Origin of the sequence: Streptomyces sp. NPDC046866, assembly GCF_040704625.1 — a bacterium.
Classification (GTDB): domain Bacteria; phylum Actinomycetota; class Actinomycetes; order Streptomycetales; family Streptomycetaceae; genus Streptomyces.
The window spans coordinates 1-57,671 of record NZ_JBEYXN010000007.1; the positions used below are offsets into that span (position 1 = coordinate 1).

Annotated in this window: 44 protein-coding genes and 1 pseudogene (1 of these 45 running past the window's edge); 22 read left to right on the plus strand and 23 right to left on the minus strand. The window is 73.4% G+C overall.

Annotated features, from left to right (window positions below; all coding sequences use genetic code 11):
- Positions 1-360 precede the first annotated feature (360 nt).
- A complete protein-coding gene (locus AB0953_RS13005) occupies positions 361-1,926 on the plus strand; it encodes a M4 family metallopeptidase (RefSeq protein ID WP_366859508.1) in 1,566 nt (521 codons plus the stop codon).
- 176 nt (positions 1,927-2,102) lie between these two features.
- Positions 2,103-2,861 carry a hypothetical protein gene (locus AB0953_RS13010; RefSeq protein ID WP_366859509.1) on the plus strand — a complete coding sequence of 253 codons (759 nt, stop codon included), beginning with the start codon at positions 2,103-2,105 and terminating at the stop codon, positions 2,859-2,861.
- Here the strand turns inward: AB0953_RS13010 and AB0953_RS13015 are convergent.
- Together AB0953_RS13015 and AB0953_RS13020 are read right to left on the minus strand one after the other, a co-directional pair.
- Positions 2,858-4,396 (minus strand): hypothetical protein, encoded by a 1,539-nt coding sequence (locus AB0953_RS13015; protein ID WP_366859510.1) that lies wholly within the window; start codon positions 4,394-4,396, stop codon positions 2,858-2,860. The two genes, AB0953_RS13010 and AB0953_RS13015, sit on opposite strands and share 4 nt — an antisense overlap.
- A 129-nt stretch (positions 4,397-4,525) precedes the next feature.
- On the minus strand, positions 4,526-5,401 hold the full coding sequence (locus AB0953_RS13020; protein ID WP_366859511.1) for a hypothetical protein: 876 nt from the start codon (positions 5,399-5,401) through the stop codon (positions 4,526-4,528).
- A 285-nt stretch (positions 5,402-5,686) separates the two neighbouring features.
- Here AB0953_RS13020 and AB0953_RS13025 point away from each other — a divergent pair, with 285 nt between their 5' ends.
- Entirely contained in the window at positions 5,687-8,128 is a 2,442-nt protein-coding gene (locus tag AB0953_RS13025) for a serine hydrolase (protein WP_366859512.1), read from the plus strand.
- A 12-nt stretch (positions 8,129-8,140) separates the two neighbouring features.
- On the opposite strand, the gene AB0953_RS13030 is transcribed toward AB0953_RS13025, so the two are convergent.
- From AB0953_RS13030 to AB0953_RS13040, 3 genes are read right to left on the minus strand one after another with little or no spacing between them, the layout of a single operon-like run.
- Positions 8,141-9,574 (minus strand): extracellular solute-binding protein, encoded by a 1,434-nt coding sequence (locus AB0953_RS13030; protein ID WP_366859513.1) that lies wholly within the window; start codon positions 9,572-9,574, stop codon positions 8,141-8,143.
- Complete coding sequence (locus AB0953_RS13035; protein ID WP_366859514.1) at positions 9,571-12,300, minus strand: VWA domain-containing protein; 2,730 nt, start codon at positions 12,298-12,300, stop codon at positions 9,571-9,573. Before AB0953_RS13035 ends, AB0953_RS13030 begins: the two co-directional genes overlap by 4 nt.
- A 3-nt stretch (positions 12,301-12,303) precedes the next feature.
- Entirely contained in the window at positions 12,304-12,648 is a 345-nt protein-coding gene (locus AB0953_RS13040; protein WP_366859515.1) for a hypothetical protein, read from the minus strand.
- A gap of 246 nt (positions 12,649-12,894) precedes the next feature.
- Here AB0953_RS13040 and AB0953_RS13045 point away from each other — a divergent pair, with 246 nt between their 5' ends.
- From AB0953_RS13045 to AB0953_RS13055, 3 genes are all read left to right on the plus strand, one after another.
- Positions 12,895-13,932 carry a PP2C family protein-serine/threonine phosphatase gene (locus AB0953_RS13045; protein WP_366859516.1) on the plus strand — a complete coding sequence of 346 codons (1,038 nt, stop codon included), beginning with the start codon at positions 12,895-12,897 and terminating at the stop codon, positions 13,930-13,932.
- Between the two features lie 206 nt (positions 13,933-14,138).
- Positions 14,139-15,989 (plus strand): glycoside hydrolase family 15 protein, encoded by a 1,851-nt coding sequence (locus tag AB0953_RS13050; RefSeq protein ID WP_366859517.1) that lies wholly within the window; start codon positions 14,139-14,141, stop codon positions 15,987-15,989.
- 91 nt (positions 15,990-16,080) lie between these two features.
- On the plus strand, positions 16,081-17,442 hold the full coding sequence (locus AB0953_RS13055) for an MFS transporter (RefSeq protein ID WP_366859747.1): 1,362 nt from the start codon (positions 16,081-16,083) through the stop codon (positions 17,440-17,442).
- 39 nt (positions 17,443-17,481) lie between these two features.
- Here AB0953_RS13055 and AB0953_RS13060 read toward each other — a convergent pair whose 3' ends face one another.
- Positions 17,482-19,110 carry a CocE/NonD family hydrolase gene (locus tag AB0953_RS13060; RefSeq protein WP_366859748.1) on the minus strand — a complete coding sequence of 543 codons (1,629 nt, stop codon included), beginning with the start codon at positions 19,108-19,110 and terminating at the stop codon, positions 17,482-17,484.
- A 368-nt stretch (positions 19,111-19,478) separates the two neighbouring features.
- Here AB0953_RS13060 and AB0953_RS13065 point away from each other — a divergent pair, with 368 nt between their 5' ends.
- The gene (locus AB0953_RS13065; RefSeq protein WP_366859518.1) at positions 19,479-19,877 is read left to right on the plus strand and encodes a twin-arginine translocation signal domain-containing protein; all 399 of its coding nucleotides are present in this window, start codon (positions 19,479-19,481) and stop codon (positions 19,875-19,877) included.
- Positions 19,878-19,880: 3 nt separating this feature from the next.
- Here the strand turns inward: AB0953_RS13065 and AB0953_RS13070 are convergent, their stop codons facing one another.
- Positions 19,881-21,227 (minus strand): LCP family protein, encoded by a 1,347-nt coding sequence (locus AB0953_RS13070; RefSeq protein ID WP_366859519.1) that lies wholly within the window; start codon positions 21,225-21,227, stop codon positions 19,881-19,883.
- 68 nt (positions 21,228-21,295) lie between these two features.
- Positions 21,296-22,942: a N,N-dimethylformamidase beta subunit family domain-containing protein gene (locus tag AB0953_RS13075; RefSeq protein ID WP_366859520.1), complete on the minus strand. Its 1,647-nt coding sequence runs from the start codon at positions 22,940-22,942 to the stop codon at positions 21,296-21,298.
- A gap of 230 nt (positions 22,943-23,172) precedes the next feature.
- On the opposite strand from AB0953_RS13075, the gene AB0953_RS13080 reads away from it, so the two are divergent.
- On the plus strand, positions 23,173-24,627 hold the full coding sequence (locus tag AB0953_RS13080) for a M1 family metallopeptidase (protein ID WP_366859521.1): 1,455 nt from the start codon (positions 23,173-23,175) through the stop codon (positions 24,625-24,627).
- Between the two features lie 17 nt (positions 24,628-24,644).
- On the opposite strand, the gene AB0953_RS13085 is transcribed toward AB0953_RS13080, so the two are convergent.
- A complete protein-coding gene (locus AB0953_RS13085) occupies positions 24,645-25,334 on the minus strand; it encodes a peptidoglycan recognition family protein (protein ID WP_366859522.1) in 690 nt (229 codons plus the stop codon).
- A 177-nt stretch (positions 25,335-25,511) separates the two neighbouring features.
- Here AB0953_RS13085 and AB0953_RS13090 point away from each other — a divergent pair, with 177 nt between their 5' ends.
- Genes AB0953_RS13090 through AB0953_RS13115 form a run of 6 tightly spaced genes read left to right on the plus strand, consistent with a single transcriptional unit; the run spans position 25,512 to position 33,693 of the window.
- The gene (locus AB0953_RS13090; RefSeq protein WP_366859523.1) at positions 25,512-26,705 is read left to right on the plus strand and encodes a DUF1343 domain-containing protein; all 1,194 of its coding nucleotides are present in this window, start codon (positions 25,512-25,514) and stop codon (positions 26,703-26,705) included.
- A 47-nt stretch (positions 26,706-26,752) separates the two neighbouring features.
- A complete protein-coding gene (locus AB0953_RS13095; protein ID WP_366859524.1) occupies positions 26,753-27,733 on the plus strand; it encodes a GNAT family N-acetyltransferase in 981 nt (326 codons plus the stop codon).
- Entirely contained in the window at positions 27,730-29,070 is a 1,341-nt protein-coding gene (locus AB0953_RS13100) for an ABC transporter substrate-binding protein (RefSeq protein WP_366859525.1), read from the plus strand. Before AB0953_RS13095 ends, AB0953_RS13100 begins: the two co-directional genes overlap by 4 nt.
- Positions 29,064-30,026, plus strand: coding sequence for a sugar ABC transporter permease (locus tag AB0953_RS13105; RefSeq protein ID WP_366859526.1), 963 nt, complete (start codon positions 29,064-29,066; stop codon positions 30,024-30,026). Before AB0953_RS13100 ends, AB0953_RS13105 begins: the two co-directional genes overlap by 7 nt.
- Positions 30,023-30,892 carry a carbohydrate ABC transporter permease gene (locus tag AB0953_RS13110; protein ID WP_366859527.1) on the plus strand — a complete coding sequence of 290 codons (870 nt, stop codon included), beginning with the start codon at positions 30,023-30,025 and terminating at the stop codon, positions 30,890-30,892. Before AB0953_RS13105 ends, AB0953_RS13110 begins: the two co-directional genes overlap by 4 nt.
- On the plus strand, positions 30,889-33,693 hold the full coding sequence (locus AB0953_RS13115; protein WP_366859528.1) for an exo-beta-D-glucosaminidase: 2,805 nt from the start codon (positions 30,889-30,891) through the stop codon (positions 33,691-33,693). The genes AB0953_RS13110 and AB0953_RS13115 overlap by 4 nt, the downstream gene beginning before the upstream one ends.
- A gap of 4 nt (positions 33,694-33,697) precedes the next feature.
- On the opposite strand, the gene AB0953_RS13120 is transcribed toward AB0953_RS13115, so the two are convergent.
- A complete protein-coding gene (locus tag AB0953_RS13120; protein ID WP_366859529.1) occupies positions 33,698-35,275 on the minus strand; it encodes a serine/threonine protein kinase in 1,578 nt (525 codons plus the stop codon).
- Positions 35,276-35,481: 206 nt separating this feature from the next.
- Between AB0953_RS13120 and ligA the strand changes: the two genes are divergently transcribed.
- Positions 35,482-37,557, plus strand: coding sequence for an NAD-dependent DNA ligase LigA (gene ligA, locus AB0953_RS13125; protein WP_366859530.1), 2,076 nt, complete (start codon positions 35,482-35,484; stop codon positions 37,555-37,557).
- A 76-nt stretch (positions 37,558-37,633) separates the two neighbouring features.
- On the opposite strand, the gene AB0953_RS13130 is transcribed toward ligA, so the two are convergent.
- Positions 37,634-38,074: a carboxymuconolactone decarboxylase family protein gene (locus AB0953_RS13130; protein WP_366859531.1), complete on the minus strand. Its 441-nt coding sequence runs from the start codon at positions 38,072-38,074 to the stop codon at positions 37,634-37,636.
- Complete coding sequence (locus tag AB0953_RS13135; protein ID WP_366859532.1) at positions 38,071-38,736, minus strand: class II aldolase/adducin family protein; 666 nt, start codon at positions 38,734-38,736, stop codon at positions 38,071-38,073. The genes AB0953_RS13130 and AB0953_RS13135 overlap by 4 nt, the downstream gene beginning before the upstream one ends.
- 90 nt (positions 38,737-38,826) lie before the next feature.
- Between AB0953_RS13135 and AB0953_RS13140 the strand changes: the two genes are divergently transcribed.
- Positions 38,827-39,255 (plus strand): MerR family transcriptional regulator, encoded by a 429-nt coding sequence (locus AB0953_RS13140; RefSeq protein WP_366859533.1) that lies wholly within the window; start codon positions 38,827-38,829, stop codon positions 39,253-39,255.
- Between the two features lie 59 nt (positions 39,256-39,314).
- Here the strand turns inward: AB0953_RS13140 and AB0953_RS13145 are convergent, their stop codons facing one another.
- Together AB0953_RS13145 and AB0953_RS13150 are read right to left on the minus strand one after the other, a co-directional pair.
- Complete coding sequence (locus tag AB0953_RS13145; protein ID WP_366859534.1) at positions 39,315-39,884, minus strand: hypothetical protein; 570 nt, start codon at positions 39,882-39,884, stop codon at positions 39,315-39,317.
- Between the two features lie 49 nt (positions 39,885-39,933).
- A complete protein-coding gene (locus AB0953_RS13150; protein WP_366859535.1) occupies positions 39,934-41,307 on the minus strand; it encodes a S28 family serine protease in 1,374 nt (457 codons plus the stop codon).
- 183 nt (positions 41,308-41,490) lie between these two features.
- Here AB0953_RS13150 and AB0953_RS13155 point away from each other — a divergent pair, with 183 nt between their 5' ends.
- Complete coding sequence (locus tag AB0953_RS13155) at positions 41,491-42,159, plus strand: HEAT repeat domain-containing protein (RefSeq protein ID WP_366859749.1); 669 nt, start codon at positions 41,491-41,493, stop codon at positions 42,157-42,159.
- 6 nt (positions 42,160-42,165) lie between these two features.
- Positions 42,166-43,191, plus strand: a complete 1,026-nt coding sequence (locus AB0953_RS13160; RefSeq protein ID WP_366859536.1) for a HEAT repeat domain-containing protein — start codon at positions 42,166-42,168, stop codon at positions 43,189-43,191.
- A gap of 124 nt (positions 43,192-43,315) precedes the next feature.
- Here the strand turns inward: AB0953_RS13160 and AB0953_RS13165 are convergent, their stop codons facing one another.
- The 6 genes from AB0953_RS13165 to AB0953_RS13190 form a co-directional block, all read right to left on the minus strand.
- The gene (locus tag AB0953_RS13165) at positions 43,316-45,019 is read right to left on the minus strand and encodes a DUF885 domain-containing protein (RefSeq protein ID WP_366859537.1); all 1,704 of its coding nucleotides are present in this window, start codon (positions 45,017-45,019) and stop codon (positions 43,316-43,318) included.
- Between the two features lie 134 nt (positions 45,020-45,153).
- Positions 45,154-45,759 (minus strand): response regulator transcription factor, encoded by a 606-nt coding sequence (locus tag AB0953_RS13170; protein WP_366859538.1) that lies wholly within the window; start codon positions 45,757-45,759, stop codon positions 45,154-45,156.
- 360 nt (positions 45,760-46,119) lie between these two features.
- Entirely contained in the window at positions 46,120-46,626 is a 507-nt protein-coding gene (locus AB0953_RS13175) for a GNAT family N-acetyltransferase (protein ID WP_366859539.1), read from the minus strand.
- Positions 46,619-47,899 carry an MFS transporter gene (locus tag AB0953_RS13180; RefSeq protein ID WP_366859540.1) on the minus strand — a complete coding sequence of 427 codons (1,281 nt, stop codon included), beginning with the start codon at positions 47,897-47,899 and terminating at the stop codon, positions 46,619-46,621. The genes AB0953_RS13175 and AB0953_RS13180 overlap by 8 nt, the downstream gene beginning before the upstream one ends.
- A gap of 15 nt (positions 47,900-47,914) precedes the next feature.
- Complete coding sequence (locus AB0953_RS13185) at positions 47,915-50,104, minus strand: YcaO-like family protein (protein WP_366859541.1); 2,190 nt, start codon at positions 50,102-50,104, stop codon at positions 47,915-47,917.
- 355 nt (positions 50,105-50,459) lie between these two features.
- On the minus strand, positions 50,460-50,705 hold the full coding sequence (locus tag AB0953_RS13190; RefSeq protein WP_366859542.1) for a hypothetical protein: 246 nt from the start codon (positions 50,703-50,705) through the stop codon (positions 50,460-50,462).
- 493 nt (positions 50,706-51,198) lie between these two features.
- On the opposite strand from AB0953_RS13190, the pseudogene AB0953_RS13195 reads away from it, so the two are divergent.
- Positions 51,199-51,653: pseudogene (locus AB0953_RS13195) on the plus strand (alanine--tRNA ligase-related protein); the annotation flags it as partial.
- 44 nt (positions 51,654-51,697) lie between these two features.
- Here AB0953_RS13195 and AB0953_RS13200 read toward each other — a convergent pair.
- Positions 51,698-52,486 (minus strand): NAD(P)-dependent oxidoreductase, encoded by a 789-nt coding sequence (locus AB0953_RS13200; RefSeq protein ID WP_366859543.1) that lies wholly within the window; start codon positions 52,484-52,486, stop codon positions 51,698-51,700.
- Positions 52,487-52,534: 48 nt separating this feature from the next.
- On the opposite strand from AB0953_RS13200, the gene AB0953_RS13205 reads away from it, so the two are divergent.
- Together AB0953_RS13205 and AB0953_RS13210 are read left to right on the plus strand one after the other, a co-directional pair.
- A complete protein-coding gene (locus AB0953_RS13205) occupies positions 52,535-53,437 on the plus strand; it encodes a LysR family transcriptional regulator (RefSeq protein ID WP_366859544.1) in 903 nt (300 codons plus the stop codon).
- 145 nt (positions 53,438-53,582) lie between these two features.
- A complete protein-coding gene (locus AB0953_RS13210) occupies positions 53,583-54,275 on the plus strand; it encodes a DUF4232 domain-containing protein (protein WP_366859545.1) in 693 nt (230 codons plus the stop codon).
- A gap of 37 nt (positions 54,276-54,312) precedes the next feature.
- On the opposite strand, the gene AB0953_RS13215 is transcribed toward AB0953_RS13210, so the two are convergent.
- A complete protein-coding gene (locus AB0953_RS13215) occupies positions 54,313-55,050 on the minus strand; it encodes a helix-turn-helix domain-containing protein (RefSeq protein ID WP_366859546.1) in 738 nt (245 codons plus the stop codon).
- Between the two features lie 653 nt (positions 55,051-55,703).
- Positions 55,704-56,639 (minus strand): LysR family transcriptional regulator, encoded by a 936-nt coding sequence (locus AB0953_RS13220; RefSeq protein ID WP_366859547.1) that lies wholly within the window; start codon positions 56,637-56,639, stop codon positions 55,704-55,706.
- 159 nt (positions 56,640-56,798) lie between these two features.
- On the opposite strand from AB0953_RS13220, the gene AB0953_RS13225 reads away from it, so the two are divergent.
- On the plus strand, positions 56,799-57,671 hold the 5' portion of the coding sequence (locus AB0953_RS13225; RefSeq protein WP_366859548.1) for an MFS transporter. The gene runs 357 nt beyond the window's last position; 873 of the gene's 1,230 nt are visible here — the first part of the coding sequence; it begins with the start codon at positions 56,799-56,801; its stop codon lies beyond the right edge, outside the window.

Here is a 57,671-nt window from a genome sequence, read left to right on the forward strand (position 1 = left end):
ACCCTCAACCCTTACACCCCCCCCGCCCCCCGGCTCCCGCAGGACATCGCCCCCCCCGGGGATCGGGGTTCCCGGCGGCCGCCCCGGCAGTACGCCGGGCCGACCTCGCTGTGACGCGGCGCCGATGGGCGCGCGTGTTTGTCATGCACACGACATAACCGCTTCGACCCGCCCGCAGCGGCGGCGGACAACCCCCTTCCACAGCAAGCGGAATGCACCGTTTTCGTTCGTTGAGCGGACCATGTCCCCCGCTCAACGGACAACGGCAGGTCAAATCCTTGTTGCGTACCTGCCATTTCGCTCGACTTGCTGGCACGCTCTCAGCCAGTCCCCCACGGCTATCAAGGAGAGCGATCCCCCATGTCCTCATCCCCCACCCCCCGCGCGCTGCGTGCCGCTGCCATCGTCGCCTCGGCGGCCATGGTCGCCATCGCCTTCCAGAGCGGTTCCGCCAGCGCGTCGGCCGAGCGGGAGGCGGGTGCAACCGCCGTCGTGCTCTCGGACGGAGCGCGCGCCCAGGCGATCAGCGCGGCGCAGAACGCGGCGGCCGACACCGCGCGCGCCATCGGTCTGGCCGACGAGGAGCGCCTCGTCGCCCGTGACGTCATCAAGGACGCGGACGGTACGGTCCACACCCGCTACGAGCGCACCTACGCGGGTCTTCCCGTCCTCGGCGGTGATCTGATCGTGCATCAGAAGAAGGACGGCAGCCGCAAGACCACCAAGGCGGTCGAGGCCCGGATAGCCCCCGCCGGCGCCCGCTCCGCCCTGCGGGCCGCCCCCGCGGGTGCCCGCCAGGTCGTGTGGGCCGCCACCGGTCAGCCGGTCTTCGCCTACGAGGCGGTGGTCAACGGCACCCAGCCCGACGGCACCCCCAGCGAGCGGCACGTCATCACGGACGCGGCCACCGGCGCCGAGCTCTACTCGTACGAGGCCATCGACACCGGCACCGGCACCAGCGAGTACTCCGGCACCGTCACGCTCGGCACCGCCCCGAGCGGGTCGGCGTACAGCCTCACCGACACGGCGCGCGGCGGCCACAAGACCTACGACCTGAACGGCGCCACGTCCACCGCCACGGGCACCCTCTTCACCGACGCCGACGACACGTGGGGCGACGGCAGCCCGTCGAACCGTCAGACCGCAGCGGTCGACGCCCACTACGGCGCAGCGGTCACGTGGGACTTCTACAAGACCGAACTCGGCCGCAACGGCATCGCCGGGGACGGCAAGGCGGCCTACTCCCGCGTCCACTACGGCAACGCCTACGTCAACGCCTTCTGGTCCGACAGCTGCTTCTGCATGACCTACGGAGACGGCCAGAACAACCAGAAGCCGCTGACCTCGCTGGACGTCGCCGGCCACGAGATGAGCCACGGCCTGACCGCCGCCACGGCCAAGCTGAACTACAGCCGGGAGTCCGGCGGTCTCAACGAGGCCACCAGCGACATCCTCGGCACCTCGGTGGAGTTCTTCGCCAACAACGCCGCCGACCCCGGCGACTACCTGATCGGCGAGAAGATCGACATCCGCGGCAACGGCAGCCCGCTGCGCTACATGGACAAGCCGAGCAAGGACGGCGCCTCCGCCGACTACTGGTCCAAGACGGTGGGCCGGCTCGACGTCCACAACTCCTCGGGCGTCGCCAACCACTTCTTCTACCTGCTCTCCGAGGGCAGCGGGGCGAAGACGGTCAACGGGGTCTCCTACGACTCGCCCACCTACGACGGTTCGACCGTCACCGGCATCGGCCGGACCAAGGCGTACAAGATCTGGTACAAGGCGCTGTCGACCTACATGACGTCGACGACCGACTACGCCGGTGCCCGCGTGGCGACCCTGAAGGCCACGGCCGACCTGTACGGCTCGACGGGCGCCGAGTACCAGCAGGTGGCGGCCGCCTGGAAGGCCGTCAACGTCAACTGACGGCCCGAGCGGGGGGCGGCACCGCATTCCCCGCTCCCCCAGCCGTGACGGGGGACGGCCCGGCCGCCGGCCGGGCCGTCTCCCGCGGGTCCCGCAACCAGGCCCGCGTGTGCGGCGTGTGATCCGGCGAGGGCAGCTTCCCGCTGTCCTCGCCGCACTGCGCGTGGGGGGACCTGATGCAGGAACGGACCGAGACGCTGAGACGCCGGGTGGCGCGCGCGGTGTTCCGCCTCGCCATGGCTGCCCTGATCGCGCTGCTCGCCGTACGCACCTACGAGGAGACGGCCGTCGCCCTCGCGCGGGCGAACGGATCGCTGCGCACGGCTGAAGCGACCGTGACGGAGCTGACACCGCACACGCAGTCCGGGAGGAGCGGCGGAGGCCAGGACGGCGGCAGCGGAAGCCGGTTCGTCCACACCGAGTACACCGTCGGACTCCGTGTCGGTGACGGGCTGAAGACGGTGGACGGCGTACCGGGCGGGGCCGCACACGGTCTCCGCGAGGGCCAGCGGGTCGTGGCGGGCATGTGGCGGGGGCGGATCGTGGAGGTCGACGGGCGGCAGGTGTGGCCCGGTTGGGACCCCGCGTCGTGGGACCTCGCGCTGTTCGTGCTCTACCCGCTGCTCATGGGGTATCTGATCGCCCTCGCTGTGGCCGCCGCCGCACGGCTCGCCTCGGTCGGCGGCAGGGCGCGGTGGGAGCGGCAGGACCGGTCCGGGCCCTGCCTGCTCGGGTTCCTCGTCGCAGTGGCAGCCGTTCTCGTTCTCCTGGTCTGTGCGGCCTTCGGGAACGGCCCCGCGTTCTGGCCGCTCCTACCCGTCGGCGCCGGGACCGCGGCCGCACTGGCGCGGCTGTGGGTGGTGGTCCGGCAGGTCCGGTCGCGGCACCGGGCCTCGCTTGCCGGCGTCGGCCCGGACGCCCCCGAGGACGCTTAGCGGCTCTTGAGACGGCGGTTGACCTCTTCGTTGATGCGGCGGTTCAGCTCCGCCAACTGCTCGGGGCTCAGGGCGGTGAGGTCGCCGAGGTTCGGGTCGGCCGGGGGCCTGTCCTTCTGTTTCTGGTCCTCTCGGCGTTTGAGCTCCTGCTCCTCCGGCGAGCCGGGCGCCGCGTACGCGCAGCGGATCAGTGCGCCGTCGGCGGCCTTCAGGCAGGTCGCCTCGCGGCCCCCGACCTGGCCCTTGCCCTCCACCCGGTAGCGGATGTCCTGTTCGCTGCCGATCGTGGCGGTCCAGGTGCTGCCGCCGGTGGGGACCACCTCGAAGACCCTGTCGTCGTTGTAGCAGCAGACGTCCCGGTACTCGGCCTTGATCAGCGCGACGAGGGCCTGGGGCGAGGACCAGGTCGGATCGAGCCGGTGCACGGTCAGGGGCGCCAGCTGGCCGCCCTGGTGGCGCACCGGCACCGTCGACACGGCGACGACCGAGCTGGCTTCTCCTTGCGGCGTGAGGGGCGTGACGTACGCGCTGCGTCCGCTCGCGTCGCCGTAGTGCAGGGTGAACTCGGAGTCGTTCCCCTCGTTCGCGCCGTCCTCGGACGCGTCCCAGCCGCTGCGCTCGAACCACCAGTCGGCGAAGCTGCCGACGGCGGCGGTCGCCTCCCGCTGCCGGGCCGCGAGGCTCAGCGGATAGGAGGGGCCGGGGACCGAGGCCGTGTCGGTGGTGATGGTGACCTTGCCGGTCCGCCCGTCGTAGAGGGCGACTCCGGCGGGGCGTTCCGTCAGGACCAGGAGCCCGGTCTGGCGCTTGAGGGGGACGACCACGACGGGGGTGTCGCCCGAGCAGGTCACGTAGGCATCGCGGGCCTCGAAGCGGACCCAGCGTTTCCGGGAGGAGATCTTCCGGCCCAGGTTGTGGCTGAACCAGCCGCTGATGCGGGCGTCCGCCACGTCCACGTCGAACGCGCAGCGCTGCTGCGCGCGGCTGGTGCCGCCGAGCGGGACCTCCTGCACGAGGCCGACTTCGTACCCCGACAGCCAGCCGCTCCGCTCGACGAGGGTGGCGAACCTGTCCGAGTCGGGCAGGTACGTGATGTCGGAGATCTCACCCGTGACGTCGCCCAGGTGCGGGGCGGCCTGGGCCTTGCCGACGAGGTAGGGGGCGCGGGGCGCCAGCGCGGGCACGGGCTCGGTCACCACCTGCGTGTGGGCCATGTAGGCGCGGTCCTGCAGGTACGTGCCGTAGATCAGCCAGAAGACCGCGAGTCCGAGGCCGGCGATGACGCTCAGGCAGCCGAGGGCCTGCAGGACGCCGCTCGGCTCGGCGGCGGCCTCGCCGCTCCGTTTGCGAAGGAGCCACCGCCCCAGCGCCACGAGGGCGACGAACGCCGCCGCCAGCAGCGGCAGGGCCAGCCACGCGAAGAACTTCCGCAACTCCCAGACGAGGATCGTGGTGTAGTACGGGGCGTAGAGCGGCGCGCACGCCGCCAGGACCACGAAACCCGCCGTTATGCCGATGCGCAGACCCCGGCTCATCAACACTCTCCCCCCGCCGCCTGGTTGAGCTCAATTGTGTAGTGCCGGGCGGGCCGTGTCATGGCCGTGGGGAATGTGCCGCCCCGCCCTGCACGGGCGCGGGGCGGCGGGGCGGGAGCAGCCGGGGGGTCAGGGGCCGCCGGTGGCCTTGCGCAACTGGTACCGGTTTCCGGAGCCCGGGCGGCCGACGTACCGGTAGATCCGCGGCTGCCCTTCGGTGCCGCCGACTCTCCACGCCGTCCGGGAACACCCCGGTACGAGGACGCGGACCTCCTGGCTCCACACGTCCCGCCCGGGCTCGAACGACCAGGTGCCGGAGCCCGAGCACCGCCGCGAGGGGCCGCTGGGGTGGTCGTCGGGGACGTGCTCGCCCACCCCGGAGGCCGTGACCCGGCCGTCCGGGGTGAAGACCAGCGTTCCGCTGGTGTGGTCGATCCAGGTACCGGCCATGGTCGCGGGGCCGATCGCCGGCGGCTCGTAGGCGGGCAGCAGGCCGGCGGTGAGCCCGAGTGCGCCGAGGAGGCCCGTTGCGGCGACCAGCCCCGTGCCCCACAGGGCCACGTGCCGGACCGGTCGCGGGTGCCGGGAGCGGGCGACCAGGCCGCCCGCGGAGAGGGCGGCCGTCGCCACCGCCCAGAAGACCAGCACGGGACGCACCTCCACGCGGTTGTACGCCTCGAAGACCGCGATCGGCGGTGCCACCAGGACCGCCGTCACCAGCGGCACCCACCACCACGCCTCGCGCCCGCCGATCCGGCGGCCGAGCAGATCGGCCAAGGCCACCGCCGGCAGTACGAAGAGCGCGGACAACAGGAACGCGAGCACGGCGACGATCACCCCGAACGAGAGCAAACCGCCCAGCAGGGCGGCGTTGTCGGTCGGGGTGTCCGGCGGCGGCTGCGTCCGGACGTACAGGAGGACCACCACGACGGCGAGCGCGACCTCCAGGCAGCCCGTCAACGCCGAAACGAGCAGCATCCGGCCGTACGACCGCTTCTGATGCACGGCCAACCCCCCTCGTGGCACGGCGAACCGCTCGCTCCGCCCAGTCGGCGGAGTGGGCCCCATTGTGACAGCACGGCTGAACACGTTCAATAATTCTTCGCCCGCTCGGGCCGGGAGGAGTGGCGCCGGCACCCCTTTTGCGCCGTGCTGCGCGTCGAAAGGCCACGCGATCCAGCAGAGGGAACGTTTCGCGCGCTGCGCACATCTATGGGTGCGGCGGGGTTCCCCAGGGGCCTCGCCGCACCGTGTCTGGAGAGTTGTTGTGAGGGGCAAGGCGGGGCTGGGATGAAGGCGATATCGGTGGTGGCGGGCGGTTCTCCGGAGGACCCGGAGCGCGAGGGGACCACCAAGGACACGGAGGCGGACACGGACGGCGCGGACGGCGCCGACGGCGCGCCGGTCACCCGCAAGGCCGACGCACCGGGCGGTCAGCCCGAGGGCACGGAGGACGTCAAGCCCCAGCCCTCGCCCGCGGGTGCCGAGCCCGTGGACGGTGCGGACGCGCATGCCGACGCGGACGCCGACGGGGACGCGCCGGCGGACACGGAAGCCAAGGCGGATGAGGACGCTGAGGCGGAAGCGGAAGCGGAATCGGAAGCCAAGGCGGACACGAAAACAGACGCAGAAGCCAAGGCGGATGGGGTCGCGGAGGCGGACGCAGCAGCGGACGAGGCGGCCGAGGCCGAGGCGGACACGGAAGCAGACGCAGAAGCCGCGGCAGAGGGCGAGGCCGACGCGGACACGGAAGCGGACGCGGGAGCCGAAGCAGAGGCAGAGGCCGAGGCAGAGGCCGAGGAGGACGCGGAAGCCGGGGCGGGCGCCGGTGGCGAGGCCGGTGAGGGGGGCGACCACGCGGGCATCGGTGCCGGGGGCAAGGGCGATGCCCGGCCCGAGGCTTCGGCGCCGGGTGATGAGGCCGGGAGCGGGGCTGGGGGCGCCCGTGACGCCGTGGCCGACGAGGAGGACCCGGCCTCGGGCGGGCCCGCGCCCGAGGCGGATGCCGAGCCCGAGCGGGATGACGCGCCCGGTGGCGGGCCCGCGGCCGGGGAGGCGGAGTCCCCCGCCTCGGCGGCCGGCGCCGAGCGCCGGGGCGAGGACTCGCGCACCGTCACGTTGCGCGCGTCCGACCGCCCCGACCCCGCCGCCACGGACGCGGCCGGGGACGGCAGCACCGCGCGCCGCGCAGTGGCGGACGCGGAAGACCGGCCCTCGGTCCGGGCCGAGGGCGCCGACGCAGCCGACGCCGAGGCCGCCGGGACCGGGGCCGATACCCGGAGCGCCACCGACACCGACACCGACACCGCGGCCGAGGGCGGCCGCAGGGCGCCCGCCTGGGCTCGGGGCGCGGAGAGCGACTCCGAGCGGACCAGTCGGCTCGTCGCCCCGAAGCCGCTCGACGCGCCGGCACCCGCCCCCGCAACGCCCAAGGCGCCGCTGGATCTGCTGGCCGAGCTCACCAACACCCCTGCCCCGCCGGAGACGCCCCGCCGGACGGCGCTGCGGCGCGTCAAGGTGTGGACGCCGATCCTGCTGCTCCTCGCGGGGGCCTGCGCAGGCGCCCAGTTGCTGCGTCCGCTGCCCGGCCCCCGACTGGTCGCCGCGCAGACCCTGCACACGGTCGACGGGCAGTTCTCCATCCCCTGGCCCGCCCAGGGCCAGGGGGCCGTGCGCGTCCCCGGCTCCGGCGACGTCGGCACGTTCGGTGAGCAGAAGCCCGTCCCGACGGCCAGCATGGCCAAGGTGATGACGGCGTACGTGATCCTCAAGGGCCACCCGCTGCGCACCAACGAACCCGGTCCCGACATCACGGTCGACGCCAAGGCCGTGGCCGAGGGCAATGCCGAGAACGAGTCCCGGATCAAGGGGCTCACGGCCGGTGCGAAGTTCAGCCAGCAGGACATGCTCAAGATGCTGATGATCCCGTCGGGCAACAACGCCGGCAGGCTGCTGGCCCGCTGGGACACCGGCAGCGACTCCGAGGCCGCGTTCGTGGGGAAGATGAACGCCGCTGCCAGGGACCTCGGGATGAAGGACACCACGTACACGGACCCCAGCGGCCTGGACGCCGGCACGGTCAGCACCGCCACCGACCAGCTGAAGCTGGCCGAGGCGGTGATGAAGGACGAGGTCTTCCGCACGATCGTCGCCATGCCCAGCGCACCGATCAAGGGGCTGCCCCAGCCCCTCATCAACAACAACGAGCTGCTCAGCGTGCAGGGCCTCAGCGTCCGCGGCATCAAGACGGGATCCAGCACGCCGGCCGGCGGTGCGCTGCTGTGGGCGGCGTACAAGTCGGTCGGCGACGAGACGCCGCTGATCCTCGGGACGGTGATGGAGCAGCGCGTGGACGGTCCGGACCCGAACGCGACCAAGGGTCTGGCCCTGGCCCACGTGAACAGCAGGAAGATCATCGAAGCGGTGCGGACGGCCTTGGCCTCCACTCCGGTCGTCCGCAAGGGCGACACGGTCGGGCACGTGGACGACGGCCTGGGCGGCCGCACGCCGCTCGTGGCCACCAGGGACCTGACCGTGATCGGCGTTCCGGGCCAGCAGTTCAAGCTCACCCTCGCCGCCGGCACCTCGCCGCTGCCGCACGGGGCGAAGGCCGGCACGGAGGTCGCCACCCTGACGGCCGGTGAGGGCGAGGGGGCCAAGAGCGTGCCGGTGGCCGTCGGGAAGGCCTTGGCCGAGCCCTCCGTCGGCGCGCGGCTGCTCCGTCTGGGGTGAGCGGTCCGGGGGTCAGCGTCGTGGGAGGGCGCTGCGCAGCCTGGTGTCGAGGTCCTTGGCGAGCTGGGCGTCGGAGGGCGGGTCGTCGCCCTGGAGCCGGGCCAGTTCGGCGGCGAAGGTCCGGGTGAAGGCGCCGTACAGGGGGGTGCGGGGCCGCTGGACGGCGTTTTCCAGGGCGGGCAGCAGGGTCCCGCGAGCGTAGCCGGGGCGGCCGTGGGCGTCCCGCGGCATGCGGTCGGTGCGCTCGCTCGGCGGGGCCGCGGTGGCCTGGCCCGCCGGCTTCGCCGCCGTGCAGGTCAGCTTGTCGTCCTCGTACGCGGAGAACCGGGTGGCGGCGAAGCCCGCGTCGAGCAGGCAGCGTTCGCTCTCCCGGCCGGTCAGGAACTCGATGAGCTGCCGGGCTGCGGTCGTCCGCTGCGACCCCCGGGCCACCGCCAGGTTCTGGCCGCCCAGGACCGCTCTGCCGGGCAGCGGGGCCACGCCGAGCTCCTGCTCGGACAGGGACTGGTGGAGGGTGCGGTAGGCGTACGGCCAGTGGCGCAGGAAGGCGGTGCGGCCGGCCGCGAAGTCGGTGAGGGTGTCCGCCTCGTCGGAGTGGACGGCGTCGGGCAGGGTGTAGGCGGCCTGGGTGCGGCTGCGCAGCTCGTCCAGCCCGGCCTTCAGGCCGTCCACGGAACCGGCGTAGCGGCCGTCCTCGTCGGTGAGGGCGAAGTCGTCGGTGGCGGAGGCGAAGGCCTCGACGCCGTTCACGGTGAGGCCTTCGTAGGAGGCGTCGAGCTGCGCCGTCCAGCCCTTCCGGTAGGCCTCGGGCGGCCTCCTGCCGGCGCCCGCGCCGTCGAGGGCGCCGATCAGCTGCTGGACCGCGGGCCAGCGGGTGCCCTTGCGGAGGTCGGGGTCGGTGATGCCCGCGCCCTTCAGGTAGTCGCGGCGGTAGAAGAGCAGCCCGACGTCGCTGTTGAAGGGAACGGCGTACACCTTGTCCTTCCAGCGGGCGGTGGCGGCGACGGACTTGACCACGTCGGCGTCGACCAGCCCGTCGGGGAGCGGTTGGACGAGGTCCGCGGCGGCGAACTCCGGCACCCAGGTCACGTCGAGGTTGACCACGTCGTACTCGGCGCTGCCGGACTGCAGCGCGCCGAGCAGCTGGCTGCGCTGCTGGTCCGCCGAGCCGGGCAGCTCGACGAGGCGGGCGCGGTAGCCGGAGCCCTTGCGCTCCTGCTCCGCGTTCCAGGCGTCGATCAGCTGCTGGCGGATGCCTCCCTTGCCGGTCACGTCCCGGCCGCTGGCCAGCACGATCTCGCCCGGGGTGTCGGCCGCGGCAGCGGCCTGGCCGCCGGCCGGGTCGTCCCCGCCGTCGCATCCGGCGGTGGGCAGCAGGGCGAGGAGCACCAGAGCGGTGGTCGCGCCGCGCCTGAGCGGGCCGTGCCTGAGCGGGCCGTGCCTCATCCTTCGCCCCCCGTTCCGGTCCTGGCGACCTCGTCCCGCAGGCGGGCGACCAGATCGCCCTTGGTGTCCAGGCAGCGGCCGCCGCTCGCCTCCGAGACCGCCGCGTCCGGTTTGCCCTTGTCGCAGCCGCCGCTGTCCAGGGAGGCCATGACCACCGGGATCTTCTTCTGCCGTACGAGGGCGAGCAGGGTGCCCAGGCGGCCGCCCTCGGTCAGGCGGTTGTTGTCCTCGTCGTCGGTGATGTAGACGATCAGCTGCGGGTGGTGGTCGTCGGTGCCGCGCCGCGCCATGTCGTCCAGGGCTGCGACCAGTGCCTGGTACGGGTCCGCCTCCAGGTCCTTGACCTTGGCGGCGGTGTCGATCGTGCGGCGCGCCTGCTCGCGCTCGTGCGTGCCGAACGACAGCACCTCGCTGTACGCCCGGCCGCCGCCCGGCTCGGCCGCCACGCCCCAGACGCCGTACTCGTCGCGCTCGCCGAGGCCGGCGAGGGACTGCCCGATGATGCCGGGCGCACCGCCGGGCCCCTCCCACAGGGCTCCCATGGATCCGGACGAGTCCAGCAGGAAGAGCACCCGTCCGGGCCCGTTGGCCTCGCGGTAGTCCTTCAGCGCCTTGGTCATCGCCGAGGGCAGGACGGTGGCGGTGAGCGGTCCGGGGTTGTCCAGGGCGCCGAAGCCGCTGAAGGCGATGCCGGGGTCCAGGGGCCGGTGGGGGCCCGACGCGCTGCGGAAGCCGTCACTGCCGAAGACGGCGAGTCCGCCCCGGGCCGCCGCCGCGGACGCCTGGTCGCCCTTCTTCCCGCCCGCGTTCCCGCCCGCGTTCTTTCCGGCCGCCGCCTTGCCGGTCAGCCAGTCGTGGAAGCGCTCCACGGCATCGCTGCGCGCCTCCTGGTCCCGGCCCGCTCCCCGCCAGCGCACCCGTACGAACGTCGGGCTCAGACCGGGGACGTCGGCGGGGTACGCGGCCAGGCGCCGGACCCGGGTCACGCTGTCGCAGCCGGTTCCGGTGTGGAGCAGGAACTCCGGCAGCAGGGCGGCGGTCCGCCCGTCGGCGTCGCCGGCGGGCAAGGTGCACAGCAGGTCGGCACCCGTACGGGAAGGGGGTCCGCTCTGGGCGACGCTGTGTTCGGCGGCGGCCGGGTCCGGCTGTGCCGTGCCGTACAGGCCGACGGTGGCGAGCAGGCCGGCGTCGGTGTGTTCCGGGTCCGTACGCCGTATGTCGGCGCGGTACCTCAGGGCGGCGGTCAGGGCCGCGAGGCTTCCGACCCGCTCCGAGACCGCCTCGGCCGCCAGGTCCTGCGGAACAGCGAGCACGAGCGGCGAGTACGCGAAGGGCTCCGGGTCGGGCCCCAGCTCGACGTACGTCCGCTCGGTGGTGGCGGAGCGGGCCCGGTCCACGTCCGCGGACACCGCCGGGATCCACACGTCCGGCTGGGGGCCGATGTCGCGCTGCGGATTGTCGGCGTCGCCCGACGGTCGCTGCCAGGGGTCGGACTGCCGGTTGAACGCGGCGACCGCGGCGGCTGATCCGGCGCTGTAGACGGTGATGCCGCTGCGCCGGCACGCGCCGCCGTCGGTCAGGTTCTCCGGCGAGGTCAGGTACGCCTCCGCCGCCCTGCGGACGGTCGGTTCGAGGTCGGGGTCGGTGAGCAGCCGGATTTCGAGGGGCGGCCTGCACGCCGCCCCGTTCCCGCCGTCGATGACGGCGAGGGTGGCGATGACGAGGCCGGCGATCGCCACGGGCACGCCGACGACGGCCGCCATCCGCCGCCCGGTGAGACCGCCGGGGCCGCCGGGGCCTCCGAGCAGGCCGGGGCCGCCGAGGCGGCCGAGCCCGATGAGCCGGCCCAGGCGGCCGGGGCGGGGCCCGGGAAGCCGGCTCTCGTCCGGTTGCGGGCCGCCGCCCGCTGTCCCCGGGTCGCCGGAGGGGTCCGGCGCGGGCGCGTCCGGCTGACGCGGGGAGGGGGCGGCGAGCAGGACGTCGGCGCCCGGGGCCGAGCGGCTCTGCGGCTCCCACGGCTCGGGGGGCTCGCGCAGCGTCGTGTGGTGCGCGGACATGTGGGCTCCGAGCCGGTCGGCGAGCTCGCCGAAGCCGACCTCGCCGCCCTGCCCGTGCAGGCCTTCGCGCAGGAAGCGGACGAGCTGCCCGGTGAAGGGCGTGGGCGTGTCGTCGTCACCGGCGTCGATGCGGTTGTTGGCCTGCACGCTCATCAGCAGACAGGTCCGCTGCCGCTGCGCGGTGGGGAGCGCGTCCCACCCGGCCGAGGCGTTTCCCGCGTAGCAGCAGTCGAGGATGACGACCACCCGCTCCGCCCTGCTGCGGGAGAGCACGGTGAGGACGCTCTTCCAGGGCACCGCGCCGAGGAACACGGACTCGGCGCCCGGGACGATGGTCGCCCGCCGCATCAGCAGCCAGAGTTCGTCACCGGTGCTGGGCACCGCTCCGTGGCCGGAGAAGTAGAGCAGGAGCAGTCCTTCGGCCGCCTCGACCGCGGCGCCCAGCCGGCGGTCGAACTCGTCCACGGTGCGCGGACGGGCGACGACGACGTCTTCCTCGGTGAACAACCCGCCCTCGACGAGCGAGCTCTCCAGCTCCGCCAGGTTGTGCTCCACCGCCTTGAGGTCGCCCGGCACCCCGGTGGAGTGCTCCGGCTGTTTGAAGGCGTATTCGGGTACGCCGACGAGCAGCGCGCGGTTCACCTTCCCCCGGGGGTCGAAGCGCGCCACCGGCTATCTCCCGTCGCCGTCGCGCGTGACCTCGGCCTCCGGGGGCTCGCCCCGTTCCACGGAACGGCGGTTCTCCTGCCATGCGCGCACGCCGCTCTTCACCTGCTCGTACACCTCGTCGAACAGTTTCGGTGCGACTGCTCCGATCAGCACCAGCACGATCTCCAGCCCGGCGCCCATCGGGCTGCCGGGCCCGTCCGCCGTCCCGGCCCGCTCCCTGATCTCCAGGCCGCCCGCGTCCCTGAGCGCTTCGAGCTTGTGCTCCCGCTCCAGCCACGCCTTGAGCGCCCCGATGTCGCTCTCGCTCGCGCCCTGCTTCAGGCGCACGCGGACAGCGGTGCTCGCCATAGCCTCCCCCTTAGCCACAACGTCCCATGATGGCACGCGAGTTGACCACCGGGGGAGCCCTTGGCGGCGAATGTGACCGGCCGGGTGGCGCGCGGAACGATTATCGTGCGTTCGTTCGATCGGGCCGGGTCGATGGCGGCATTCAGATCCTTCAGAGCGCTATGCCCTGATTACGTGGATATTCTGTGGAGTGTGATCGAGTCTGGACGACCGCGGTTCCGTCGGCGCCCCGGCCCGGGAAGGCTCGTGCGGCTGTCGCCGGTCATCCTGACCATCGTCATCGCCAGCCTGGCGTACTCCACTCCGCCGGAAATGGCCTTCAGCCGGCTCCTGCCTGCGGCGCCGGCCCTGGCAGCCGCCATGTGGCCGGTCCTTCCCACCGTCCTGCTCGGCACGGTCTGCCTCTTCCTGATGATCGGCCTCAGCCTCGTCTTCCCGGATCTGGGAACGTGGTGGACGGCCGCCGGGATCGTCGCGGTCACCGTGGCCGCCGCGTACGGGAGCCACCTCCGGCTCCAGCGGGAGCGCACCCTCTTCCAGGTACGGCTCGTCGCCGACGCCGCGCAGCAGGTGGTGCTGAGCCCCCTGCCGCACCGCCTGGGGAACGTCGAGATCGAGTCGCTGTACCTCGCGGCCGCGGCGGAGGCCCGCATCGGCGGGGACTTCTACGAGGTGGTCGATACGCCGTACGGGGTACGGCTGCTCATCGGCGACGTGCGGGGCAAGGGCCTGCCGGCCGTCGGGGCGGCCGCGGCGATCGTCAACGCCTTCCGGGAGGCCGCCTACGGCGAGGCCGACCTGGTCGACGTCGCGCGCAGGCTGGACGCCAGCAGCAGCCGGTACAACGCCGCCTTTCCCCCCGACGGGCCGATGGAGCGCTTCGCCACCGCCCTGCTCGCGGAGATCCCCCACGACGGCAGGCGGATCGACATCCTCAACTGCGGCCACCCACCGCCGCTGCTCCTGAACCGCGGGCGACTCCACGTCCTCGAGCCCGCCACCCCCGCGCCGCTGCTCAGCCTCGCGGAGCTGATCGGCGATCACTACACCGTAGAGACCTTCCCCTTCGGCCCCGGGGACCTGCTGCTCCTCTACACCGACGGGATCGCCGAGGCCCGCGCCCGCAACGGCGAGTTCTTCCCGCTGGCGGCCTGGATGCGCCGGCAGCCCCCGACGCCGCCCCGTGAACTGCTCACGGCCCTCCACCGGGACCTGCTGCGCTACAGCAGGGGCCGCCTCGACGACGACGTCGCCGCCCTCGCCGTACGGCTGCGCGAACCCTGACCCCGCTCCACCAGGACGGAGCGGCAGGTCCCCGGCGGCCCTGCCGTGGGGCCCCTGCCGTTCCGGGATGCGGTGCCCCGGCGACCGAGGTGAACATGGAGGAGCCGCTGTTCACCCGAAGACAGCGTGCAGGGTCGAGGTGCCCGGCGACGCCCGCGCCTTCGCAGCGGTCTCGCCTTCGCAGCGGTCTCCTGGCAGGAGGGTCCATGAACGACTACCCCCTGATCGCGGATCACGGCCTGGTGGGCGACTTGCAGACGGCGGCGCTGGTCACCTCCGACGGGACGGTGGACTGGTGGTGCACGCCGCGGTTCGACTCGCCGAGCCTGTTCGCGTCGCTCCTCGACAGCGACCGGGGCGGCCGCTGCCGCCTCGCCGCCGACCCCGGCGGGCACCAGGCCACGGTGCGCCAGCTGTACCTGCCGGACACGCCGATCCTCGTCACCCGGGTGATGGCCCCGGAGGGCGTCGGCGAGGTCATCGACTTCATGGAGCCCATCTCCTCGCCCGCTCCCGCCGCCCGGCACCGGCTGGTCCGGGTCGCCCGGGTCGTCCGCGGGGCCCTGCCGTTCGAGTTGCTGTGCCGGCCGCGCTTCGACTACGGCCGGGCCCCGCACACGCTCGACCCCCTCGACGACGGCAGCTTCGTCTTCCACGGCCCCGACACCGACCTGCACGTCCAGGCGACTCCCCCGGTCGTGCTCCTTGCCGACGGCTCGGACGTCACCGCACGCTTCACGCTGCGCGCCGGCGAGAGCGCGGCGGTGGTCCTCACCAGCGAAACGGGGGAGCCGGGCGCGCGCAGCGGACTTCCGGGCGGGCTGCCGCCGACCGTCGTGGGGGTGACGGCGGCCTTCGACGCCTGCCGTGACTTCTGGCTCCACTGGCTGCGGTCCTGCCGCTACAAGGGCCGCTGGCACGAGATGGTCGTCCGCTCAGCGATCACCCTCAAACTGCTCACCTACGCCCCGACGGGTGCGCCCATCGCCGCGGCCACCATGGGCCTGCCCGAGCAGATCGGCGGCGAGCGGAACTGGGACTACCGCTACACCTGGGTGCGCGACGCCTCGCTGTCGGTTCGCGCCCTGATCGACCTGGGCTTCACCACCGAGGCGAACGCGTTCCGCCGGTGGATGCGCGAGCGGCTGGAGGCCGGCGGCACCGCCTCCGGGGAGCCGCTGCAGATCATGTACCGGGTGGACGGCGAGCCGCACCTGACCGAGGAAGTGCTCGAACACCTGGAGGGCTACCAGCGCTCCGCCCCCGTCCGGGCCGGCAACGCGGCGGCCGACCAGATCCAGCTCGACATCTACGGTGAGGCCGCGTACGCGATGGCCCAGAGCGACGACATGGGCGGCATCCGGGGGTGGCGGGTCTTCGCCGGCCTCATCGACTGGCTGTGCGACCACTGGGACCGCCCGGACGAGGGCATCTGGGAGACCCGCGGCGGCCGCCAGAACTTCACCTACAGCCGGCTGATGACGTGGGTCGCCTTCGACCGGGCGATCCGCCTGGCCACCGCCCATGCCCGGCCCAGCGACCTCCCCCGGTGGCTCGAGGCCCGCGACGCCGTCTTCCGGCAGATCACCGAGCGCGGCTGGAGCGAGGAGCGCGGCGCCTTCGTCCAGCACTACGACACCGACGTCCTCGACGCCTCACTGCTGCTGATGCCCCGCGTCGGGTTCCTGTCCCCCACCGACCCGGACTGGCTCAGCACCCTGGACGCCATGACCGGCGAGCTCGTCAGCGACAGCCTGGTCTACCGCTACGACCCGGCGGCCTCGCCCGACGGACTGCGCGGCTCCGAGGGCACCTTCAGCCTGTGCAGCTTCCTGTACGTGGAGGCCCTCGCCCGCTCCGGCCGCGTGCACCAGGCGCGCTACGCGTTCGACAAGATGCTCACCTACGCCAACCACGTCGGCCTGTTCGCCGAGGAGATCGGCCCGTCCGGGGAGCAGCTCGGCAATTTTCCGCAGGCCTTCACCCATCTCGCGCTCGTCGCCGCGGCCCTCGCACTCGACGAGGAACTGGACCGCGCCGAGCGTTCGGGTGCCTGATCCGCCGCCCGGGAAGGGAGACCCTCCGGTGACCGAAGACCCCGCCGTCAACCGACCCCCCGGACCCGCCCGGTCGAAGGCCGGCTCGCGCATGCTGGCACCGCTCGCGCTGGCGCAGTTCATCTGCAGCTTCGCCGGGTCGAACATGAACGTGATGATCAACGACATCAGTCGGGACCTGGACACCACCGTGCAGGGGGTGCAGGTCGCCATCACCGTGTTCCTGCTGGTCATGGCCGCCCTCATGATCCCCGGAGGCAAGGCGACGGACCGGTTCGGCCGCAAGCGCTGCTTCCTCACGGGCCTGGCCGTCTACGGCCTCGGCGCGCTCCTCAGCGCCGCCGCGCCCGGCCTGGGCGTGTTGATCCTCGGCAACTCCATCCTCGAGGGCGTCGGAACGGCCCTGCTCATCCCGCCGGTCTACATCCTCACCACGCTGCTGTTCACCGACCTGACCTCGCGGGCGCGCGCGTTCGGCGTCATCATGGCCGCCGGCGGCGTGGGAGCGGCCGCGGGCCCGCTGATCGGCGGGCTGATCACCTCCGCGATCAGCTGGCGCGCCGCATTCGTCTTCCAGGCCCTGGTGATCGCGCTGATCATCGCTCTGAGCCGGTCGATCACCGATCCCCTGCCGCCCGAGCCGGACCGGCACTTCGACGTCGGCGGCGCCGTCCTGTCCGCCGGCGGACTCGTCCTGATCGTCATGGGCATCCTGGCCGCCGACAACAACCCGTGGCTCATGCTCGGCCTGCTCGCCGCCGGCTTCCTCGTCCTGGCCTGGTTCGTGTACTGGATCCGCCGGGAGGAACGGGCCGGAACGGAACCGCTGCTGTCCACCGGCCTCTTCCGCAACCGCACCTCGAACCTCGGCCTCGTCACCCAGAACGCGCAGTGGCTGCTGCTCATGGGCACGTCGTTCACCGTCGCCACCTACCTGCAGGTCGTACGCGGCTACGACGCCATCGAGACGGGCGTGATCTTCACCGCGGCCACCTTCGGGCTGCTCGTGTCCTCCCTCGCCGCAGAACGCCTCGCCGAACGCCTCCCCCAGCGCACCCTGATCATCGCGGGGTTCGCCCTGGCCGTCGTCGGCGTCGGCGCCCTGATCAGCCTGGTCGCCGGCTCCCCGAGCCCCTGGGCGTTCGCTCCCGGCCTGCTGCTGATCGGCCTGGGCCTGGGCGTGATGCTGACGCCGTCCGTGAACGTGGTCCAGTCCGCCTTTCCCGAGGACCAGCAGGGAGAGATCTCCGGCCTGTCCCGCAGCGTCTCCAACCTCGGTTCCTCCTTCGGCACGGCCATCGCCGGCACCATCCTCGTCGCGAACCTCACCCGGCACGCCTACGCCGCCGCCATGGCCGTCCTCGCCCTCACCGCCCTCATCGGCCTGGCCACCGCCACGCGACTGCCCCGTACCACCCCGCCCGCGCACGCCCCGCCGCCACGGCAGACGTGACGGCCGCTGCGCCGGCGGGGCGGGGCGGCCGGTCGGCCGTCAGCCGGTTCCCGCAGAGCCGGAATCCGAGCCCGGCGCGGGCGTCGGGAGCAGGAGCGCGGAGTCCGCGTGGAGCGTGATGCGGACCGGCACGTGGTCCGTGGCGTCCACCGGGGACTCCCCGGTGCCGGGGTTGCGGGCGTAGCGAGGGTGGGCCCCTCCGCTGATCTGCCAGCGGATGCGGTGGCCGGCGGCGAAACGGTGGGCGGTCGAGCTCATCGGCACGGTGATCCGCGACGGCTCCTGCCTGTCGGTCCGAAGGCTCCCCAGCCCGTCGCAGATGTTGACGGAACGGCCCTGGGGGTCCACGTCGCACAGGCGGGTGAAGACGTCGGCGTGACCGGTGTCCGTGGAGATGCTCAGCCGCGCGGAAACCGGGCCCAGGACGTCCAGGGGCTCGGCCAGCGGCGGGCCGGTGAACGTCAGGACGTCGTCGCGTGCCTCCAAGGTGCTGTTGTCGCGCGGGCCGGCGGTGCGGGAGAGCAGCGGACCGCCGAGGGAGGGGGTGGGGTCGGCCGGGTCGTAGCGGAAGGCGGTCAGCGGTGCGGAGCCCGTGGGGGCCTGCCGGATGAGGTGTCCGCCGGGGGCGGGGTGCCAGGCGGTGGCGGCCGCGGCCGGCGGCCAGTCGGGAAGGTCCCGCCAGGCGCCTTCGCCGCCGATGTGCACGCGGACCCTCGTGGGCCGCCGGTCGCCGGGGTCGGCGTACAGGTGGGCGCGCAGCCAGGCGAGGCTTTCGGCGAACACCTCGGGCCAGCCCTGCTGGAGGGCGGAGGTGTGGGTCCAGGGGCCGACGAGCAGGGCGGTGTCGCATCCGGCCCGGCGCAGCCGGTCGTACTGCTCGAAGGTCTGGTCGGCCAGCACGTCGTGCCATCCGGTGATCAGGGCCGTGGGGACCGCGAGCCGGTCCGCCGACTCGGCCGTCGACGCACCGCGCCAGTGCGGATCATCGGCGTCCGGGTGGGCCAACACCTCGTCCAGCCAGGGAACTTCGCATCCCAGGGCGGATGCGTACGCCCCGCGCAGCGGCCGGGCGGTGGTCACCTCGCGAAGGCGGCGCTGCAGGCGCAGCGTCGCCCTGAGGAAGGGCGCCATGCCCTGGTGCTGGTACGTCATGCCTGCGCCGACGGCGAGGGCGTTCTCCAGGTGCAGGGCGCCGTTCGCGTGGAAGAGGGCGTGGGGGTCGTGCAGCCCCACTTGCACCACCATGGCCTTGAGTTCGGGCGGCGGGTCCAGGGCGAGGGCCCACTGCACGTATCCCAGGTAGCTGGGACCCACGGTGCCCAGTGTCCCGTTGAACCAGGGCTGCGTGCGCAGCCAGGCCACCGCGGCCCGGCCGTCGGCCGCCTCGTTGCGCCACAGGTGGAAGGCGCCGCCCGAGCCGCCTGTGCCTCGGCAGCTCTGCAGGACCACGTGGAAGCCCTGCTCGGCGAAGAGCAGGCCGTACATGGCGGACCAGGGCAGGCCCCGGCCGTAGGGCGAGCGCACCAGGAGGGTCGGGAAATCCCCCTCCGCGCGCGGGAAGTAGTGGTCGGTGATCAACGGGCTTCCGTCGGCGGCCGGTACCTCCAGCCCCGGCTCCCAACCGGCCTCGTGCCGTCGGGGCGGCAGGCGGCGCCAGGTCGCCCTCATCATCCGCGAGGACAGCGCGGGCTTCCGGGCAGGTGGGACCCAGGCCGATCCGGCGGTGGTTTCGGCGCGGGCCGCGCCCCGGTCCCCGGCGTCGGCACCGGCATAGGGCATGCGTGATGACATCGTTCCCCCTTCATCAATTACGTACACTGTACGTTATTGCTGGCGCGGCTCACCTCCTGCCGGTAGGCGAGCGGGACCGAGGGGGGCGAGCGGGCCGTCACTGGGGCGGTTGAAACCGCCGGCCGCCGCGGGTGTGCAGGAAGAAACCGCCCGATCCCCCGAGGGGCCGCTACGTTGGCCCGGCCGTCGCAGCGGTTCGCCGGCTCGCGACACCCCCATCCCCACCACGACCACGGAGGCACACCATGTCCGGGATATCGCGGCGCTCACTGCTCGGGTACTCGGGAACGGCAGCGGCAGGGGCGGCCCTGGCTTCCGGCGGGCCCGCCCTGGCGGCACAGGCGCCGGCCGGGGAGTCCGGCAAGGCCGGCACGACCCCGGCCACCGCGGCGCAGGGGACCCAGGCCGCACCCGCGTTTCCCCGCGGAACGCAGTTCAAGGGCACCGGGGTCGTCGCCGGAGTCGGCGGTGAACTGGTAATCACCTTCAGCGTCTCCGTCATGGACGCCCCGGCCTCCTACGACATCCCTCCCATCGAGCTCGCCGACGCCCTCAACAGGATCGCCCAGAACCACGGCTGGTCCGCGATCACCTTCTACGGCACCCCCGCACCGGCACCCCTCACCCCCGGGTCAGCGGCGTAGCGCTCAGGGAGCGGAGGCGGGTGCCCCGGCGGGGGTCGGCGGGTGGCCTTCGCCGACGCAGCCGAGGTGGTCTCCGGTCACCGGGGCCCCCTCGGCGACGTTGCGGTCGTAGGTGACCTTCCGGACGCCGACCGGGGCCGTGCCGACGAGGACGTCGAAGACGGCGTCGTGCTGGGCGACGACCTCCTTCCGCGCGCCCGGCAAGGCCATGGCGAGCGTGGCGGCGTCGTCCTCCCGGCCGGGGGCGTAGCGGATGACGGGCGGCCCCGAGTGGCGTACGGCAGGCGCCGCGGCGGAGGTGTCGGTGACGGCGAACCGGGCCGCGCGCAGGGCCGCGGCCACCGCGGCGTGGTCGACGCGGACCTTGACGCCGGCGGGGTTGGTGGGAACGAGGTCGGCGGGCCGGGGCTGGACGCGGGTGTCGCCCGTGAAGGGCCGGTCCGCGGCGAGCGCGGCCCACAGGGCCCGCGAGCGGTCCTCGTGCCAGATCAGGGTGGAGCCGACACCGGTGACCCGGTGGTCGAAGTCCGTGATGGGGACGGTCGCGAACTCGGTCCGGGACGGATCCATGCGGCCCAGTTTCCATCCGATGCGGACGACGTCCCAGAGGCCGGTGCGGTCGTCGGTGCGGACGGACGCGAGCAGCTTCCGGGCCGTGGCCAAGGTGGCGGCCGGACCGGCGAGGGCTCCCTCGGCCCGCAGTTTGGCCAGCAGGTCGGAGACCATGCGCTGCTGCCGCCGCACCCGGCCGAGGTCTCCCGGGCGGTTGATGTGCCGGGCGCGGACGTACTGGAGGGTGCCGCGGCCGTCGGTGTGGTGGACGCCTGCGGTGATGTCGAGGCCGGAGTTCACGTCCTGGAGCGGTTTGTCGGTGCACACGACAGCGCCGCCGAGCCCGTTGATCGCCTGCTCGAAGCCGGTGAACCCGGTTTCGAGGTAGTGGTCGACGTGCAGTCCGGTGGCCTTTTCGACGGTGGCGACGGCCAGCGGGCCGCGCCCGAGGGCGTAGGCGCCGTTGATCTTGCCTTTGCGGGCGGGTTGCGTGGTCTCGGCGTATTCCACGTAGGAGTCGCGGGGCAGGGAGACGATGCTTGCACGGCGCTCGTCCTCGGAGAGGTGCACCAGCATCATCACGTCGGTGCAGTTGCAACCCTTGCCTCCGACGCTGAGCCGCCGCTTCTCGGCAGCGGAGAGGCCTTCGCGGCTGTCGATCCCGACGATGAGCCAGTTCGTGCCGTGGCGGCCGGCAGTCGGCGCCGCCGGGTCGTCGGCCGACACGGCTCCGGCGGCGGGCAGCGAGCCCAGCACCAGGGTGGACGCCAGGGCCAGCGTGAGGGTCAGCCGTCGCACGACACACTCCCAAAGCGGATTTACAAGTTGATTCCCGACATTAAGGTACGAAGGGATGGAAGTGCCGGTCACACGCCGCCGGTCGCCGCCGGGGCTCCGGGGTAATAGGCCGTCAGATTGTCCTCGGCGGGCCGCACCAAGCCCGCCGGGCCTCGGGCGAAGGCGCGCAGCAGGTTCTCGGTGACCCTCCTGGTGAAGGCCCCCGCGCCGGCGTCCAGGCCGTGGTTTCCCTTGCCGCCGGGGCCGGTGGCATCCAGCGCCTCCACCCACCTCATCGTGCCGGTCGCGAAGACGCCCGCCCCCGAGGGCAGCGTCGTGTAGGCCGAATCGGCATGGGCCCGGCGCTTCTTGCACACCACGGGCGAGTGGGCGATCACCTGGATCGGGCGGGGGGTGGGATAACCCGTCTTCACCTGGTCGTACTCGACACCCACCAGGTGCGGGAAGGACTGCCCGCGGCGCACGCCGGTCCCGGCCAGCAGCCAGTGGTCGGGCTCCGACACCACGTAGGGCGCGTCCACCGGATAGCCGTCGTAGATCACCCCGAGCAGTGCGCTCTCCGGATCGGACAACGGGGCGCGCCGGAAGTCGTTGGTGGGCGGCAGCCCGGCCCGGTACCCGGGGTCGTCGGCGTAGTCCTCCTTGAAGCACACCACCGTCCGGTCCGCGCCCAGGGCCGAGGCCTCGAGCCGGATGCGCCGGTAGCAGCAGTTCGCCCCCAGCACCGCCAGGTTGGTGCCGGCGTCGCGGGCCCGGGTGACGTGCAGCCGCTGCTCCGGGCTCCAGTACTCGTCGTGCCCGAGGGACACCACGCCCACCGCCCCGCACAGCAGGGCGGGGTCACGCGCCACGTCCACGCCGGTCACGTAGGCCAGGGGCAGCCCCATCCGCTCGGCCAGGGCGAGCAGCGGTGCCTCGTAGAGCAGGAACTGCCCCGCGCCCCGGCCGCTCTGGTACGGGCGGTCGAAGGAGACCGCCAGGGACCGCGAGGCCTTCTTGCCCGTCGCCCCCTTGTACAGGTCCGCGCCGCCCCAGCGGTTGTACGCCTGCCAGGTGGCGACGGAGTTGACCACCACGAGGCGGCCCGCGGTGGAGCAGGACCGGACGGTCACCGGCACGTACCGCTGGGCCCTGCCGTCGGCGGTGTCCAGCCGCAGCAGGTAGCAGCCCTCCGGCCAGCCCGTGGTGTCCAACCGCACCGAGGGCCGCCAGTCGGTGGTGACCATGCGCGTGGCCGGAACGACGCGGGCCGCTGCCTGGCGAACCCCCGGCAGCGGGCCGGAGCGCCACACGAGCCTGCCGCGTACTCCTGCGTACCAGCCCATCCGGTAGGCCGAGACGGTGAACGCCTCGGCGGTGGTCGACACGTGCAGGTCGAGCGGCTCCCCCGGCAGGACGCTGACCCGGCTCGCAAAGCCCTCGACCGCCCGGGCGGAACCGGTGCGGGTGATGCGCCAGTCGGCGTGCCCGGAGCGGGAGTTCTCCGCGGCCACGTCCAGCCCGCCGGCCGCCTTCGGCGCCGCGCGCGCCCCGGAGTCCCGGCCGCGCGCCGCCTCCGCCGCCGCCGATGCCGGTCCGGCGCCGAGGAGCCCGCACCCGGCGAGGCAGGCCGCGGCCATCCCGAGGACGTGTCTGCGCTCGGGTCCGCCCGCAGCGGCCTGCGTGCCTCCCCCCGCCTGCCCCGCGGAGCCGCTCCGCTGCCGTCCGCTTCCCATGCCCACCGCCTCCGCCGACACGCCGCCTCGTGCTGTCTGTCTTCTAGGCGACGGCGCACCCGCCGGCCCGTTCGGCCACGCCCCCGGCCGTACGGCCCACCCGAAAGCAGCAAGCGCCCGCGGTGCGGGGCCCGCCGTCCCCGCGCGCGGCGGCCTTCACGCGGCGGCATCCGGGTCGTCCGCGGCGTGGCGAGGCCGGGGCGGCGGGGCGCTGAGTCATGATCGGCCGGGTGAAGACCTACGGACGTCCGGCCGCCTTCGCGGTTGCGGGACTGCTCGCCGCGCTCCCCGCGTGCTCGCAGTCCGGCGGCGCCGGCGCGGCTGCCCCCACCGGCGCGGACACGGCGCGGACAGGGGTCGCCGGCCCGGCGTTCCGGGGCGGACACCCTGCCGCGGCGGGCGCGGGCGACCCGTACTTCCCGGAGCTCGGCAACGGCGGCTACGACGTCACCCACTACGGCCTGACCCTGGACTACGACCCCGGCAGCGGCCGCCTGGAGGGCACCGCGGAGATCACCGCGAAGGCGACCGAGCACCTGAGCGCCTTCAACCTCGACCTGCTGGGCCTGAAAGTCCTGAGCGCCACGGTCGACGGCCGCACGGCCGGGTTCCGGCAGGACGGGCAGGAGCTGACCCTCCTGCCGCACGACCACCTGAGGAAGGGCAGCACCTTCCGCAGCGTGGTGCGGTACGCGGGCACGCCGGAGGCCGTCACCCACGACCACGGGTGGCGCGAAGGCTGGCTGAGGACGGACAACGGAGCGGTCGCCTTCGGCGAGCCGACGGGCTCGATGTCCTGGTTCCCGGGCAACCACCACCCCTCGGACAAGGCTTCCTACGACATCACCGTCACGGTCCCCAAGGGAGTCCAGGCCGTCTCCAACGGCCGGCTGCTCGAACAGCGCACCAGCGGAGACCGCACCACCTTCCACTGGAACCAGGCCGAGCCCATGGCCAGCTACGCGGCGACCGTGGCCATCGGCAGCTACGACATCAAGACCTCGCGCACCCGGTCGGGCATCCCCGTCGTCTCGGCGGTGGACACGACCGCGGGGGTGGACGAGGACGGAGCGGTCCTCGGCCGGTTCCCCGAGATCATGCAATGGGCCGAGGAGCGGTTCGGCCCCTACCCCTTCTCCGCGGCCGGGCTGATCGTCGACCAGGCGGCCGACGTGCCCTACGCGTTGGAGACCCAGACCAGGCCCACCATCCCGGCCGCCATCTTCCACACCACCAACGTGGTGCACGAACTGGCCCACCAGTGGTTCGGCGACTCCGTCACCCCGCGCACCTGGCGGGACATGTGGCTCAACGAGGGCTTCGCGACGTACGCCGAGTGGCTGTGGACCGAGGACCACGGCGGGGCCACCGCCCAGGAGCACTTCGACCGCAACCACGCCAAGGCCGCGGACGACGACGAGTGGGACTTCCCGCCCGCCCAGCCGCCGACCGCGGCGGACATCTCCCGCCAGCCGGTGTACGTGCGCGGCGCGATGGTGATCCACAAGATCCGCCGGGCCGTGGGCGACGACGCCTTCGACGCCCTGGTGCGGGGCTGGACCCTGCGCCACCGCCACGGCTACGCCTCGACGGAGGAGTTCACCGCCTACGCGCAGTCCCAGACCGGCCGCGACCTCGGTCCGATCTGGAACTCCTGGCTCTACGGCGACGGCAAACCCGCATGACCGGGGCCGAGGCGGTGTCAGGTCTTCATGCGCCGGCGGGCGCTCTCGACGAGCTTCATGTACTTGTCCCAGTTCCACACGGGTCCCGGGTCCTCGTGCGAGGCCTGCGGGACCTCGACGTGGCCGATGATGTGGTCCCGGTCGATGGGCACGTCGTACTTGGCGCAGATCGTGGCCGTGAGCACGGCAGACGCCTCGTACATCTTGTCGGAGTAGACCGGCTGGTCGATCCACCCCTCGTGTTCGATGCCGATGCTGCGGTGGTTGTACCAGACGCTGCCGGAGTGCCAGGCGACGTCGCGCTCGCGCACGCACTGGGCGATCCGCGTGCCGGTCGAGCTGATCACGTAATGCGCGGACACCTTCTCGCTGGGGTCCTGGAACATGCGCAGCATGCGCGGCAGGACGTCCGTCGTCAGGTGGATGACGACGTAGTCGATGGGATAGTCCTCGGGGCGGTCGGCCGACAGGTAGTTCTCGTCGCAGGCCTCGACCCAGACGGCGGGGGCGTAGTCCACCGTGGTGTCCCGCCGCTGCCGGGCGGCCGGCGCGGCGGCGGGGCCCGCCGTGCGCACGGGACGCGCCGGACCGGCCTCCTTCCCCCCGGGCCCCACCAGCTGGGACAGCCCGGCAGCGGCCAGAGCCGTACCCGCCGCTCCGGCAGCGCCCCACAACAGCCGTCGTCGGCTGAGCGGGCTCTCTTCCATGACCACTCCTCACGCAGTCGGGCGCACAACGGACGGCACACCGCGAAACCTGACATCCCGAAACATTCGCGGTGTATCCGGCAAACTGATCCTTCACCAGCGCCCAGACCCCAGCAAGCCGACCCCCACCCCCAGCACCACCAAACAGCCCACACCCCCGGGCAGACGGGGCACAGGATGAGCACGCACGACCGCGCCGCGGTGACGACCGGGATCGCACGACTGCACGCGTCGCCGGCCCTCGCCGGGCCCGGCCGCCTGGGGCTGGTGACCAACCACACCGGTGTCCTGCCCGACCTGCGCCCGGCCGCGCCCGCCCTGCTCGAGGCCGGCGCGCGGCTGGTCGCCCTGTTCGGCCCCGAGCACGGGCTGTACGGGACGGGCCAGGCCGGCGAGAGCGAGGCATCCCGTACGGACCCGGCCACCGGTCTGCCGGTCCACGACACCTACCGGTGCACCGGTGAACTCCTCGACAAACTGCTGCTCGACAGCGGTGTCGACGCCCTGGTGTACGACCTGCAGGACATCGGGGCCAGGTTCTACACCTACGTGTGGACCATGTGCGACCTGATGGTCTCGGCAGCCCGCACGGGCGTGCGGTTCGTGGTCGCCGACCGGCCCAACCCCCTCGGGGGACTCGTCAGCGAGGGCCCGCTGCTCGACCCGGCGTGGGCCAGTTTCGTCGGGCGCGCCGCAGTGCCGGTCCGGCACGGGCTCACCTGCGGGGAGCTCGCGCGGTACCTCAACGCCTCGGTCGTCCCCCGGGCGGCGGGGTGCCCGGCGGAGCTCGAGGTGATCGAGGCCGCCGGATGGCGGCGCGCCATGGACGCGGAGGCGACCGCCCTGCCCTGGGTGGCGCCCTCGCCGAACATCCCGACGCCCGCCACGGCCACCGTCTACCCGGGCACCTGCCTGTTCGAGGGCACGAACCTCTCGGAGGGCCGGGGCACGACGCAGCCCTTCGAGATCGTCGGGGCCCCGTACGTCGACGCTCGGTTCGCGCCCGCCCTCGCCGAACTGGACCTGCCCGGGGTGCGCTTCCGCGAGCTGCGGTTCGTCCCGACGTTCCACAAGCACACCGGGCAGCTGCTGCGCGGGGTCCAGCTCCACGTCACCGACCGCGAGTCCTTCGCCCCGGTGCGCACCGCCGTGGCGATGCTCGGCACGCTGCGCCGGCTGTACCCGGACCGCTTCGCGTGGCGCGCCGACGGCGAGGGCGGGGGGAGCGACCGGCGCCCCTTCATCGACCTGCTCTGGGGGTCCGACCGGCTGCGGCGCACCGTCGACGCGGGGGACGACCCGCTGCCGCTGTGCGATCCGCCGGCGCCGCCCGGCCGGTGGGCCGGCGGCGACGTGCTGCTCTACCCCTGAGACCGGCTGCCGCACCGGCGCCTGCGTACGGAAGGACCACCCCGCCGATGACCGATCGGACGACGACATCCCGGGCCGACATCCGCGGCTTCCGGGCGGGCGACGGACCGCAGGTGGTGGAGGTGTGGCGGCGCAGTGCGCCCGCCGACTCCATCACCGCGGACCGCTTCCGCTCGCTGGTGCTGCTCGACGCCAACTTCGATCCGGAGGGCCTGCGGGTCGCCGTCGCGGGCGGGCGTGTCGTCGGTGCGGCCTACGCGGTGCACCGTCTGACCCCGATGTCCGGCACCGACCTGGAGCCGGAGCAGGGCTGGATCCCGTTCTTCTTCGTCGACCCGGCGGCCCGCGGCCGCGGCCTCGGCCGCCGGCTGCTGACCGACGCCCTGGACTGGCTGCACCGCCGCGGCCGCACCCGGGTGGACTTCTCCTCGTACACCCCGAACTACGTCCTTCCCGGCCTGGACGTCGAGGCGTACCCGGAAGCGGCCCGGCTGCTCGGATCGCTGGGCTTTCGCACCCTGTACGAGGCGGCCGCGATGGACCGGGGCCTGGTCGGCTACCGCTTCCCCGAGGACGTGGCGCGCCGGGTGGAGGAGCTGACGGCGCAGGGCTACCGGTTCGCCACCCCCTCCGACGACGATCTGGTGGACCTCTTCGCGCTCGCCGGGAACCACTTCGGTCCGGACTGGGCGTGCACCATCCGGTCCTGTCTGGCCGCGGGCACGCCGCCGGACCGGATCGTCGTCGCCCGGGACCCGGCGCAGCGCATGGTCGGCTGGGCGATGCACGGCGCGTTCGACGCGGTGGACGAGCGGTTCGGCCCGATCGGCGTGCTGGAGGAGATGCGCGGCACCGGACTCGGGGAGGTGCTCCTGCACCTGGTCCTGGAGAGGATGCGGGCCCGCCGCGCGCACTCCGCGTGGTTCCTGTGGACGGGCGCACAGTCGCCGGCGGGCCACATGTACCGCAAGACCGGCTTCACCACGACCCGCGTGTTCCACGTGATGCGCCGGGAGGCCGCTCGATGACGCCGGCGCGCAGCACCGGCGGCGTCAGCCGCCGCCGCTTCGCGTTCGCGCTGCCGCCGGTGCTGCTCGCCGCCGGATGCTCCGCACCGCACCGGGGAACCGGGCGGCCCGGCGATCCGATCGTCCTCACCCTGCTCTCGCACTACGCCAGCGGGGTGCTCAAGGCGGCCCTGCAGCGCCCGGTCGACGAGTGGAACGCCACCCACGACCGGGTGAAGGTACGCACCGAGGCGGTCGAGTTCACGGACCTGCTGACCACCTTCATGGTCCGGCAGGCCGCAGGGCAGGGCGCCGACATCCTCCACCCGTACTGCCTGTGGAACGGCCAACTGGTCCAGGCGGGAGTCCTCCGGCCCGCTCCGCCCGAGCACGCCGAGGAGATCGTGCGCGGCTACGGCAGGGCCGCGGTCGACGCCGTGTCGGTGGGGGGCCGGGTCCACGGGTACCCGACCGAGGTGCAGACGTACGCCCTCTACTACAACAAGCGGCTGCTGCGCGAAGCCGGCGTCCACGGTCCGCCGCGCACCTGGCGGGAGCTGGAGGAGACCGCCTACCGCACCGCCAGGCGCGACCGGTACGGCAACACGCTGGTGCAGGGCTTCGGGCTGTCGACGGCCGACGACTCCACCACCGTCGGCCAGACGCTCGCCCTGCTCCACGCCGCCGGCGGCACGTTCGTCTCCCGGGACGGCAGGAGCACCGCCATCGACTCGCCGGCCGGGCGGGCCGTGCTGGATCTGGAGCACCGCCTGGTCTCCGCAGGTGCGAGCGCCCCCGGCATCAACGTCTACCAGGCGTTCCGGTCCGGGCAGGTCGCCATGGTGGTCAGCGCCGGCTGGTGGACCGGGAGCCTGAAGGAGCTGATGGGCAAGGACTACCGCGACGTCGGCGTGGCGCCGCTGCCGCTTCCCGAGGCGGGCGGCAAGCGCGCCACGCTCTCCACCGGCTTCATGCTGGGGGTCAACGCGGCCAGCAGGAACCCGGGGGCGGCGTGGGAGTTCCTGCGCTGGCTCAACACCGAGAAGGTGGACGTCAAGGGCGCCGCGGGGGGCGGGAGGGCGACCCGGATGAGCTCGCTGCAGGTGTCGGTGGGTTCCCTGACCGGCCGCTCGGACGACATGCGCACGCTCCTGGGCGCGCACGGCGACGCGAACCTGCAGCCCTTCCTGGACGCGCTGGGGTACTCGGTGCCGGAGCCGAACGCACCCGGCGCGCAACAGGCCAAGTCACTGCTGCGCAGGAACATCGAGGCGCTGTGGACCGGCCAGCAGTCGGTCGACCAGGCCTTGCGCACCACTCGCCGCCAGGTCGACCGGGAGATGTCGCGCTCATGGTGAACACCCTGACGCCGACGACGGCCGAGCCGGCGGCGCCCGCCGCGCCCTCCGCCGGGCCGGCCGTCGACGGCCGCGCCCGGACCCGGCGCCGCCAGGTCGTCGTCGCCTACCTCTTCCTGGCGCCGACGCTGCTGTTCTTCGCCGTCTTCCTGATCCTGCCGCTCGGCTTCGCGCTGCTGCTGTCGACGTCCCGCTGGGCGGGCTTCGACCTCGGGGACATCCAGCCGGTCGGCACGGCCAACTTCAGGGACCTGTTCGCGGACGGATCGACGTTCCTGGCGCCGATCCTCACCAACACGCTGCTGTTCGCCCTGGGGACCGTGGTCCTCGCGCTCGCCGGCTCGGTGGTCGTCGCCACCTGCATCGACAACCTGCGGTTCCAGGGCCTGTGGCGCACCCTGTACTTCCTGCCGATCGTGACGACCGTCGTCGCCGTCGGCAACGTGTGGAAGTACATGTACGAGCCGGGCGGCCTCGTCAACGGCGTCCTCAACGCCCTCGGGCTCGGCTCGGTGGCCTTCCTCCAGGATCCCGCGACCGCACTGCCGGCGGTCGTGGTCGTCCAGGCCTGGGCCTCGGTCGGCTCGGCGATCCTGGTGCTGACCGCGGGGCTGAAGTCGATCCCGGAGTCGTACTACGAGGCGGCAGCGCTCGACGGCGCCGGGCCGGTCACCGTCTTCCGGAAGATCACGCTGCCGCTGCTGCGGCCGTCCCTGCTGCTCGTGTGCATCACCCAGCTCATCAGCGGTCTGCAGTCCTTCGCGCTGATCATCGTGATGACCAAGGGAGGGCCGGGCGGCGCGACCGACGTGGCTGCCCTGGAGATGTACCGCCAGGCCTTCTCCTACGGCCGGTGGGGCCCTGCGAGCGCCGCCGCGTTCGTGCTGTTCACGGTCGTCCTCGGGGTCACCCTGGTGCAGTTGTGGATCTTCCGGCGCAAGGGGGAGGACGCATGATCCGCCGCCGCTTCCCGTGGTTCTCGTACCTGGTGGTCGTGACCGGCGCCGTGCTCACGGTGGTGCCGTTCCTCGACATGGTGATGACGTCGTTCAAGGGGGCCGGGGAGGCGGGCACGCTGCCGTACCGGTTCCTGCCGCAGGCGTTCGACCTGTCGAACTACCGGGCGGCGGTGGACCAGCTGGATCTGCCGGTGCTCTTCCGCAACAGCGTCATCGCCACTGCCGTGATCACCGGGTCGGTGCTGCTGACGTCGTCGCTCGCCGGCTACGCCCTCGCCAAACTCCGTTTTCCCGGGCGGCAGGTCATCTTCCGTCTGGTGCTGTCGACGATGATGTTCCCCCCGTTCCTCTTCTTCATCCCGCACTTCCTGATCCTGGTGCACTGGCCGCTGGCGGGCGGCAACGACCTGTTCGGACGCGGCGGCGCAGGCCTGACCGTCAGCATCGCGGCGCTCGCCGTGCCGTTCCTCGTCAACGGATTCGGGATCTTCCTGATGCGCCAGTTCATGGTCTCGATCCCGGACGAGGTCCTGGAGGCCGCGCGCATCGACGGGGCCGGCGAGTTCGCCGTGTGGTGGCGGATCGTCGTGCCGCAGACCAGGCCGGTCGTGCTGACGCTCGGCCTGCTGACCTTCGTCAGCGCCTGGAACGAGTACATCTGGGCGCTGCTCGTCTCGACCGCCAACCCGGCTGTGATGACCCTGCCCGTCGGCATCCAGCTCCTGCAGGACTACGTGGATCCCACCCGCACGATGCCGATCGTCATGGCCGGTCTCGTCCTGAGCGTCCTGCCGGTCCTGCTCCTCTTCCTGCTGCTGCAGAAGCACTACATCCGCGGCGTGATGCTGAGCGGCCTCAAATGAGGGGACTGCCGGGGTCCCCGGTCCCGTCCGTCCCGCCCGGCGGCCGCCCGTGGCACCGCCGGGCCGGGGGGTCCGGCCGGTTACGCGCCGCCGCGCCCGCCGGCCTGCTGGTCTGCCCGCTCGTCTTCCTGTTCGTCTTCCTGCTCGTCCTCCTGGCTCCCGCTCCCGCCCCGGCCGGCTCTTCCGGCCGGGCGGCTCCCGCTCCGGCGGCCACCGCCGCGGACGACAGCGGCACACCGCTCACCGGGTTCATGATCCAGTCGACCGCCCGGGTGACGGACGCGGCGGCCGAGGTGTCCAGCCCCGGCTATCCGACGACCGGCTGGTACCGGGCCGGGCCGCGCTCCACCGTCCTCGCGGCCCTGCTGGCGGCCGGCGTCCACCCCGACCCGTTCCGCTCGACCCGGCAGAAGCTGATCCCCCGCGCCGACTTCGCGGTCCCCTGGTGGTACCGGTCCGACTTCACGGCCGGCGGCCGGGGCACCCGTACGCATCTGGACGTCAGCGGGGTGACCTCGGCCGCCGACGTCTTCGTCAACGGCCGTCGGATCGCCACGTCCGACGAGGTCGCGGGGACCTACACCCGGCACGAGTTCGACATCACCGCCCTGATCAGGCCCGGCGCCAACACGGTCGCCTTCCGGGTCCAGCCCAACGACCCGCGCAAGCACCTGACCACGGGCTGGCTGGACTGGCTGCAGGCGCCGCCGGACGCGAACATGGGCATCGTCCGCGACGTCGTGGTCCGCCGCAGCGGCGCGGTGGCCCTGCGGGACGCCCACGTCGTCACCCGCCTGGCCCTGCCCGCGCTGGCCTCCGCCGATCTGACCGTCAAGGCCCTCCTGCGCAACGACTCGTCCGACACCGTCACGGCGCTGCTCGCCGGCACCGCCGGACCTGCGGCCTTCAGCCGGCGGGTGACGCTGGCCCCCGGGGAGAGCCGGACCGTGGTCTTCTCCCCCGCCGACCACCCCGGGCTGCACCTGCCCTCGCCGCGCGTATGGTGGCCGGCCGGAACGGGCGGGCAGCCGCTGTACGACCTCGACCTGCGCGTGACGGTCGACGGTGTCGCCTCCGACACCGCCCACACCGCCTTCGGGATCCGCGCCGTACAGGCACCGGTCCATGCCGACGGCGCCCGCCGGTACCGGATCAACGGCCGCCCGCTGCTGGTCAAGGGCGCGGCCTGGTCCCCCGACGAGTTCCTGCGCTGGGACCCCGGGTACGCCGAGGACCGCATGCGGTACGTGCGCGACCTGGGCCTGAACACGCTGCGTCTGGAGGGCCACCTCGAGCCCGACGAGTTCTTCGACCTCGCGGACCGGTACGGGATCCTCGTGCTTCCGGGGTGGGAATGCTGCGACAAGTGGGAAGGGGAGGTCAACCCGGCCGAGTCCGGGGAGCGGTGGGACGCCGCCGACCACGCGGTCGCCCGGGCGTCGATGGCCGCCGAAGCGGCCCGGCTGCGCGACCACCCCAGCGTGATCTCGTTCCTGATCGGCAGCGACGCGGCGCCCGATGCCGAGATCGAGGCGGAGTACCTCGAGGCACTGCGGGCCGCCGACTGGAACCTGCCCGTGGTCCCTTCCGCGTCCGGGGAGCCGGCACCCCTCACCGGCCCCTCCGGGATGCGGATGACCGGCCCGTACGACTGGGTTCCGCCCGGCTACTGGTACGACAAGCGCGAGGGGGGAGCCACCGGCTTCAACTCCGAGACCAGCGCCGGTCCGAGCATCCCGACCCTCGACACGCTGCGGCGGATGCTGACGGCGCAGGAGCTGGAGAGCCTGTGGAGGCAACCGTCCGCCGAGCAGTACCACCGCTCCCCCTCGGCCGCGTTCTCGACGCTCGCGCTGTCCAACGCGGCGCTCGCCGGACGTTACGGAGCCCCGGCCGACCTCGGCGACTACGTGCGCAAGGCCCAGCTCGCCCAGTACGAGAACGTCCGCGCGCAGTTCGAGGCGTACTCCCGCAACGCCGGGGACGCCACCGCCCCCGCGACCGGCGTCGTCCACTGGATGCTCAACAGCGGCTGGACCTCGCTGCACTGGCAGCTCATCGACCGCTACCTCGACCAGAACGGGGCCTACTTCGGCGCGAAGAAGGCCAACGAACCGCTCCACATCCAGTACGGCTACGACAACCGCACGGTCAGCGTGGTCAACAACCGCATGACCGCCGTCTCGGGGTTGAACGCCCGGGCGACGCTCTTCACCACCGACGGGACCCGGGCGTACGACCGCACGGTGACCGGTGTCGGTGTCGGGGCCCGCCAGGTGACGACCACCTCGCTGACCCTCCCGGCGACGGTGCCCGGCCTGACGGGGACGTACCTGGCCCGGCTGCTGCTCACCGACTCCGCCGGCCGGGAGGTGAGCCGCAACGTCTACTGGCTGTCCACGCGCGACGACGTCCTCGACTACGCCCGCACCGACTGGTACCACACCCCGACCACCGCCTACGCCGACCTGACGGGCCTGAACGCCATGCCGCAGGTGGCCCTGCGGGTGACGGCCGCCACGACGCAGGACGCCCCGGCCGGGAACGCGACGACGACCGTGACCCTCCGCCACCCGGGCGGCACCGACGCCCCGGCCCTGTTCACCGACGTGGACCTGCTGTCCGCGGACGGGACGGCCCCCCTGCTGCCCGTCCGGTGGGACGACAACCAGATCAGCCTGTGGCCGGGTGAATCCGCCACCGTGAAGGCCACCTACAGGAGGACGGCCGGTTCGCACGCCTCCCCCCGCGTACGCGTCGCCGGCTGGAACGTCCGGTCCGTCACCCTCCCGTCCGGCTGAGAGCTCAGAGCCGCCAGAGCTGGCCGGTGTAGTTCCCGCAGGGGTTGAGGACCAGGGCGAGGTCGACCGCCGGGGGCCCCGCCGTGTCCAGGCACAGGCCGCTCGCGGGGTTGACGAACCTGCTGCCGTCGGCGTCGTAGCGCCACTGCTGGCCGGTGTAGGAGCCGCAGGGGTTGAGCACGGCCGCGACGCCGGCGGCCGGCTGCCCGTTCGTGTCGAGGCACAGGCCGCTGGGTGTGTTCGCGAGGTGCCCGCTCGTGCGGTCGTGGTGCCAGATCTGCCCGCTGAAGAACCCGCACGTGCGGAGCACCACGTCGAGCCCGGGGCGTTGCGGGCCGTTGGTGTCGATGCACAGTCCGCTGTGGGTGTTGGTGATCGAGCCCTGGACCGCGGTCGGTGCCGGCGTCGGTGGAGGGGCCTGGTTCGCCCCCGGCGGGGACGGCGCCGTCGTCGTCGGGGAGGCCGCCGAGGGGGGTCCCGGTTCGGCGCCGGCGGGGGGTGCTGATCTCGTCGGGGGCGAGGTGGGGGCCGTGCTCGCCGGCCGGCCCGGAGTCACGGTCGCACCGGCGGCCCCGGAGGCCGTCGAGCGTCCGTGGCCGTCCAGCGCCGCCCAGAGGACGCCCGCGGTCGAGAGCACGAGCACCACCGCCGCCGCGGCGGCCGCCTGGGTGGCGCGCTGCCTCAGCCGTGACGCCGGCGGTCCGTCCTTGACGGGCATCTGCCACGCCGTGGCGAGCACGGTGCCCACGGCGTCGAGGTCGGTGGCCGTTCCCGGGTGCGGGGCGCCGGCCAGTTCGCGGAGCAGGTGGCCCGGATCGGGCCGCCGCTCGGGTGATTTGGCCAGGGCCGACGTCAGCAGTGGCTTCAGACGGGCGGGCACCCCGTCGAGATCGGGTTCGTCGTGCAGCACCCGGTAGAGCACCGCTTCGGACGGTCCGGTGCCGAAGGGCGGCCGGCCGGTGGTGGCGTAGGCGACGGTCATCGCCCAGGCGAACACGTCGGCCGGGGGTCCGGCCTGTCCGCGGACCTGTTCCGGGGCCATGTAGCCCACGGTGCCGACGGCGACGCCGGTGCGGGTCAGCGCCGTCCCGTCGGCGGCCTGCGCGATACCGAAGTCGATGACCTTCGGGCCGTCGCCCGACAGCAGGACGTTGCCGGGCTTGAGATCGCGGTGCACGATCCCCGCCCGGTGGATCGCCACGAGCGCCTCGGCGAGCCCGAAGGCGAAGCCGTGCGCCATGTCGCCGCGCAGCGGTCCGTGCCGGCCGACGTGCTCCGCCAGGGTCGGGCCCTGGACGTACTCCATGACGACGAACGGGGTGCTCGCCTCGACGTCGACCGCCAACACGGCCACCGTGCAGGCACCTTGGAGGCGCAGCAGCGCCGCCGCCTCACGGCGGAAGCGCGCCCGGAACTCGGAGTCGGCGGCGAGTTCCTCGCGGAGCCGCTTGAGGGCCACCAGGCGGCCGTCCGTTCCCCGTGCCAGGTAGACGACCCCCATGCCCCCTGCGCCCAGCCGGCCGACGAGCGTGAACCCGCCGATCCGCTCCGGGTCCCCCGCGCGCAGCCCACTCACACTCACCTGGCTCCTCCTGAGAAGTAGCGTGGTCGCGGACCGCGGGCGCCCGCCGGGCCCTTCGGCCCGCCGTGCTTCCCCCCCTCGATCCGGCTCAGGAGCAGAATGCCAGTCCGCCGACCGGGCTGTGTACACGGTTCAGCGGGGCCGGTGCCGAGCGGTGGCCCCGGAGCGCCGGCGCCGTTGTCAGTGGTCCGCGAGAAGATCGCTGCATGACGATTTCCACCGCCGATGAGGCGCTGTTCAGCCTGTCCGACCGCGCCGGGTACGAGGCCGCGCTGCGGCGCCTGCGCGAGGCATCTCTGGCGTACTACGGCGACGGCGACAGCGACCTGGACGACGCCTCCTACGACCGGCTCAGACTGGCCGTCCTCGCCTGGGAGCAGGAGAATCCCGGCGAGGTCGGCGAGGACACCCCGACCGGTCTGGTCGCCGACGGTGCGGCGCCGGCCGGCGACACGGCGCACACCACGCGCCTGCTGAGCCTGGACAACGTCTTCGACGCCGAGGGGCTGCTGGCGTGGGGGGCGTCCGTCCGGCGGCGCCTGGGCCGTGCCCCGGAGGGCGGGTTCACGGTCGAGCCCAAGATCGACGGCGCGGCCGTGGCCGCCCGCTACCGCGGGGGTCGCCTCGTACAGGTCATCACCCGCGGCGACGGCAGCCACGGCGAGGACGTCAGCCATGTCATCGGCCAGGTCGACGGCCTGCCCGAGCAGCTCGCCGTGCCGGCCACGGTCGAGGTCCGGGGAGAGGTCGCCTTCACCCAGGCGCAGTTCGAGGCGGCGAACACGGTACGGGCCGCCCACGGCGCACCCCTCTTCGCGAATCCGCGCAACGGGACGGCGGGCACGCTGCGGGCGAAGGACCGGCCGTACCGGCTGCAGATGACCTTCTGGGCGTACGGTGCGGTGGAACTGGACGGCGAAGCGTTCCTGCCGGCCGGTGCCACGCATGCCGAGGCCCTCGCCGCCGTGGCCGCGGCCGGTGTGCAGACGACGGCGGCCTCCGCGGCCGGTCTCCGCGTCGTCGCCGATCTGGCCGGGGCGCAGGAGGGGGTCGATGCGATCGCCGCCCTGCGTGCGCAGCTGCCCGTCGGCATCGACGGGGTGGTGGTCAAGCTCGACGATGCGGCCGAGCAGGCAGCGGTCGGCTTCGGCAGCCGGTTCCCGTACTGGGCGATCGCGGTCAAGTTGCCCGCGGTCGAGCGGCAGACGGTGCTGGAGGACGTCGTGTGGGAGGTGGGCCGTACGGGTGTGCTGGCCCCGACGGCGGTCCTCAGGCCCGTGGAGATCGACGGCTCCACCGTCACGCGGGCCACCCTGCACAATCCCGCCGACATCCGCCGTCGCGACCTCCATCTCGGCGACACCGTGACGGTGTACAAGGCGGGCGACATCATCCCGCGCGTCCGGGCGGCCGTGGTCGGGCTGCGGCCCGCCGGGGCGGAGCCGGTACCGCTGCCGGAGGCGTGCCCGCGCTGCGGCGGAGACATCGACAGGGCCCAGGAGCGGTGGCGCTGCGCGAAGGGCACCTCGTGCGCCCTCCCGGCGCTGATCGAGTACGCCGCCGGGCGCGAGATGCTCGACATCGACGGCCTCGGCAGGACGTACGTGGCGGCGCTGGTCGAATCCGGAGCCGTCACCGACGTCGCCGACCTGTTCACGCTCACCGTCGAGCAGCTCACCGCCGCGTCCGGCAGCGCCAAGCGGGGTGCCAGGCTGGCCGAGCAGATCGAGGCCGCGAAGTCCCGGCCCCTCAGCCGGATGTTCTGCGCCCTGGGGGTGCTGGGGACCGGGCGCAGCATGTCCCGGCGCATCGCCCGGCACTTCGGCACGATGCAGGCGATACGGGAGGCCGATGCGGCCGCCCTGCAGGACGTGGAGGGGATCGGTCCGGAGAAGGCGCCGGTCATCGTCGAGCAGGTGGCGGCCCTGGGCCCGGTCATCGACAAGCTGATCGCGGCGGGCGTCAACACGGCCGAGCCCGAGGAGCCGGCGGGCGCGCAGGGCCCGGGACCGCTGGACGGGAAAATCGTCGTGGTGACGGGCAAGATGACGGGGCCGCTGGAGGGGCTCGGGCGGACCGGGATGAACGGGCTCATCGCGAAGGCCGGCGGGCGCGCGGGCAGCAGCGTCAACTCCAGGACGTCGATCCTGGTCGCTGCACCGTCCGCCAACGGCAAGCCGAGCTCGAAGGCGGTCAAGGCCGCGGAGCTGGGCGTCGAGGTCCTCACGCCGGAGGCCTTCGCCGATCTGGTCGGCGCACTGCTCGCCGACTCCATGGGCTGACCTGACCCTTGCACCGGGGGCCGTCACCGCGCCCGTGCCGCGGTGACGGCCCTGCCCTTCGCCGGGGACTTCCGTCTCAGAGGCGGACCCGGCCGCCCGCGTGATCGGGCGCCCGCTCCTCGGCGTCGTCCTGGGGCGGCAGGAACTCGGCGATGATCTCGGTGCCGAGTGCGTACGCCGGCACGCCCGCGGTGATGAGGGCGGTCTCGGCGACGCCGATGAGGTCGGCGATGCCGGCTCCGGCGTGGAGTGCTCCCCGGGCGTGGATACGGGCGGGGTGTTCCCGGCCCAGGGCCAGCAGCTGCCCGAAGTGGACGAGCTGCTGCACGCGCCCTCCCAGCGGATTGTCGGTGAGCACGATGTGGCGCAGCTCCGCCAGCGCCTCCTCCGTCGGCAGCCGGCCGAACTCCGCGGCCAGGCGCAGCCGCTGCTGCACCCCGCCGGGAACGGCGCCGAGGGTGGAGCGGTACCGGTCGCGTACGGCCTGCGTACGGGAGGCGAGGGTGTCGTCCGTCATGACGCGGCCCGCGCGATCGCGGCGCGCACGGCCTCCTGCGCGCCCGGGGGGAAGTCCACGGCCCCGCCGATCGCCGCGGCGGCGATCTCGGCTTCGGCGCTCTCCTCGATCGCCACCACCAGATGGGCGGTGGCCGCCGCATCCGGGCCGAACACCAGGAGGCCGTGGTTGGCCAGGAGGACCGCGGCCGTCGTCGGGCGCCGTTCCAGCACCTCGGCGATACCGCGCACCGACACGTCCGACCCGCGGGGCCCCCAGGGGACCACGGGGACGTCCTCGGCCTGCCCGAAGCGCAGCATCGGCTCGGTGCGGCAGGGCAGCGGGCGGTGCGCCACGGCGAAGGCGGTCGCGGAGGGCGAGTGCGTGTGGATGATCGCGCCCACGTGGGGGCGGGCCCTGTACACGGCGGTGTGCATCGCGATGATCTCGGCGCTGACCGACTGCAGCTCGCCTTCGAGGACCTGCCCGTCGAAGCCGACGGTCGCCAGCTCTTCGGGCCGCAGGCCGCGGACGAACCCGGGCGTCAGCAGAAGGCGCTCGCCGTCGAGCCTGACGCTGAGGTTGGCGTGCCCGGAGTGGGACATCACGCCGGCTGCGAAGAGGCTCTCCGCGGCCTTCACCAGTTGGTCGGCCCGGTCTTTCCGTACGACTGCATCGCTCATGGCGGCATCTCCAAAGGTGCTGTCAGCGGCGCTCGTTCGCCGCTGCCCACGTGCCGACCACTCTTCAACTTGAACTAAGGTTCAAGTCAAATGCCGGGAACCGACGAGGAGCAGGAGGGGCCAAAGGTGCGCATGACGATCGGCCGACTCGCCGAGATCACCGGAGTGCCCGCCTCGGCCATCCGGTACTGGGAGCGCCACGGCCTGCTGCCGACGCCGGAGCGGGTGAGCGGGCAGCGGCGCTATCCGCCGGAGGCCGCCGAGCGCATCACGGTGCTCCGCACCTGCCAGCAGGCCGGGCTGACCCTGGTCGAGATCGGCGAGTTCCAGCGGGAGCAGCCACGCAGAGAGGCGATGATCCGCGCCAAGATCACAGAGATCGAGCAGCGCATGGTCGACCTCGACCACGCCCATCAGCTCCTGACGCATGCCCTGAAGTGCGGCGAGGAGGACATCGTCACCTGCCCGAAGTTCCGGGAGCAGATGGCGTCGTGGCAGACGCCCCACCCGGCTCCGTGACCACGCTCGGGGCTTCGCCGGTCGCCCGGCGAAGCCCCGGCCCCTGCCGAGCCGGACGGCTACTTCTTGACCTCGTTGAGGCAGAGCACGAACTGCTTGCCCGACCTGCGCCGGGAGCCCCTGGTCTGCTCGTAGTAGCCCAGGTCCGACTTGCCCTCGCAGCGGTGCGTGTCCAGCGTTCCGGATATCACCTCGACCACCTTGTAGGCAGCGCCCGCCGTACCGCAGTCGACCACCTGGAGGTCCAGGCTCGCCGCGGTGGTCCCGTTGTTCTTCAGGCAGTCCCCGACCTCCGCGTGGTCCGCGTCGTCCTGGCTCAGGAAGTACCCCACCGCGCACGCGATGAGGACGACGACGACGCCGATGCCCTTGAGGATCTTCATGATGCCGATGCCCCCGCTGCGGGCCGGCGGGGCCGGAGGTGCGGACCACTGCTGCTGGGGCGGCGGCTGCATCTGCAGGTGCGGCTGGGGCGGGTACGTCTGCTGCTGCGGCGCTCCGCCGTAGGGCGGCTGGGCGTGCTGCGGCGGATACGCGTACCCGGGCTGGGGCGGGTACCCCTGCGGCTGCTGTGCGTACGGGCCGGGCTGGCCGTACGGGCCGGGGCCCTGCTGCGGCGGATAGGTCATACGGGAATCCTTCAACGATCAGGCACGTCGTCCAATTGACGTGGGCACGCTATAGCAATCGATCACCAGCCCCCGCATCCGCGCCCACCCGCTCTCCCGCCCACCGGCGCAAGGCGGCCCTGGCCCGTTCGCCGTCGGCCGGACGCAGACCGCCGATGGATACGTGGTGGTTGCCCTCGGGAACCTCGAACGCGAAGGAGTCCCGCGTGCCCTTCCCGAGCCGGAAGGGTTCCGCGACTGCTATGTCGTTCTCGCCGTTGACGAACATCAAGGAGGTGCCGTGGAGCCGCACCCAGCGGTCGATGTCCGCCATCGCGCCGGCCTGGAACCGCAGCGGGATCTCCCGCGGCACGTAGGACCGGACGTCCTGGACGCCGGGGTGACGCAGCAGGTCTGCCAGGTGCGGGGCGGCGAAGTGCGCGTACCCGAGCTGTGTGCCGAGCTGGTGGAAGTACGGGGTGAACGCCTGGAGCGTCTGGTCGGTGTAGACGGGTAGCTGGGTCACTTCGGCCACCCAGGCGTAGAGCGCGTCGTCCGTCGCGTCGGCCGGGGGAACCGCCGCGCAGCTGCCTTCGGGCTGGTGCATCCAGAACATCATCGGCAGGCGCAGCACGGCGAGTTCGAAGGCACGGTCCGCGCTGCCGATGGTCCGGAAGGTGGCCTTCGCCTCGGCCGCCCACCGCTCGTACCGCTGCGTCATCGCCTCACGGCGTACCAGTGCCTGCCGCTGGGCCGACTTCAGGGCGTCTCGGCATGCGGCCGTGCCGAGCTGTTCCAGTCGGGCGTCGTACGCGCTGTCGTCCTGGTCGTCGGTGTTGTCGGGCGCGCCGTAGGCCACCGTGCCGGCCACGTCGGTCGGATAGAAGCGCCGGTGGTAGACGGCCGCCATCCCGCCCTTGCTGCCTCCGGTCGATATCCACGAGCCGCGGTACAGCTGCTTGAGCGCGGTGATCAACCGGTGGTGGTCGGCGGCCGCCTGCCGGATGGTGAGCGTGGACCAGTCGGCCCCCTCGGGCCGCGACGTCCCGAAGAACCGCTGCTCGGTGGTGATCTGGTTGGCGTCCAACAGCTCGGCCGGCTCGGACAGGCGCTGCGGTGACGACCCCAGGTCGTATCCGCTGGAGTACAGCACCATCGGCTTCTCCACGGACCTGTGCACCAGCGTCATGCGCTGCTCGAAGGATCCGCGGCCGGGATGGCGGTGGTCGGCGGGCTGGCGGAACGCCAGGTCGAGCACGGTCTGACCCGGGGCGCCCGGCCGCTCGCCGAGCAGCCGCATCCCGGGGACCGCCGCGATCCTGGCCCGGATGTCCCCGTCAGCCCCCGTGCCGGCCGGCTGGGCCACGGCGGGGGCGGACACGCCCGTCGCCGCCAGCACCGCGGAGACCACGACCATGAGCAGGCGCTTCATCGTCTTGTTCATGCCTCCAGACAACCTCGGCCGACAGGTGCCGCGGCTCCCCCGCGCGGGGAAAAGGCCTCCCCCTCACGGGGGAGGACTCCTTGTCCGCACTGTGCAAGGCACGTCCACGGTGCGGCCCCTGCGGCTTGACCTTGACACGGTGGCAAGGCCTTCACTGCTGCCGAGGAGGTGGTCCCGGTGATCATTGGGGCACAGGAGACGGAAACGGAAACGGTGCGGGCTCTGCGGGGGTTGGCGGGCAGCAGTTCGTCGGTGCGGCTGGGGGCGGCCCTGGCCATCGGCTCGGCCGCGGACCCCGGCTGCGTCGACGCGCTGATCGAGCGGTGCGCGATCGAGCCCGACTTCCACGTCCGGGACATGCTGACGTGGGCGCTGACGCGCCTCCCCCCTTCGGTGACGGTGCCGAAGCTGGTCGAGGCGCTGGCCTCGGAGCGCGGGCAGGCACGCAGTCAGGCCCTGCACACGCTGTCGAAGGTCGGGGACTGCCGGGCGTGGCCGGCGATCACGCGGGACCTGCTGACCGACGCCGACGAGGACGTGGCGCGCAGCGCCTGGCGGGCCGCGGTCGTCCTGGTGCCCGAGGGCGGCAGGGCCGGCTTGGCCGCGGTGCTGGCGACGCAGCTCGGCCGCGGCGGGCACGAGACGCAGTTGAGCCTGAGCCGGGCGCTGGTCGCGCTGGGTGAGGCGGTCATGCCGGTGCTGCGTGACGCGATGACGGGCGCGGACCCCGGGGTGCGCCGGCACGCGATCGCCACGGAACGGCTGGTGCGTGATCCCGATGCCGGGTTCGGGTATGCCGTCGAGGAGGCCAAGCGGATCATGGTCCTGGGCGCGACCGCCCGGGAGGAGTGACCTGACGTGTTGATCGGTGATGTGGCGCGGCGGTCCGGGGTGAGCGCCCGCATGCTGCGCCACTACGAGTCGCTGGGCCTGCTGCGGCCGGCGGAGCGTACCGGCGCGGGCTATCGCGAGTACTCCGACGAGGACCTCCGGCGGATCTTCCACATCGAGAGCCTGCGGTCCCTGGGGCTGCCGCTGCGCGACGTCGCACGGGCGCTGGACGATCCCGGCTTCACCCCGTCCGGGCTCATCGAGACCCTGGTGGGCCGGACACGGGAACGCATCGCAGCCGAGACGGAGCTGCTGACGCGGCTGGAGCGGATCGGTGCCGCGGAACCGGCCGGCTGGGAGGACGTCCTGCGCAGCGTGGCGCTGCTGCACGCCCTGGGATCGCAGAGCGCCGAGAGGCGGCAGCGTGCGGCGCTGTCGGCGGCCGAGGGGGGCGCGGTGCCGGTGGGAGCGCTGGTGGAGGCGGCGTTGGGCGAGTCGGATCCGATCGTCGCCGGCGCCCTCCGCTGGGCGCTGGCCCAGGCGGGGGGCGGTGCCGCACTGGCTCCGCTGGCGCAGGGACTGGGGTCGCCGGCGGCCGAGGTGCGCAGGCGCGCCGTGCAGGCCGTTGCGGAGATCCCGGACGCGGAGGCGACCGCGCTGCTGCGCAGCGCTCTCGCGGACGCCGATCTCGCGGTCCGCAGGTGTGCGGCTCTGGCGCTCGGGGTGCGCGGGGCGGCCGAGGCGGTCCCGACGCTCACCGACATGATCGCCGACGGGGCGAACGACGTCGACGCGGCCGAGGCCCTCGGCGCGCTGGCGGGCGACCCCGCGCTCGCGGACGGCATCGTCGCCGGGCTGGTCGACCGCCTCGGCAGCGGAGGCACCGGAGGCACCGGCGGCGCCGGACCGTCCGCCCGGCAGCGGCTGGCGCAGGCCCTCGCGGACATCCCCGGCCGTGCGGCCTTCCGCGTACTCGCCGAGCTGTCCCGGGACGAGGACCGTGCCGTCGCGATCACCGCGGCCTACGTGCTGGAGCTCCGCAGCATGCGGTGACCGACCGCGGATGCGGATGCGGATGGGGATGCGGATGCGGATGCGGAGGCACCGCCGTACCCCGCCCGGCCCGCCCCGCGGCGGGCGCGGGCGGTTGCGGGGTACGGCGGTGCCGCCGGCGTGCTCAGAGCGCCGATATCTCGGCCAGCAGGTCGTCCAGGCCGAGCGAGCCCTGCGACAGCGCGGCCATGTGCCAGGCCTTGAGGTCGAAGCCCGCGCCGTGCCGCGCCCGGGCCGCCTCCCGGCCCGCGAGCCAGACCCGTTCGCCGAGCTTGTAGCCGATGGCCTGGCCCGCCATGCCGAGGTAGCGGGTGATCTCGCTCTCGACGTAGTCGGCCGGCCGGCTGGTGTGGCGGGCGAGGAACTCCTGGGCCAGCCCGGGCGTCCAGGGCTCGCCCGCGTGGAAGGGGGAGTCCTTCGGGATCTCCAGCTCGAGGTGCATTCCGATGTCGATGATGACGCGGACGGCCCGCATCATCTGCGCGTCCAGGTAGCCCAGCCGCCGTTCGGGCTCGGTCAGGAAGCCCAGTTCGTCCATCAGGCGCTCGGCGTACAGCGCCCAGCCCTCGGCATTGGCGCCGACGACGCCGACGGTGGTCTGGTAGCGGGAGAGGTCGCCGGCGACGTGCGCCCACTGGGCGAGCTGCAGGTGGTGGCCGGGCACGCCCTCGTGGTACCAGGTGGTGACGAGGTCGTAGACGGGGAAGCGGGTCTGCCCCATCGTCGGGAGCCAGGTGCGTCCGGGCCGGGAGAAGTCCAGTGACGGCTCGGTGTAGTAGGGCGCGGCGGCACTGCCCCGGGGGGCGATGCGGGACTCGACCCGGCGTACGCGCTCGGCCAGTTCGAAGTGCGTGCCGTCCAGGGTGTCGATGGTGTCGTCCATCAGCTTCTGGAGCCACTGCCGGGTCTCTTCCACCCCCTCGACGGCCTCGCCGTGCCGGTCGCACCACGCCAGCGCCTCCCAAGGGGTGCCGGCGCCCGGCAGGACCCGTTCGGCCTCGGTGCGCATCTCGGCGAGCAGGCGGTGGAACTCGTCCCAGCCGTAGGCGTAGGCCTCGTCCAGGTCGAGATCGGTGCCGTTGTGGTAGCGGGCGAGGCGGACGTAGCGCTCACGGCCGACCACGTCCGGTGCGCCCTCGACGGCCGGGGCATAGGTGTCACGGAGCCAGTCGCGCAGTTCCGCCAGGGCTCCGGTGGCCGTGGCGGCGGCCGCGGTCAGCTCGCCGCGCAGCGGCTCGGGACCGGGGTCGGTGAACTCCGCGAACCAGCTGCGGTCGGTGCCGATCCACTCGGTCAACTGGCCCACGACGGCCGAGACCTGCCGCGGGCCCGCGGGCAGCTCGCGGGCGAGGCCGGCCTTCAGGGAGGCCCGGTAGCCCGCCAGGGCGTCCGGCAGGGCGCGCAGCCGGCGCGCGACCGCCGCCCAGTCCTCGTCGGTGTCCGTGGGGGTGAGGGTGAGGGCATCACGGATCTGGTGCAGCGGTGAGCCCAGGTTGGCGACGTGCCGCAGGCCCTCGCCCGCCTCGTCGACGGCGAGCTCGGCGGTGAGCCGCTCGCGCAGCAGCCGGGCGCAGCGGCGCTCTCCGGTGTCGTCCGCACCGGGGGCGGCCTCTGCCGCGTCGAGCTGCCGCAGGGTCGTACGGGCGAGGTCGGCGACCGCTTCCCGGCCCTCCGGCGATAAGTCGGGGAGGCGGTCGTGACTCCCGGCGACGCCGAGGAAGGTGCCGGCGATCGGGTCGAGTTCGACGAGGGCGTCCACGTGGGTGTCGGCCACCTGGCGGGGCAGCCGACCGCCCGCGGAAGGGGTGGAATTGCTGGAATCGGGCATGGGAGCCGTCCTTGTACCGATGCGTCTGCAATATCAGTCGGACATTAGCAGCCGAGGCCGGGCCGCAACAGATTCATTGCGCGTCCACGGCCGTGCGCACCGCATACGGCACACCACCCGGCCCGGGAAGCGCGTCAGATCCATTCGTTTTTGCGGGCGATGCGCAGCGCATCGATGCGGTTGCGCGCACCCGTATTCGCCACGATGGTCGAAATGTAGTTGCGCACCGTCCCCTCGGACAGGGACAGCCGTGCGGCGATCTCCTCCATCGTGTCGCCGCGGTCGACGTGCTCGAGCACGGACAGCTGCCGGGGGGTCAGCGGGCAGTCGCCGTTGGAGACGGCTGCGACGGCCAGCTCGGCGTCGAAGGCCCGCTCGCCGCGGTGCACCAGGTGGACGGCCTCGAAAAGGCGCTGCGGCGGAACGCTGCGCCGCACCATTCCGTCGATCCCCCCGCCGAAGACCCTGCGGACGACCGGCCGGACGCATGCGGTGGCGACCAGCAACGTGCGGACGTCCGGAAGAATGGCGATCTTCTCGGCGACGTCGACCGTTTCCTCGTCCCTGCCGTCGAAACTGACGATCACGACGTCGGGTCGATTCAGCTCGGCGAATTCGAGTGCGGCATATATGTTGTCCGCCGAGCCCACGACGCTGATATCCGGGCGCCCTTCCAGTAATGCCGTGAGCGCATATCGGGACAGGGCGAGGCCATCGTAAACCATCACATCGACGCTCATTCGATTCCCCTATGAATTGAGACGAAGCAGCGACAGCGTGCGCGCAGCGCCCCCGTGCGGTCAGCAGGCAGCGGGCGCCGCATACCGGACACCCTTGCATGCGGACGCACTTCGTTCGTCGAACCCTGCGCTGCCTCTGTCAGATCGTGCTCGCGACCCACGAAGCGGACACCGGCAGCAGCGAGTCTGGTACGGCCCGCTCCCGGAGCGTTCCCGACCGGTTCCCGGAGCGCCTCGGGAATCGGCGGGAAGGCCTGCGCGGCCTGCCGGGCCCGTCGGGAACCCGGGCACGGCCGGCGGCGCGGAATCCGGGCACGGCTGCGCCGCCGCACCGGTACACCGGTGCGGCGGCGCCTCCGGTCACGGCAGCGGCGTCAAGGGGAGTGCGAGGAGGTCCACACCGTGCGGCGGGCCCTTCAGTTCGCCGACCTCCGTCCAGCCCCACCGCCGGTACAGCTCGCGCGCCGACGCCCTGTTCGACGCGGCGAGTACGGCGAACGGCTCGGTGCGGTCGGCCAGCAGCAGGTCCAGCAGCTCGCGCCCGTACCCGCGGCCGCGCAACTCCCGTACCACCGCGAGCTCGTAGACGTAGAACAGCGGCCCGCGCAGCCACGGGGGTGCGGGCGCGGCCGCGCGCGGATGCCACCATCCCTCCTCGCGGCGCACACCGTAGGCGAACCCGCCGAGCACGCCGCCGTCCAGGACGGTGGTCGCGCAGAAGCCCGGCAGCGCCGCGTGGTCGGCCAGCTGCCGGGCGAAGCCGTCCGCGGCCGCCGCGTCCTCGCGGTACGGCGGCTCGCGGTAGACCCGGTGGTAGACGTCGCGGAACTCCTGGGGGCGGTGGACCTCCCGGACGAGCTCAGGCATCGACGGTCTCGCGCTGGACGTGCGCGGGCAGCACGCGGTGGAGCCGCTGGAGGAGCACCACCGCCACGAGGCAGCACAGGCACAGCACGAGCCAGGGCAGGCCCGCTCCGCGCGCCAGCAGCCAGGTGAACACCGTCGGCGCCAGCACCTTGGCCAGGCTCCACATCAGCTCCTCCATGCCAAGGTACCGGCCGCGCAGGTGTCCTGCGGCCATCCCCACGATCAGGGCACTGCTGGTGGGTGCCTGGAGCAGCTCGGCGACGGTGAAGACGACCATGCCCAGCACGAGCCCCCCGAAGGCCAGTGCGACGTGGTCGCCGGGCACCGCCGCGATCACGACGAAGGACACCATCCACAGGACGGCCGCCACCTGGAGCACTCCCGGCCGCCGGTACCGCTCGACCGCCCTCGCCAGCGCGGTCTGCGCCAGCACCACCATGACGGTGTTGATGGCGAACAGCATGCCCGGCTGCCACGCCGGCAGCCCGCGCGCCTCGATCACGTACGCGCTGAGCAGCACCGTCAGCGCCAGGTCGCACAGGGCGAACACCCAGACGGTGGCGAGGACGCCGAGGAACGGCCGGTCGGCGAGCACCTCCCGGTACCCGCCGGCCTGCCGGTCCGCCGCGTCCCCGGCCGGGGCCGTCCCGGCGGCCGGGCCGGCGCCGGCGCCGGCCGCGCGCGGGACGGCGCTGCGGCGCCAGGTCCCGACGAGCCCGGCCGCGAGGAGAAACGACACGGCGTTCAGCGCCACCACGGCCGTGTAGCCCGAGGTGCCGCCCCAGCCCACGAGGGTGCTGCCCAGCAGGCCGCCGGCGCCTATCCCGGCGTTGCGCAGGGACCTGTCCATCGCGTACCAGCGCGCCCGGTGCCCGTCGTCGGCCACCTGCGCCACCAGCGCGAAGACCGCGGGCCGGAACAGGCTGTCACCCCACATGGTGGCCGTGACCAGCAGGACCAGCTGCCAGGGGGTGTCGGTGAACACGTACGCGGTGAAGGTCAGCACGCGGATCAGGTTGCTCGCGACCAGCACGCGCCGCGGCCCGATCCGGTCGATCAGCCGGCCCCCCAGCGGTCCCGCGGGCAGCGAGAGCAGCGCGCCGGCGGACAGCATGAGGCCGACCGTGGTCAGGGGGATCCCCTTGGCCGCGTGGAAGTACACGACGGCGAAGGGGAGGAAGAGCCCGGTGCCCAGGGCGTCGACGACCTGCGCGACGATCAGTGGCCTGCGGCCTTTGGTGTTCGGCAGGCCGAGTGTGTCGATGACAGCCATCGCAATCGGTGTCCCTCACGCGTGGGGTAGGGGGAAGACGTTGAACTCCTCCTCGGACAGCGGCTGTGACCGCCAGCCGAGCCGGACGCCCGCACGGCCGATCCTGCCGTCGCCCCACATGGGCATGCCTGCGGGGAAGTTGGACACGAGGCCGGGCACGATCGTGTGGGCGGCGCTGAACCCGGCCGCTTCGGCGTCGCAGGTCGTCAGGTCGACGCTGATCACCTCGAAGCCGCGGGCCTCGACCCGTTCGCGGTACGCGTCGAGGCTGCGCCGGGGGAGGCCGGGCAGACCGTCCCAGGGGCGGGTGGGCAGGTCCAGCACCCAGGGCGCGACCCGCTCCCCCGCCCGCGGGTCCAGGTGGACCTGCTGCTGGCACAGCAGGTCCCGGACGTCGCCGAAGTCGGGCCGGTAGGAGTCGAGGTAGCGCCGGTCGGCCCGGTACGGCTTGAGGTTACCCAGGTGCGGAAGGTCCGCCCGGCCCTCCGCCAACGCCTTGTCGTCGTCGAGGAAGCGGCAGGTGTGGTGCAGGGTGAAGCCCTCGGCGAGGGCCTTCTCCGCCGCCTCCTGCGGGTCGGGGCGGGTGGCGAAGCCGATGCCGAGCCAGCCGGCGGTGCGGTCGCGCACGACCGCGCCGAGCACCGGGACGTCGAACTCGTTGTCCAGGTGGATCAGGGTGATGTCGTACGCGTCCGCGCTGTCGGCGACCAGGTCGCGGATCCGGTCGGTCAGCGGCAGCTGCGGAAGGCGGGCGGCGTTGGCCCACCACAGCATGGTGGTGTCGCGCTCGATCACCTCTTCGAGTCCCGAGGTGACGGCGTGCTCCTCGCTGACGCCGCAGGCCACGCCGGCCACGAGCGGGTCGGAGTAGGCGACCGGGTCGTGCTCCCCGTGGGCGACCAGGAAGGCGGGCACCCACACCGGCTCGCCGGTCGTCCACGAGCGGCCCTCCACCCAGGCGCATTCCGCGTCCACCGTCAGCGGCGCGAAGGGGAAGCCCTCGCTGCGGTACTGCCGCTGGGAGTACAGGTGCAGCCGGCGGGGGTCGAGCGCGGGCACTCCGGCCCGGCGCAGCTGGGCGTGGCTGCCGAAGCGGAGCCGGTCCTCGGGCAGCCGGCTGCCGCAGTAGCGCTCGACGGCCTCGCCGACGGCGCTGCGGCGGGCGGCGTCGAAATCGGACCAGGACGTGCCGAACGCCTGCCGGTCGTTGGGCCAGTCCGCGACGCGCCGCATGTCGGCGACGTCCACGGCGCACACCCGCAGCTGCGCCGGCATGCCCGGCAGCGGGGCCAGCTCCTGGACGCCGGTGACCACACCGACCTGGTCGTCGACGAGCAGGTCCGCCTCCGGGTTGCCGCGCACCACGGGACGCGGCCGGGTGGGCACCGGCAGGATGGTGCGCTCGATCCGGTCGAGCCGGCGCGGATCGAGCTCGACCTCGTTCACGGGGGCCTCGCCCGTGACCCAGCGCTCCAGGTAGGCGGCCAGCTGGGCCGCGCTCCAGCGGAGGTCGCCGTCGCGCAGCCGGTGGCCGTCCGGCTGGGGCGCGCGGCGCTCGGCCTCGATGATGCGGGGGTCGTGTGCCGCGGTGAGCCTGCGGTCCAGGACGTCCGCGAAATCGGCGGTGGCGCCGGGGGTGATGGCGGGGCCGAGGACGGCCCGGCCGCGTTCGTGGCGCAGCGGCAGCCAGCGCAGGCCGAGCCGGGCGCACTGCGCGTCGATCCGGCTCAGTTCGGCGTGGGCGGGGTACGCGTAGGCGGCGACGAGCACGGTGTCGCGTGCGGCGCCGGCATCGACGGCGGACAGGTCCTGCGGGGCCGCCCCGACGTGTGCGTAGCCGGTGGCGCTCAGTGCGTGGGTGAGCGGGGCGGTGAGTTCGGGCGTGCCGGTGATGAGGACGGTGGTGCGTGCCACGCGTGCCGCCCGCTCGGCGTCGAGGGCGGCCGCGGCCGGACGCAGGCAGCCGTCCTGCCGCAGGACGTCGAGCACCTCGGCGTATTCGGGGGCCATGCCCGCCAGCAGTTCGCTTCGGGACCTGGTCCCGTCGCAGAGCGCCAGCCATGCGCGGAACTCGGATGGGGGGGCGGAAATGTAGAACTGCCCGCCGTTGGCGGTGGCGAGGAAGCACAGGTCCTGCTCGAGGTCGTATATCTCTGCGTCCACGAGTTCCAAAGCGGTGTCGTCCGCCGGCATATCAGCCCCCATAGAAACTGACTCTCCTTATGAAAAGTGCCACGGTCCCGGGGAGAATCCGGGACCGTGGTAGCAAGACCTCAGTGGGTCAACTTCACTTGGCGACCGAGCGGTTGTGGACGACGGCGCGGTTGTGGACGACCGCACGGTTGTGCACGACGGCGCGGTTGTGGACGACGGCGGTGACGACGTTGGCCTTGACGGTGGAGATCATGGTGTTTTCCTCCCGTTTCGGGTTTCGCTGACAAGAGAAACGTTACGGGGATTCAACAGGGGTTGCCCAGATGCATTCCTCACGAGTCTTCATGGATACTGCACGGGGCTGTCCGCCCGGAAGCCGGGCTCCGGGAATATGGCAAGTCGGGATTCAGGGCGGGCCGTTGTCGCTGTCCGGTTGCCGGGACGCCTCCGGCAGGACGGGCACCGTATCGAGCCGCTCGCGCCCCCCGTCGTCGGCGATGGTCCCGCGGTACACCCCACCCTCCACCGGAATCCGCACGCGGGCCGATTCCTCGACGCGCTGTGCGCCGGTGCAGCCGGGTACCGGCGCGGCGTGACCCGGTCCGAGGAGGCCGGCTCCCGAGATGTGCCCGGCCGGCAGCCGGGCCACCATGGCAGAAGACCCCGAGAGCGGGACAGCACGCCCCGGACGGGAGGCGACACGTGCAGCCGGACGAATCGACGCGGGCCTGGCTCATGATCATCGGTGTTCTCGCCGTCATCTTCGCGAACTACGCGGCGATCATCCTGATGAACGTCCTCAGCCGGTGACCTGTGCTCCGGGCACTGCGCATGCGCCGCCGGTGACCGCGCGCTACGGTCGTTCCATGAACGTCACCGGCCGAAGCCCCATCGCGACCGCGCGAGCGACCAGCTCGCCGGTTGCCGCCGCCTGACCTTCCCTCCTTTCCCACCGGCGACCGGAAACGGCCGGCGGTGGGCCCGTGCGTAACGGCCACAGGTCCGATGACTGCGCCGCACCCGTTTTCCGGTGCCTCCCTTGCTGTGACGCGAAGGAGTCACCCCATGCAGACCGAGCAGGTCATCCGCGCTTTCGTCGAGTACTTCGAGGAGCGCGGCCATCGCCGCATCCCCCCATTTGCCGCGGCGTGCCGGTGGAGGCCACGGTGCAGGACAACTGGTGGTCCAGCGGACCGACGGGCCCCTGCGGCCCCGATTCGGAGATCTTCGTGTGGAGCGGCGACGGCCCGCCCCCGCCCGGGTCGACGCCCACGGGCGACGACCGCTGGGTGGAGGTGTGGAACCACGTGATGATGCACTCCCGCCGGCTCGGCGACGGCTCCCGCGAGGATCCGACGCGCGGCCTGGGGGACCTGCCGCAGGAGTTGGTCGAGCACACCCTGGACCGCTTCCGGCAGGCCGTCGATCCGGCTGACGTCCGCCGGATGCTGCTCGATGAGGAGCGGAGGTTCTGGACCGCGGCCGGCAGGTGTTGGCCCGACCCCGTTTCCGAGGTCCGCTGGGCGAGGAGGACTTCGACCACCTCCACGACACCCACGGTCTGCCGCGGGACCTGGTCATGCGTCTTCGGGAAGGGTGAGGCCTCCCGCGGCCGGGGCGGAGGCGGGGGCGGACCGCACCGGTTCACGGTCGGATCGAGGACAGGTCCCGGTTCGCGAGCTCCGGGCGTGCGGTCAGGGCGGCGCGGACCGCGTCCAGGACCGGCAGCGGTGCGTGTGCGGTGGCGAGGGCCACGTCCTTCGCCGCCAGCGCCACCGGGAAGTGGGCACCCTCGGCGTACGCGCGGCCGACCGCGCCGCCGAGCGGCCCCTTCTCCAGCTGACCGCGCACCAGCGCCTCGGGGAGTCCGAGGGACCGGCCCAACCGAAGGGCCTCGGCGACCACGGCCACCCCGCCGATCACCGCGTTGATCAGCACCAGCTTCAGGGCGGCCGCCGAGCCAACGGGGCCGCACTCGGTGACGTCGCCGAGCAGCTCCAGCACCTTGGCCGCCGACCGCGGAAGCGGCCCGCCGGCCAGCACCCACAGCTCCCCGGCCGCCGCCCGGTCCACACTGCCCATGACGGGCGCATCGGTGAACACCACCCCCTCCGGCAGCTGCTCCACCAGCGCGTGCACGGTGTCGGGCCCGACCGTCGAGGTGTCGATCCAGTGGGTGCCGGGCCGCAGCGCAGGCAGCATCCCCGCGGCGACGGCGCGCAGCGCCGCCGGGTCGGCGAGCATGGTGATGACGAGGTCGGCCTCGCGGACGGCCTCCGCGGGGGTGGCGGCGTACACCGCACCCGCCTCGACGAGCGGCCGTGCCTTGTCGGGCGTACGGTTCCAGACGGTCAACGGGTATGCGGCGGACAGCAGTTGACGGGCCATCGGGAGGCCCATGGCCCCCAGGCCGAGGAAGGCGATCTTCTCCATGCCCCGAACCTAGGTGCGGTCCGGCCATGCGACAAGCGAGTGTCTAGCATGGCTGCCATGCCGATCCCGCATGACCTGTACGACGTGTTCCGATGCGTGGCGCACCACGGCTCCTTCACGGCCGCCGCGCAGGCCCTGGGCTACACGCAGTCCGCCGTCTCCCGGCAGATCCAGTCCCTCGAGGACGAGTGGGACGCGCGGCTCTTCGACCGGCTGCCGCGCGGGGTGCGGTTGACCGAGGCCGGCCGGGTGCTGCTGCCGCACGCGGAGGCGGTCGCGGACAGGCTGCGCACGGCGCGGGCCGAGCTGGACGCGCTGCGCACGCTGGAGGGCGGCCGGCTGCGGATCGGGGGGTTCTCCACTGCCGACGCCTACCTGCTGCCCCGTACGCTGGCGGCCTTCCGGCAGCGGCACCCGGCCGTCACCGTGTCGCGCACGGAGGGCAGTTCGGCGCGGCAGCTGGCCCTGCTGGCGGCCGGCGAGCTGGACCTCGCGGTGGTGAGCACCGCCCCGCGGCAGCTCCCGGAGGGCTGCGCGCTGCACCACCTGCTGGACGAGCGGATGTACGTGGCCCTGCCGCGCGGCCACCGGCTGGCGCAGCGCGACCTGCTGAGGCTGGCCGAGCTCGCCGACGAGGAGTGGATCGCGGTCAGCGACAGGCCGGAGGAGACCCTGATGGGCACGGCCCCCGGGTTCCGTCCCCGGTCCACCCTGCGGGCCGCGGACTGGATCGCCAAGCAGGGGTTCGTGGCGGCCGGGCTGGGCGTCACCCTGGTCCCCGCTCTCGCGGCTTCCTCGGCCCGTCCCGACATCGTGCTCGTCGCCCTGGACCCGCAGGACGCCCCGCGCCGCGCGGTGTACGCGGCCACGGCGCCCGGCCCGGCGCACTCCCCCGCGGTGGCGGCGTTCCTGGCGCTGCTGCGGTGGGTGGCGGGGACCGTACAGGTGTGAGCCGCAGCCTCCCGGCCGGTATGTCATTGCGGTGTCACGGGAGCGGCACAGTGCGGTGCCCGTGGGAACTCCCGCCCGGCGCGGCACGGTGTCGGTCCGTGTACGGGCCGGTGCAGGACCGGTCGTGAGCCCCGGGAGGTTCCCCATGCAGTACGCAGCCGGTGTCCGTCGGACCGTGGCCGCACTGGTGGCGGCCGCTGCCGTGACCGCCCTTGCGGCGGGCTGCACGCCCTCCGGCGAGGACGGCGCCGCCGGCGCCCCTTCGCAGGCCGCCCAGCCGCCGACTCCGGGAGGCGGGACGAACGGCGGGGGCAGCGCCTCCGGTGGCTCCGGCGGCACGGGGAACGCGAAGCCCGCCGCTTCCGTCTCCCCCACCGCTCCCGGCGGTGCGGCCAAGCCGTGCACGGTCAAGGAGGTCAAGGTCACGGAGGCCCGCCAGGCCGCCGTCCGGCCGCCGGGCACGGGAACCGGCGCGGCCGTCGTCGCCGTCGCCAACACGTCGAAGGGCGCCTGCACGCTCCAGGGCTTCCCGACGGTGGCCGGCGCGGGCAACGGCTCGCCCGACAAGAACGTTCCGCTCGCCACCACCCACAGCGGGTCGGCCGCCACGGTGCTCCTGGCCCCGGGGGCCCGGGCGTGGACCAAGCTCACCTTCGTCAACGTGCAGGGCGAGGCGGACGGCTACTGCGTCTCCGGCGCCTCGCCCGTCACGTACCCCACGCTCGTCGTGGGGGTACCGGGCGCCGGAGCGCACCAGATCGCCCTCGACGACGGTCTCTTCGCCCTCTGCGACAACAAGGTGACGGTCACGGCCTATACGGCCGCGAAGCCTTCCTGACGCGCCGCGCTGCACCGCGGGGCCTGTCGAACGCCGATCAGGCCGGGGGCGGGGCGCCGTCGCCGAGGAGGGCGCGGCCGAGGTCGCCGGCCACGTAGTGGACCTCTCGGCCGTAGCGGTGGCCGGTGACGAGGCCCGCGGCGCGGAGCACCGCGAGGTGCTGGGAGACCGCCCCGAGGCTGAGCCCCGTGCGCGCGGCCAGCTGCGTGGTGGTGGAAGGGGCGGCGACCTCGGCGAGGAGGCCCGCCCGGCTGCTGCCGAGCAGCCGGGTCAGGCCGTGGCCCGGCCCGTTGCGGCGCTCCCACAACGTGCCCACCCCCCGCCCGGGATAGATCACGCACGGCGGCACCGGGCCCCGGCCGACCACGAGCCTGCAGCGGTCGGCGAAGGCACTGGGCACCAGGGTCACTCCCGTCCCGCCCAGGGCCGGTTCGTCCGCCGGCAGGTCCGCCGAGACGAGCCGGTCACCGGTCCAGGCGAGGCAGGGGTGCAGCCGGGAGAACACCTCCCCGATGCCGTCCTCGGCCAACTGCCGCGTACGGTAGGCGATGTCCGCCTCCAGTACGGCCCGGATCCGCGGCCAGTGCGGCCGGACCGCCGTCCGCCACCAGCTCAGCACGGCCTCGGCCGTCCCGCTGTCCGCCGGAGGCGACGTCACGGCGGCCAGCTCCTCCTCGATCCCGGCCAGCGGACAGCGCGGCGGCGGCACGGCCTCCAGGTCCAGGCCGATCCCGAAGCCCGGCGCGGGCGGCGGCCCGCCTGCCGCCCGGCGCACAACTCGCCCACCGCACCGGTCCACAAGGCCGACCGTGCGCCGAGGCAGGCGCCGAGGAGGCCGCCGACCAGGGCGCCCACCGGCATGGCGCCCCACACCACGAAGCGCACCGTCGCCGTGACCCGCCCCAGCAGCGCGGGCGGGCACAGCCGCTGCCGCAGGGCCACCGCGCCGATCACGCAGTGCACCTGCCGTGGATCAAGCAGGCCCTGGTACTGCCCTTGCTACTGTCCCCGCTGCGCCGGAACCGCACCCTCGTGGGCTGACCGCGTGGGTACGTGCCCGGACGCTTCTCTCGGCGGGGTCCGGGGGCGAGCCTGCGGGTCCACCGGCGACCCCGCCTGGTGCCGTCGGGCGATCGGCGCGTCCCTCAACGGGAAGCGGCCCTGCCGTGAGGGGGCGTCCGGGAGCTGCCCGGCGTTCCGGGACGCCTCCCGACCCCCCGGGGCGCCCGGCGGCACGACGGCGCCGTCGAGGGCGGCCGGGGTGGCGCCCGGCGCCGCGCCTGCGGTCACCGGGGACAGCCGCACCCGCACGCACGCGATGTCCTGTCCCCGCGCACGAACGCGCCTGCGGACCCGAGCCCGGTCCGGCGACGGGGTGGCGACCACGGGCGCGCGTTCCCCGACTCGGCGACGACCGGGCGGCGGCGCTCAGCGCGGGATGACCCAGTGCGGCGTCCAGGTCCCGGCAGCGCCGTGGCCCGCCGCCGCGGCGGCGAGGTGGGTGCGGAGGGTCGTCAGCGCCGGGTGGGGGTTGTCCCGGTGCCACAGGAGGGAGTGCGGGTAGACGGGGGTCGGATCGGTCACCGGGATGCGGCGCAGGCCGTGCCCCGCGGGCCAGACGAGCCTGGTGTGTTCGCCCATGAAGGTGCCCAGGGCCGGGGTGTCTGCGATGGTGTCGAGGAGGGCGTCGGAGCCGAAGTTGGGGCCGGTCGCCTCGATGGTGAGGCCGAACTCGGCCACCAGGTCGTCGTAGTAGGCGGTCCACTCGGTGCCGGGGACCACCCCGGGCATCCAGATGCGGTGCCCCGCGAGCCCGGCGAGGGGCACCGAGCGGGCGCCCGCCAGCACGTGGTCGGGGCCGGTGAGGAGCTGGAGCGGCTCGTCGAGCACGCGGACGGACGCGACGTCCGGGGGGAGGGGCCGGCCGGGTGCGGCGACGGCGCGGAAGGACGCGTCGATCGCACCGGACCGGATGGCGGAGACGGCCTCGTCGATGTCGAGCAGCATCAGCACGTCGAGCTCGATCCCGGGATGCGCGCGGTGGAAGCCGCGCATCAGGCCCGACGCCGCCCCGCGCGAGGCGATGATGTCGACGCGCAGGGGACGGCTGCCGGTGCGCACGGAGGCGACGGCGCGCTCGGCGGCGCGCAGCAGCTCCCGGGCATGGGGGAGGAAGGCCTGCCCGTCGATGGTGAGCTCGGCCCCGCGCGGCGTGCGGGTGAACAGCCGCACGCCGAGGCTGCGCTCCAGTGCGGCGATGCGCTTGGAGACGGCCTGCTGGGTGACCGCCAGCTCGGCGGCGGCCTCCTGGAACTGCCCCGCGTCGGCGGCGGCGACGAAGGTCCGGACGGTGTCGAGGTCCATGCGGGCCAGCCTAGGGACACAACCACTGGTTGTGGCGGGGCGGCCTTGCGGTTGTTTGCTGCCGGGGCCGGGCGCCCGCTTTGATGCTGCCGGTCGCGGACCGGTTGTACGGCGGATGGGGGGGCGCGGGGTGTGGGCACGAGGAGCGGGCAGGCGTCCGTGCCGGCGTTCGGTTGGTTCTGGGGGGCCTACGGTGCGAGTGCGCTCGGTACCTGGCTCGCCTTCGGCGCGTTCCCCCTGATCGCGATCCGGGTGCTGGGCGCCGGGCCGGCGCAGGTCGCGGCCCTGTCCGCCGTGGGCTCCGCGGTGGGCGCGGCCGTGGCGGTGCCGCTCGGCCCGTGGGTGGAGTTCCGCCCCAAGCGGCCGGTGCTGATCGGGATGGACCTGGTGCGGTGCGCGGCGCTGCTGACCATCCCCGCCGCGTACGCGCTCGGCGTGCTCGGCTTCGTCCAGCTCCTGCTGGTCTCGGTCGTCGTGGCGGCAGCCGACATCGCCTTCCGTGCCGCCTCCGGCGCGTACCTGAAGACGCTGTCGGCGGCGGAGGACCTGCTGGTCGCCCAGGCGCGGCTCGAGTCCACGGCCTGGACGGCCACGGTCGTCGGGCCGCCGCTGGGCGGCGCGGTCGTCGCGCTCCTCGGTCCGGTGGCCACGGTGGCGGCCGACGCGGTCAGCTACCTGCTCTCGGCGCTGGGCATCCGCGCGATGGGCGGGCACGAGCCGCCGCCGCCCGAGCGCCGGAAGGCCGCGCGCATGCGGGCCGGGGACCTGCTCGACGGCTGGCGGTACGTCCTCGCCGACGCGGCGCTGCGGCCGCTGTTCCTCAACACCGCCTTGTTCAACGCCCTGGTGATGGCCGCCTCGCCGCTGCTGGCCGTCCTGATGCTCGGCCGGCTCGGGTTCGCGCCCTGGCAGTACGGCCTCGCCTTCGCCGCCCCGGCGATCGGCGGTCTGCTCGGGTCGCGTCTGGCCCGACCGCTCGCCGCCCGGTTCGGGCAGCACCGGGTCCTGCTCGTGGCCGGGGTGCTGCGCGCA

Excerpts from the sequence above, each read along its gene's own strand:
- AB0953_RS13055 (WP_366859747.1), top strand. The coding sequence starts at position 16,081 with ATGCTGGCACCGCTCGCGCTGGCGCAGTTCATCTGCAGCTTCGCCGGG.
- AB0953_RS13145 (WP_366859534.1), bottom strand. The coding sequence starts at position 39,884 with ATGACCTATCCGCCGCAGCAGGGCCCCGGCCCGTACGGCCAGCCCGGC.
- AB0953_RS13185 (WP_366859541.1), bottom strand. The coding sequence starts at position 50,104 with ATGGGGGCTGATATGCCGGCGGACGACACCGCTTTGGAACTCGTGGAC.
- AB0953_RS13220 (WP_366859547.1), bottom strand. The coding sequence starts at position 56,639 with ATGGACCTCGACACCGTCCGGACCTTCGTCGCCGCCGCCGACGCGGGG.
- AB0953_RS13210 (WP_366859545.1), top strand. The coding sequence starts at position 53,583 with ATGCAGTACGCAGCCGGTGTCCGTCGGACCGTGGCCGCACTGGTGGCG.
- AB0953_RS13005 (WP_366859508.1), top strand. The coding sequence starts at position 361 with ATGTCCTCATCCCCCACCCCCCGCGCGCTGCGTGCCGCTGCCATCGTC.
- AB0953_RS13190 (WP_366859542.1), bottom strand. The coding sequence starts at position 50,705 with ATGGTGGCCCGGCTGCCGGCCGGGCACATCTCGGGAGCCGGCCTCCTC.
- AB0953_RS13115 (WP_366859528.1), top strand. The coding sequence starts at position 30,889 with ATGAGGGGACTGCCGGGGTCCCCGGTCCCGTCCGTCCCGCCCGGCGGC.
- AB0953_RS13025 (WP_366859512.1), top strand. The coding sequence starts at position 5,687 with ATGAAGGCGATATCGGTGGTGGCGGGCGGTTCTCCGGAGGACCCGGAG.
- AB0953_RS13140 (WP_366859533.1), top strand. The coding sequence starts at position 38,827 with ATGCCGGGAACCGACGAGGAGCAGGAGGGGCCAAAGGTGCGCATGACG.
- AB0953_RS13065 (WP_366859518.1), top strand. The coding sequence starts at position 19,479 with ATGTCCGGGATATCGCGGCGCTCACTGCTCGGGTACTCGGGAACGGCA.
- AB0953_RS13010 (WP_366859509.1), top strand. The coding sequence starts at position 2,103 with ATGCAGGAACGGACCGAGACGCTGAGACGCCGGGTGGCGCGCGCGGTG.
- AB0953_RS13100 (WP_366859525.1), top strand. The coding sequence starts at position 27,730 with ATGACGCCGGCGCGCAGCACCGGCGGCGTCAGCCGCCGCCGCTTCGCG.
- AB0953_RS13205 (WP_366859544.1), top strand. The coding sequence starts at position 52,535 with ATGGCTGCCATGCCGATCCCGCATGACCTGTACGACGTGTTCCGATGC.
- AB0953_RS13135 (WP_366859532.1), bottom strand. The coding sequence starts at position 38,736 with ATGAGCGATGCAGTCGTACGGAAAGACCGGGCCGACCAACTGGTGAAG.
- AB0953_RS13040 (WP_366859515.1), bottom strand. The coding sequence starts at position 12,648 with ATGGCGAGCACCGCTGTCCGCGTGCGCCTGAAGCAGGGCGCGAGCGAG.
- AB0953_RS13200 (WP_366859543.1), bottom strand. The coding sequence starts at position 52,486 with ATGGAGAAGATCGCCTTCCTCGGCCTGGGGGCCATGGGCCTCCCGATG.
- AB0953_RS13165 (WP_366859537.1), bottom strand. The coding sequence starts at position 45,019 with ATGCCCGATTCCAGCAATTCCACCCCTTCCGCGGGCGGTCGGCTGCCC.
- AB0953_RS13170 (WP_366859538.1), bottom strand. The coding sequence starts at position 45,759 with ATGAGCGTCGATGTGATGGTTTACGATGGCCTCGCCCTGTCCCGATAT.
- AB0953_RS13110 (WP_366859527.1), top strand. The coding sequence starts at position 30,023 with ATGATCCGCCGCCGCTTCCCGTGGTTCTCGTACCTGGTGGTCGTGACC.
- AB0953_RS13175 (WP_366859539.1), bottom strand. The coding sequence starts at position 46,626 with ATGCCTGAGCTCGTCCGGGAGGTCCACCGCCCCCAGGAGTTCCGCGAC.
- AB0953_RS13180 (WP_366859540.1), bottom strand. The coding sequence starts at position 47,899 with ATGGCTGTCATCGACACACTCGGCCTGCCGAACACCAAAGGCCGCAGG.
- AB0953_RS13050 (WP_366859517.1), top strand. The coding sequence starts at position 14,139 with ATGAACGACTACCCCCTGATCGCGGATCACGGCCTGGTGGGCGACTTG.
- AB0953_RS13075 (WP_366859520.1), bottom strand. The coding sequence starts at position 22,942 with ATGGGAAGCGGACGGCAGCGGAGCGGCTCCGCGGGGCAGGCGGGGGGA.
- AB0953_RS13030 (WP_366859513.1), bottom strand. The coding sequence starts at position 9,574 with ATGAGGCACGGCCCGCTCAGGCACGGCCCGCTCAGGCGCGGCGCGACC.
- AB0953_RS13130 (WP_366859531.1), bottom strand. The coding sequence starts at position 38,074 with ATGACGGACGACACCCTCGCCTCCCGTACGCAGGCCGTACGCGACCGG.
- AB0953_RS13150 (WP_366859535.1), bottom strand. The coding sequence starts at position 41,307 with ATGAACAAGACGATGAAGCGCCTGCTCATGGTCGTGGTCTCCGCGGTG.
- ligA (WP_366859530.1), top strand. The coding sequence starts at position 35,482 with ATGACGATTTCCACCGCCGATGAGGCGCTGTTCAGCCTGTCCGACCGC.
- AB0953_RS13015 (WP_366859510.1), bottom strand. The coding sequence starts at position 4,396 with ATGAGCCGGGGTCTGCGCATCGGCATAACGGCGGGTTTCGTGGTCCTG.
- AB0953_RS13060 (WP_366859748.1), bottom strand. The coding sequence starts at position 19,110 with ATGAGGGCGACCTGGCGCCGCCTGCCGCCCCGACGGCACGAGGCCGGT.
- AB0953_RS13095 (WP_366859524.1), top strand. The coding sequence starts at position 26,753 with ATGACCGATCGGACGACGACATCCCGGGCCGACATCCGCGGCTTCCGG.
- AB0953_RS13105 (WP_366859526.1), top strand. The coding sequence starts at position 29,064 with ATGGTGAACACCCTGACGCCGACGACGGCCGAGCCGGCGGCGCCCGCC.
- AB0953_RS13090 (WP_366859523.1), top strand. The coding sequence starts at position 25,512 with ATGAGCACGCACGACCGCGCCGCGGTGACGACCGGGATCGCACGACTG.
- AB0953_RS13085 (WP_366859522.1), bottom strand. The coding sequence starts at position 25,334 with ATGGAAGAGAGCCCGCTCAGCCGACGACGGCTGTTGTGGGGCGCTGCC.